Origin of the sequence: Kribbella qitaiheensis, from assembly GCF_014217565.1 — a bacterium.
Lineage (GTDB): Bacteria > Actinomycetota > Actinomycetes > Propionibacteriales > Kribbellaceae > Kribbella > Kribbella qitaiheensis_A.
Genome location: NZ_CP043661.1, coordinates 56026 through 113696 on the forward strand (window position 1 = coordinate 56026; position 57671 = coordinate 113696).

The 57671-nt window shown below is 66.1% G+C and carries 48 protein-coding genes and 5 pseudogenes (1 of these 53 running past the window's edge); 42 read left to right on the plus strand and 11 right to left on the minus strand.

The window, feature by feature from the left end:
- Positions 1-135: 135 nt before the first annotated feature.
- The 6 genes from F1D05_RS00270 to F1D05_RS00290 all read left to right on the plus strand — a co-directional run bounded on the left by F1D05_RS00270 (position 136) and on the right by F1D05_RS00290 (position 7418).
- Positions 136-1119 (plus strand): hypothetical protein, encoded by a 984-nt coding sequence (locus tag F1D05_RS00270; protein ID WP_185445175.1) that lies wholly within the window; start codon positions 136-138, stop codon positions 1117-1119.
- Positions 1082-2551, plus strand: a complete 1470-nt coding sequence (locus F1D05_RS00275) for a hypothetical protein (protein WP_185445177.1) — start codon at positions 1082-1084, stop codon at positions 2549-2551. The genes F1D05_RS00270 and F1D05_RS00275 overlap by 38 nt, the downstream gene beginning before the upstream one ends.
- A gap of 2 nt (positions 2552-2553) precedes the next feature.
- Complete coding sequence (locus F1D05_RS00280) at positions 2554-4893, plus strand: NACHT domain-containing protein (RefSeq protein ID WP_185445179.1); 2340 nt, start codon at positions 2554-2556, stop codon at positions 4891-4893.
- A gap of 422 nt (positions 4894-5315) precedes the next feature.
- Entirely contained in the window at positions 5316-5594 is a 279-nt protein-coding gene (locus F1D05_RS38540) for a helix-turn-helix domain-containing protein (protein WP_206686012.1), read from the plus strand.
- On the plus strand, positions 5483-6265 hold the full coding sequence (locus tag F1D05_RS00285) for an IS630 family transposase (protein WP_206686013.1): 783 nt from the start codon (positions 5483-5485) through the stop codon (positions 6263-6265). The genes F1D05_RS38540 and F1D05_RS00285 overlap by 112 nt, the downstream gene beginning before the upstream one ends.
- Positions 6266-6332: 67 nt before the next feature.
- The gene (locus F1D05_RS00290; RefSeq protein WP_185444873.1) at positions 6333-7418 is read left to right on the plus strand and encodes an IS630 family transposase; all 1086 of its coding nucleotides are present in this window, start codon (positions 6333-6335) and stop codon (positions 7416-7418) included.
- Positions 7419-7472: 54 nt separating this feature from the next.
- Here F1D05_RS00290 and F1D05_RS00295 read toward each other — a convergent pair.
- Positions 7473-8671, minus strand: a protein-coding gene (locus tag F1D05_RS00295) for an IS3 family transposase (RefSeq protein ID WP_185443068.1) whose coding sequence is annotated in 2 segments (ribosomal slippage) — positions 7473-8407 and positions 8407-8671 — 1200 coding nt in all. Because the reading frame shifts where the segments join, the coding sequence is not laid out codon by codon here.
- 257 nt (positions 8672-8928) lie between these two features.
- Between F1D05_RS00295 and F1D05_RS00300 the strand changes: the two genes are divergently transcribed.
- Positions 8929-9279 carry a helix-turn-helix domain-containing protein gene (locus F1D05_RS00300; protein ID WP_206686014.1) on the plus strand — a complete coding sequence of 117 codons (351 nt, stop codon included), beginning with the start codon at positions 8929-8931 and terminating at the stop codon, positions 9277-9279.
- Between the two features lie 253 nt (positions 9280-9532).
- On the opposite strand, the pseudogene F1D05_RS00305 reads toward F1D05_RS00300, so the two are convergent.
- Positions 9533-10732 (minus strand): annotated as a pseudogene (locus F1D05_RS00305) (IS3 family transposase).
- Between the two features lie 31 nt (positions 10733-10763).
- On the opposite strand from F1D05_RS00305, the gene istA reads away from it, so the two are divergent.
- The 3 genes from istA (at position 10764) to F1D05_RS39510 (ending at position 13805) form a co-directional block, all read left to right on the plus strand.
- Entirely contained in the window at positions 10764-12254 is a 1491-nt protein-coding gene (gene istA, locus F1D05_RS00310) for an IS21 family transposase (RefSeq protein WP_281388886.1), read from the plus strand.
- Complete coding sequence (istB, locus tag F1D05_RS00315; RefSeq protein ID WP_185442126.1) at positions 12251-13078, plus strand: IS21-like element helper ATPase IstB; 828 nt, start codon at positions 12251-12253, stop codon at positions 13076-13078. The genes istA and istB overlap by 4 nt, the downstream gene beginning before the upstream one ends.
- 433 nt (positions 13079-13511) lie before the next feature.
- Positions 13512-13805, plus strand: a complete 294-nt coding sequence (locus F1D05_RS39510; protein ID WP_246486327.1) for a hypothetical protein — start codon at positions 13512-13514, stop codon at positions 13803-13805.
- A 337-nt stretch (positions 13806-14142) separates the two neighbouring features.
- On the opposite strand, the gene F1D05_RS00325 is transcribed toward F1D05_RS39510, so the two are convergent.
- Together F1D05_RS00325 and F1D05_RS00330 are read right to left on the minus strand one after the other, a co-directional pair.
- Positions 14143-15341 (minus strand): IS3 family transposase gene (locus tag F1D05_RS00325; protein WP_185445181.1). Its coding sequence is split into 2 segments (ribosomal slippage): positions 14143-15077 and positions 15077-15341, totalling 1200 coding nucleotides; the frame shifts between segments, so codons are not numbered across the junction.
- Positions 15342-15406: 65 nt separating this feature from the next.
- Positions 15407-16660, minus strand: a pseudogene (locus tag F1D05_RS00330) (IS1380 family transposase); the annotation flags it as partial.
- A gap of 268 nt (positions 16661-16928) precedes the next feature.
- Here F1D05_RS00330 and F1D05_RS00335 point away from each other — a divergent pair.
- Complete coding sequence (locus tag F1D05_RS00335) at positions 16929-17714, plus strand: hypothetical protein (protein WP_185445183.1); 786 nt, start codon at positions 16929-16931, stop codon at positions 17712-17714.
- A gap of 577 nt (positions 17715-18291) precedes the next feature.
- Here the strand turns inward: F1D05_RS00335 and F1D05_RS38545 are convergent.
- Positions 18292-18738 (minus strand): hypothetical protein, encoded by a 447-nt coding sequence (locus F1D05_RS38545; RefSeq protein ID WP_206686016.1) that lies wholly within the window; start codon positions 18736-18738, stop codon positions 18292-18294.
- Positions 18671-19408 (minus strand): hypothetical protein, encoded by a 738-nt coding sequence (locus F1D05_RS38550; RefSeq protein ID WP_206686017.1) that lies wholly within the window; start codon positions 19406-19408, stop codon positions 18671-18673. Before F1D05_RS38550 ends, F1D05_RS38545 begins: the two co-directional genes overlap by 68 nt.
- A 101-nt stretch (positions 19409-19509) precedes the next feature.
- Between F1D05_RS38550 and F1D05_RS00345 the strand changes: the two genes are divergently transcribed.
- The 16 genes and pseudogenes from F1D05_RS00345 (at position 19510) to F1D05_RS00420 (ending at position 34846) form a co-directional block, all read left to right on the plus strand.
- Positions 19510-20676 carry a hypothetical protein gene (locus F1D05_RS00345; protein ID WP_185445185.1) on the plus strand — a complete coding sequence of 389 codons (1167 nt, stop codon included), beginning with the start codon at positions 19510-19512 and terminating at the stop codon, positions 20674-20676.
- A gap of 98 nt (positions 20677-20774) precedes the next feature.
- Complete coding sequence (locus F1D05_RS00350) at positions 20775-21227, plus strand: hypothetical protein (RefSeq protein WP_185445187.1); 453 nt, start codon at positions 20775-20777, stop codon at positions 21225-21227.
- 67 nt (positions 21228-21294) lie between these two features.
- Complete coding sequence (locus F1D05_RS00355; RefSeq protein ID WP_185445189.1) at positions 21295-21846, plus strand: hypothetical protein; 552 nt, start codon at positions 21295-21297, stop codon at positions 21844-21846.
- A gap of 177 nt (positions 21847-22023) precedes the next feature.
- Entirely contained in the window at positions 22024-22584 is a 561-nt protein-coding gene (locus tag F1D05_RS00360) for a DUF6891 domain-containing protein (protein WP_246486329.1), read from the plus strand.
- 14 nt (positions 22585-22598) lie between these two features.
- Positions 22599-23198, plus strand: coding sequence for a pyridoxal 5'-phosphate synthase glutaminase subunit PdxT (gene pdxT, locus F1D05_RS00365; RefSeq protein ID WP_185445191.1), 600 nt, complete (start codon positions 22599-22601; stop codon positions 23196-23198).
- Positions 23199-23232: 34 nt separating this feature from the next.
- On the plus strand, positions 23233-23994 hold the full coding sequence (locus F1D05_RS00370; protein ID WP_185445193.1) for a YebC/PmpR family DNA-binding transcriptional regulator: 762 nt from the start codon (positions 23233-23235) through the stop codon (positions 23992-23994).
- A gap of 95 nt (positions 23995-24089) precedes the next feature.
- Positions 24090-24572, plus strand: coding sequence for a hotdog fold domain-containing protein (locus tag F1D05_RS00375; protein ID WP_246486330.1), 483 nt, complete (start codon positions 24090-24092; stop codon positions 24570-24572).
- Between the two features lie 24 nt (positions 24573-24596).
- Positions 24597-25763 carry a GNAT family N-acetyltransferase gene (locus tag F1D05_RS00380; protein WP_185445195.1) on the plus strand — a complete coding sequence of 389 codons (1167 nt, stop codon included), beginning with the start codon at positions 24597-24599 and terminating at the stop codon, positions 25761-25763.
- A gap of 76 nt (positions 25764-25839) precedes the next feature.
- The gene (gene ruvC, locus F1D05_RS00385) at positions 25840-26436 is read left to right on the plus strand and encodes a crossover junction endodeoxyribonuclease RuvC (RefSeq protein ID WP_185445197.1); all 597 of its coding nucleotides are present in this window, start codon (positions 25840-25842) and stop codon (positions 26434-26436) included.
- A gap of 43 nt (positions 26437-26479) precedes the next feature.
- On the plus strand, positions 26480-27082 hold the full coding sequence (gene ruvA / locus F1D05_RS00390; protein ID WP_185445199.1) for a Holliday junction branch migration protein RuvA: 603 nt from the start codon (positions 26480-26482) through the stop codon (positions 27080-27082).
- A 2-nt stretch (positions 27083-27084) separates the two neighbouring features.
- Positions 27085-28138: pseudogene (ruvB, locus tag F1D05_RS00395) on the plus strand (Holliday junction branch migration DNA helicase RuvB).
- Between the two features lie 196 nt (positions 28139-28334).
- Positions 28335-28769, plus strand: coding sequence for a preprotein translocase subunit YajC (yajC, locus tag F1D05_RS00400; protein ID WP_185445200.1), 435 nt, complete (start codon positions 28335-28337; stop codon positions 28767-28769).
- 81 nt (positions 28770-28850) lie between these two features.
- On the plus strand, positions 28851-30623 hold the full coding sequence (gene secD, locus F1D05_RS00405) for a protein translocase subunit SecD (RefSeq protein ID WP_185445202.1): 1773 nt from the start codon (positions 28851-28853) through the stop codon (positions 30621-30623).
- Complete coding sequence (gene secF / locus F1D05_RS00410) at positions 30623-31801, plus strand: protein translocase subunit SecF (RefSeq protein WP_185445204.1); 1179 nt, start codon at positions 30623-30625, stop codon at positions 31799-31801. Before secD ends, secF begins: the two co-directional genes overlap by 1 nt.
- Positions 31801-32340 (plus strand): adenine phosphoribosyltransferase, encoded by a 540-nt coding sequence (locus tag F1D05_RS00415; protein WP_185445206.1) that lies wholly within the window; start codon positions 31801-31803, stop codon positions 32338-32340. Before secF ends, F1D05_RS00415 begins: the two co-directional genes overlap by 1 nt.
- A gap of 307 nt (positions 32341-32647) precedes the next feature.
- A complete protein-coding gene (locus F1D05_RS00420; protein WP_206686018.1) occupies positions 32648-34846 on the plus strand; it encodes a RelA/SpoT family protein in 2199 nt (732 codons plus the stop codon).
- Between the two features lie 368 nt (positions 34847-35214).
- Here F1D05_RS00420 and F1D05_RS00425 read toward each other — a convergent pair whose 3' ends face one another.
- Positions 35215-36078, minus strand: a complete 864-nt coding sequence (locus F1D05_RS00425; RefSeq protein ID WP_185445210.1) for a hypothetical protein — start codon at positions 36076-36078, stop codon at positions 35215-35217.
- Positions 36079-36565: 487 nt separating this feature from the next.
- Positions 36566-37793 (minus strand): annotated as a pseudogene (locus tag F1D05_RS00430) (DUF349 domain-containing protein).
- 268 nt (positions 37794-38061) lie between these two features.
- On the opposite strand from F1D05_RS00430, the gene F1D05_RS00435 reads away from it, so the two are divergent.
- The 7 genes from F1D05_RS00435 (at position 38062) to F1D05_RS00465 (ending at position 46936) form a co-directional block, all read left to right on the plus strand.
- Entirely contained in the window at positions 38062-38748 is a 687-nt protein-coding gene (locus tag F1D05_RS00435; protein ID WP_185445212.1) for an MBL fold metallo-hydrolase, read from the plus strand.
- A gap of 10 nt (positions 38749-38758) precedes the next feature.
- The gene (hisS, locus tag F1D05_RS00440; RefSeq protein ID WP_185445214.1) at positions 38759-40090 is read left to right on the plus strand and encodes a histidine--tRNA ligase; all 1332 of its coding nucleotides are present in this window, start codon (positions 38759-38761) and stop codon (positions 40088-40090) included.
- Complete coding sequence (gene aspS, locus F1D05_RS00445; protein ID WP_185445216.1) at positions 40087-41892, plus strand: aspartate--tRNA ligase; 1806 nt, start codon at positions 40087-40089, stop codon at positions 41890-41892. Before hisS ends, aspS begins: the two co-directional genes overlap by 4 nt.
- A 493-nt stretch (positions 41893-42385) precedes the next feature.
- Positions 42386-43066, plus strand: a complete 681-nt coding sequence (locus F1D05_RS00450) for a glycoside hydrolase family 19 protein (protein ID WP_246486331.1) — start codon at positions 42386-42388, stop codon at positions 43064-43066.
- Positions 43067-43249: 183 nt separating this feature from the next.
- Complete coding sequence (locus tag F1D05_RS00455; protein WP_185445218.1) at positions 43250-44212, plus strand: glycoside hydrolase family 19 protein; 963 nt, start codon at positions 43250-43252, stop codon at positions 44210-44212.
- A 201-nt stretch (positions 44213-44413) separates the two neighbouring features.
- Complete coding sequence (locus F1D05_RS00460; protein WP_185445220.1) at positions 44414-44767, plus strand: GntR family transcriptional regulator; 354 nt, start codon at positions 44414-44416, stop codon at positions 44765-44767.
- Between the two features lie 150 nt (positions 44768-44917).
- Positions 44918-46936 carry a GxGYxYP domain-containing protein gene (locus F1D05_RS00465; RefSeq protein WP_185445222.1) on the plus strand — a complete coding sequence of 673 codons (2019 nt, stop codon included), beginning with the start codon at positions 44918-44920 and terminating at the stop codon, positions 46934-46936.
- Positions 46937-46985: 49 nt separating this feature from the next.
- Here F1D05_RS00465 and F1D05_RS00470 read toward each other — a convergent pair whose 3' ends face one another.
- Positions 46986-47570 (minus strand): AMIN-like domain-containing (lipo)protein, encoded by a 585-nt coding sequence (locus F1D05_RS00470; protein ID WP_185445224.1) that lies wholly within the window; start codon positions 47568-47570, stop codon positions 46986-46988.
- Between the two features lie 96 nt (positions 47571-47666).
- Between F1D05_RS00470 and F1D05_RS00475 the strand changes: the two genes are divergently transcribed.
- The 3 genes and pseudogenes from F1D05_RS00475 (at position 47667) to F1D05_RS39520 (ending at position 51036) form a co-directional block, all read left to right on the plus strand.
- Positions 47667-48464 (plus strand): GNAT family N-acetyltransferase, encoded by a 798-nt coding sequence (locus F1D05_RS00475; RefSeq protein ID WP_185445225.1) that lies wholly within the window; start codon positions 47667-47669, stop codon positions 48462-48464.
- A 54-nt stretch (positions 48465-48518) separates the two neighbouring features.
- Positions 48519-49970 (plus strand): annotated as a pseudogene (locus F1D05_RS39515) (accessory Sec system translocase SecA2); the annotation flags it as partial.
- Between the two features lie 142 nt (positions 49971-50112).
- On the plus strand, positions 50113-51036 hold the full coding sequence (locus tag F1D05_RS39520) for a hypothetical protein (RefSeq protein ID WP_343066663.1): 924 nt from the start codon (positions 50113-50115) through the stop codon (positions 51034-51036).
- A gap of 46 nt (positions 51037-51082) precedes the next feature.
- On the opposite strand, the gene F1D05_RS00485 is transcribed toward F1D05_RS39520, so the two are convergent.
- Positions 51083-52288: a GGDEF domain-containing protein gene (locus tag F1D05_RS00485; RefSeq protein WP_246486333.1), complete on the minus strand. Its 1206-nt coding sequence runs from the start codon at positions 52286-52288 to the stop codon at positions 51083-51085.
- 301 nt (positions 52289-52589) lie between these two features.
- Positions 52590-53819, minus strand: a complete 1230-nt coding sequence (locus F1D05_RS00490; RefSeq protein WP_185445229.1) for an MFS transporter — start codon at positions 53817-53819, stop codon at positions 52590-52592.
- A gap of 190 nt (positions 53820-54009) precedes the next feature.
- On the opposite strand from F1D05_RS00490, the gene F1D05_RS00495 reads away from it, so the two are divergent.
- The 5 genes from F1D05_RS00495 to alaS form a co-directional block, all read left to right on the plus strand.
- Positions 54010-55401 (plus strand): replication-associated recombination protein A, encoded by a 1392-nt coding sequence (locus tag F1D05_RS00495; RefSeq protein ID WP_185445231.1) that lies wholly within the window; start codon positions 54010-54012, stop codon positions 55399-55401.
- Positions 55401-55712, plus strand: coding sequence for a nuclear transport factor 2 family protein (locus F1D05_RS00500; protein ID WP_185445233.1), 312 nt, complete (start codon positions 55401-55403; stop codon positions 55710-55712). The genes F1D05_RS00495 and F1D05_RS00500 overlap by 1 nt, the downstream gene beginning before the upstream one ends.
- A 139-nt stretch (positions 55713-55851) precedes the next feature.
- On the plus strand, positions 55852-56190 hold the full coding sequence (locus F1D05_RS00505) for a DUF948 domain-containing protein (RefSeq protein ID WP_246486334.1): 339 nt from the start codon (positions 55852-55854) through the stop codon (positions 56188-56190).
- Between the two features lie 81 nt (positions 56191-56271).
- Positions 56272-56511: a DUF6167 family protein gene (locus F1D05_RS00510; RefSeq protein WP_185445235.1), complete on the plus strand. Its 240-nt coding sequence runs from the start codon at positions 56272-56274 to the stop codon at positions 56509-56511.
- Between the two features lie 5 nt (positions 56512-56516).
- Positions 56517-57671, plus strand: the 5' end (the start) of a protein-coding gene (gene alaS / locus F1D05_RS00515; protein WP_185445237.1) for an alanine--tRNA ligase. It continues 1515 nt past the right edge of the window; 1155 of the gene's 2670 nt are visible here — the first part of the coding sequence; its start codon is at positions 56517-56519; the stop codon falls past the right edge of the window.

The window sequence follows — 57671 nt, forward strand, 5'->3', positions numbered from 1 at the left end:
GTCCGTGGATGAGCGATGTCGCATGTAATTTTAGCCCGTGTAAGAAGTGCTCGCTTTGCTGGATTGAAGGAACCGCCCTTGTCTCCCTGGCGACCGCCGACGCGAGGCGACGCAGCCATCAAGCTGCTCGACGTAGTGTCCAAGACGCTCGCGGCGGCGCTGCTGCCGCCGGTAGTGGGAACGGTCGTCGGTGAGAGCATCGGTAAGGGCCTCGACCTGCTTTCCAGTCAGACCGATCCCGGGCAAACCAGGTTGGTCCGGCAGATCGAGGCCATCGCCTCGTCGGTCACGGCGGCGGCAATCAATCAGCACGAGTTCTCGCGTGTCGCTTCGAACGATATCGAGGCGGCCATCCTCGCGGTCGCCGAAACGCTGTCCTCGGTGACGATCGACGGCGCGGTAATCCGGCAGTCCAAGTACTCGGCGATCGGCTTGGCCGATCACTACCGAAAGAACTCCACCGAACTGCTGGCGCGGGCTGGCCTGGGCGAGGCGGAGTACGCCTACGTCCGTATTCTCGAATCGGTCAGCCACCAGGTTGTCTCTGTTCTGCGGGTGTCTCCTGAGGCCCACGGGATGGCTCTCGCCGAGCTCACGGTCGAGCTTGACGCGGTTCGGAAGAAGCTCGGCGATCCTGCCAGTCTCTATGCGGAGCTGCAGTATGCGGCGCTTGACGAGTACCTGCTGACGTATCGGCTGGATGCGGGTAAGAGGTTGGCCCGTCCTCGACGCCGCACGAGTGGCGGTGCTAAGCGGTGGGTGCCTATGGCCGTGGCCTATGTGGAGCCGCGGGACGCGAGCATGAACGACCTCGGGCCATTCGATGAGTCACTGAAGCAGCAACGGAGGATTCTGGTCGAGGCCGATCCAGGCCAGGGCAAGAGCATGATGCTTGTACAGACCTTCTTGAGGTTGCTGGCAGGCAGCGGAGGTAATGATGGTTCGTTGACTCCGATTTACCTCGACTGCTGCGGCCCTCCGCGAGTTCCCAGACCTAGAGGAGTCCGTTGCCCGGGTCAACAAATGGCTGCCCAAGGGTCCGGACGGCTGGGTCGAGCGGTCGGTGCGAGCGGGCGAGGCGATGATACTGCTGGACAACATCGAGCATCTCCTCGGTGACGACGAGTCGCGAATGAGAAACGAGGACGACTTCGACAGCTTCATCGCAGAGGTCGTCGGAAAGTCCGCGATCGTCGTGGCGGCGCGTCGTGGAACCCTTGGCGACGGCTGGGCGGACCGCAACGGATTCTCGGTGATCAACCTGGAACAGTCCAGCGCCGGTCAAGTGCTTCAACAGGTCGAGCAATGGCATGAGGCTGTAGCTTCGGAGTGCGAGACCGTCGAGGATCAGGAGAAGGTTGCTGCGCGCGGCAGGGAGCTGGGAATGGCTCTTGGTCAGCTCTCCGCACTGATGGGACTGAGTCGCAATCCAAGAATCTGTGCTCTGATGTGCGAAGCTTTTCTCGACTCATCACTGTCCCTTCCTCGTGACTGGATCGCCCTTGTGGAAGATGTGCTGGAGCGGTTTGCAGAGGAGGACTCCCGACTGGACGCCCCAGCAGTCAGTGGTACCGCCCGGATGCGAGACCTTCAGTGCGGCGTCGCCCGCTGGGCAATCCATAATGAGCCGCCCTTCGACCCGGGCCATTTGGCTGACGCTGTCCAGGAGTTGACTGCAGGCTGGGGCGTGGAGGGGAGCCCGTCGGTTGTGGTCGAACGCATTCTCTCCCGTACCACTTTGTTACGACGCAGTCTTGGAGGTCTCGCGTTCGTCAACGACGAGATGCGGGATCATCTCGCGGCCGGTGACCTCATCGCATCGGGCAATATCAACTACCTTCGCGCGGAGGCGCGGAACCTGAGCAACCCCCGACTCGTCGTAGCCGCTGCTGGCTCTGCCCGCCACCAGCGAGCAACGGAGCTCGTTACTGCCTTGCTGGATGATGCCGAGCAGTACCCGGATGCATCCGAGGCGTTGGTCGTCACGGCGTACTGCTGCGCAGCCGCTGCCCGCTCCCTTGAGTCTGCGACGCGTAGCCGGCTGCAGGATGCGGTGGTGGCCGTGGTCCTGCAGGGAGACGTCGAACGGCTGGCACATCCACGGCTAGCCCCGCTGGCGCTCGATATGCTCGTGCGCATCGTCCAAGACGACGGCCTCGCAGCCGCCGCGGTCGCTGCCATCGAAGTAGGGTCGCGTCATGGTGATGACGCGTTGCCGGCCCTCCGGGCCATAGCTGGGTGCGGGGCTGGCAACTGCCAGGAAATTCTCTGGGAGTCCTGGTCGCGATTCGATGTCCGACTCTTCGCCAAGACGGTGCTGAGTGTGTGCACCTCAGTGCCTGACATCCTCGTGATCGACAGCCCAGAAAAATTCGCCGCGGTCGCGGACCTGCCTTTGGTTGGGACTGTCGAGGTGGTATGCCAGGTGGATGCCGCCGAAATTAGGGGGCGTGAAGATTTGACCGTTCGAGTGGCTGATGCCGCCATGATAGCCGCCGCGGGTGATCTCGGCCCGAACTGTACGATGATTCTAGTAGCCGGAGGAGGATGATTGTGGCAATAGAGGCGGCAATTTTCTCCCTTAGCCAGAATATTATGTCGGCGGCCATGGACGTCTGGTTTTCCCGGCGTCGCCCGAATCAGACAATGGCTCAACTTATCCAGGATCAGGTTCCTAATTCGATCGAAAGGCGCAGGCTGGAACGGGCTTTCGATGAAATGCAGGAAGTGGTCATTGATCGACTGATGCAGGACACTCGCGCACAGCGACTTCCGGAGCACGAGAAGAATGCGGCTGTCTTGGCCGCCGCCGACAGTTTCCGTATTGCTGCGCTGACGCAACAAGATATGCTTACGGCGGCTATGAGCCCGGCAGCGGTCGCGGAAACTGTTCGTGAACGCTCGTGGCAGGTACGAGGCAATGCCCAGCTCACAGATCTCGGGATCCAGCTCTACGATTCCCTCGTTGACGAGACGTCTTCCATCCTGGTTACGATCGTGAGCTCGCTACCCGGTTGGGATAGTCGGGCACTCAACTATCTCCTGCACAAGCAGGAGGATCTTGGATTGGCGCTCGCCAAGGCCCTCGACCGACTTCCTTCGTCGATCTCACCTGAGCCGATGATCGACCCGTTGATCTCCTACCGGCAGCATGTGGTCAGTGCACTGGACCGGGTCGAGACGGTTGGTTTCCCGGTGTCCGACTCGGTAAGCGGTCTTCGGGTCAGTGAAACATTTATTCGGCCGGACGTCGTCGTCGCGAACAGTCGAATGCCATTGGACTGGGCTTTGGCAGATCATCGACGCCTGTTTCTCCACGGTCCGGCTGGGTCCGGTAAGACTAGTATCCTGAAATGGCTCGCGATCAGTTCTGCTAGGCAATCACTGGACGGGTTGATTGCCTCGCTCAACGACTATCTACCGGTCTACATTCCTTTGCGTCGGGTGTTTTCCAACTCGGAACCGCCGCTGCCTGATGTCAATAGTCTGGCCCAGATCGCATATCCGTCGTTTCAGGCCGAGCAGTTGCCGAACCTGGTTCGGCAACGCTGTGAGGCCGGCTATCTGTTGCTGCTGCTCGACGGCTTGGATGAGATCGAGGCTAGTTCTCGTCTGCGGTGGCTGGCTTGGCTTTCTGAGATGACCGAGCTTTACCCGAAATGCAGATTTGTCGTCACCTCGCGCACGGCCCTCTTCGACCTAGAAGCGCTGGTTGATCTGAAGTTCACCACCTCGTACCTCGAGACGCTGCAGAACTCGTCCAAGATCCAACTGATCCGTCAGTGGTTCGCGGCGGCGGGTTCGGTCGCAGATGTCTGGGCTGGATCGTCTCCCACGGAGTCGGCCGCGAAGTTGGTCAGAATCATTGAGACTAACAGTCGGCTGAACGATTTGGCGGCGACGCCGTTGATGTGCACGCTAATCTGTGCCCTTTTCCGCGAGCGTGGAGATCTGCCGCTTGTCCGGGCTGATGTGTATTCCCAGTTCATCGACATGTTGGTAGAGCGTCGCGACACCGAGAGAGGTATACCAGGCATCGGTAGTCTGCCGAAGCCTGAATCTCTCATGTTGTTGGAAGAATTAGCTCAGCTAATGATCCGTGACGGTGTCTCCGAGATATCGCGGGAGTACGCACTAGAGGTCGTGGAACTGGCTGCCTCGTCAATGCTCAGGTTGCAACTAGAGCCGAGCGAAGCATTGAACCATCTGCTGACTCGCAGTGGACTCCTCATCGAGCCGGCGGCTGGGCGAGTGCAATTTGTCCACCGTACGCTGATGGAATTTCTCGCGGCCCGGAGTTTCGTCGAGAATGATCGTATCTACCTTCTCGCCGAGAAAGCGCATGATCCTGCCTGGCGTTCAGTGACTGTTCTAGCCGCATCGCAGGCCCGTCCGCGGCAGGGGGAGCAACTGGTCGAAGAGATGCTGAGCCGGTGCTACGAGGAGCCCAAGTGGCGGGCGGCAGTAGCGGCGGTGCTTCAGGAAAGTGTCGCTAGCATGGTCAGTCTGAGTCCTTCATTGCGGGAGAGATGTGAGGCTCTTTGGCGTCAGCAAACAGATCGCCAAACTCCACAGGCGCTGCTTTCTCTCGATGCCGGCACACCATCGGACCTAACGTCGCTCTACGAATGGCTGGCCGGCGATGACGGCATCAGCAGGTTCGGCTCCACGCTGATATCTAGAGTTCCAGGCGGCGAAGGCAGGCCCCGTCTGGTCATGGCCGGAGACGAGCCGCTGAACCTGGGGCGTGTCGTCCAGTCAGTGCTTGACTGGCGCCGGGCACGATTGCCGGGGCGTGAATTCGGTGTCTTGATCGAGGATGGGAAATCTCGGATCGTGGTGGATTTCTCCGATGCTTCTGTGCGCGATCTAGGCGGATATCACAGTTGGTGACTGCCACGGCTGGGGTGCGTTGGCCGTGGTCGGACTGCGAGATGGCCGATGGAGGCCCAGCCCCCACCAGTGCAACCCGGAGGTGGGGTAGAGCGGTTGAAGCCCAGCAACCTGCTCTCGTTGTCCACAGAGAGCGCTAGTAGCGTGTCGCTGCTTAACTCTGGAGGGGCTGGTTGGGAGGTTTGGGTTGGCAGATCTTCCTTTCCCTCTGCCGGACAGGACTGTTGTCGTGGCGTCGCAGGTGAAGCGTCCGGTCAGGTTGGCTGAGACGGATCGTGAGTGGCTGGTTCGGATGACCAGGACGGGTGTGCATCCGGCTGCGGTGATCAGGCGGGCGCGGGTGCTGCTCGCGCTGGATGCCTCGGTGGGTGAGATCGGTTCGCAAGAGGGGATCGCGGGCCCGGGTCGGTGTCTCGACCGAGATGCTGCGGCTGATCGCTCAGCGGTTCGCCGAGACCGGTGGCGATGTGGACGCCACGATCTCGCGCAAGAAGCGCGAGCATCCGCCGGTGGCTTCGCCGGTGACCGGCGAGGTCGAGGCGAGGCTGATCGCGCTGGCATGCTCCCAGCCACCCAAGGGCTATACCCGGTGGTCGCTGCGGCTGCTGGAAAAGCAGGTCGCGCTGGTCGAGGACATCCCGGACCTGGATCACTCCACCATCGGGCGGGTGTTAAAAAAACGAGGCTGCGTCCTCATCTGAAGAAGTGCTGGACCATCCCGCCAAAAGCGAACGCGCAGTTCGCCGCCGCGATGGAAGACGTCCTCGCGGTCTACGCCCGCCCCTACGATCCGGCGTGTCCGGTGGTATGCATGGACGAGAAGCCCTACCAACTCCTCGGCCACGCCCGCGCCCCGATCCCCGCCACACCGGGACAGGACCTGAAGGAAGACAGCGAGTACGTCCGCCACGGCACCTGCTCGATCTTCTGCTGGGTCGAACCCCTGCGCGGGTGGCGACGAGTGGACGCCCAGCCACAGCGCACCAAGATCGACTGGGCCTACCAAGTCGAACGACTACTGACCCAGGACTACCCCGACGCCGAGAAGGTGGTGCTGGTGATGGACAACCTCAACACCCACACCACCGGATCCCTCTACGAGGCGTTCGACCCGGCCAAAGCGTTCGCGTTGGCACAGCGCCTGGACATCCACCACACCCCCAAGCACGGCTCCTGGCTCAACATCGCCGAGATCGAACTGTCCGCCCTCACCCGCCAATGCCTGGACCGCCGCCTCGACGACCTCGTCGCACTGAACACCGAACTCGCCGCCTGGCAGCAAGCCACGAACACCGCCCAGCGCCAAGTCGACTGGCAGTTCACCACCGACGACGCACGCACCAAACTCCGCCACCTATACCCCAACAGTTAGATGCGACGATCTACTAGTGGGGCGTGTCATTAATTAGGTAACGGTTGGTGGTGGGTCAGAATGGGGTATGGCGAACCGTCCTGCTGCCGCGTTGGTGCTTCGTGAGGGTGATCGGGAGCGGTTGGTGTCGTTGACGCGGTCGACGACGGTTCGTGCTGGGTTGGCGTTGCGGGCGCGGGTGGTGTTGCTGGCTGCGGGTGGGGTATCGAATACGGCGATCGCGGAGCAGGTGGGGTTGTCTCGTCCGAAGGTGATCGGGTGGCGGCAGCGCTACGTGCGCAGCGGGATCAAGGGTCTGGATGATGCCGAACGGGTGGGCCGGCCGCGCGAGATCGATCACGCGATGATCGTGGCCGAGACGTTGAAGCCGCCGCCGAAGCGGCTGGGGGTGACGCACTGGTCGTCTCGGCTGCTGGCCGTGCGGCTCAAGGTCGGCAACGCGACGGTCGCGCGGGCGTGGCGTGACTATGGGGTGCAGCCGTGGCGCAGTGAGACGTTCAAGTTCTCCACCGATCCGGAGTTGGTCGCCAAGGTCACTGATGTGGTCGGGCTGTATCTGGCGCCACCGGACAACGCGATCGTGTTGTGTGTCGACGAAAAGTCGCAGATCCAGGCTTTGGACCGGACTCAGAAGATGCTGCCGATGCAGCCTGGTTTTCCCGAGCGCCGCACCCATGACTACGTCCGGCACGGCACCAGCACGTTGTTCGCGGCACTGGAGATCGCCACCGGCACGGTGACCGCGGCCTGCAAACCCAGGCACCGCCACCAGGAGTTCCTTGCGTTCCTCAAGCAGATCGACCGCGCCTACCCCGACGACGGCACCGGTCAGGAACTGCACCTGGTGATGGACAACTACGCCACACACAAACGGGCCGAGGTCCGTGACTGGCTGGCCGCGCACTCCCGGTTCAAGGTCCACTTCACCCCGACCTCCGGGTCATGGCTCAACCTGGTCGAGGTCTGGTTCGGCATCATCGAACGACAAGCCATCCACCGCGGGACCTTCACCTCGGTCAAAGACCTCAACACAAAGATCCGAGCCTTCATCACCGGCTGGAACGACCGCTGCCACCCCTTCGTCTGGACCAAGACCCCAGACCAGATCCTCAAGAAAGCCAACCGTCACCGAACTTCAGAAACGCTCCACTAGTGCCGCGTCTAGTGAGGTGCCGCGCGTTTCCCGGACAGCTTTTTCACGGTTAATTCACGCTGCGAGCTGCTTTTCCAGGTACTCGTCATGGGCTTGTTGTGGGGTTCGATAGCCAAGCCCTGAGTGGCGACGTTTGGTATTGTAACGCAATTCGATGTAGCGGGCAACGTCGCGGCGTGCATGTTCGCGGGTGGGATATTCAGTGCGATAGATACGCTCGTTCTTGAGAGTTCCGAAGAACGATTCAGCCATGGCGTTGTCGTAACAGATGCCGGTCCGGCCGACCGATTGGCGAAGATTGTTCTTCTTCAAGGTGGCGGCGAACTGGGCGGACGTGTAATTACTGCCACGGTCGGAATGAAAGATAGCGCCGTCAGCGAGTTCATGGTTCCGGACAGCCATTTCGATGGCGGCCTCGATCAGTGGGGTCTTGTAGTTATCGTCCATCGCCCACCCGACCACCGCCTTGGTGTGGCAATCGATCACGGTCGCCAGATAGAGCCAGCCCTCCCAGGTCGAGATGTAGGTGATGTCGCCGACCATCTTGAGACCTGGAGCTTCCGCGGTGAAGTCGCGCTCGACCAGGTCCGGGATCGCGCCGGCCAGGCCATCTCGCTCGGTCAGACCGTGCCGCCACGGCCGCGGCTGACACGGCTCCAGGCCCAGCTCCCGCATCAGGACCCGCACCAGTTCGAGCCCGCACGGCACGCCCCAATCCACCAGATCGGCATGCACCCGCCGGTACCCGTAGGTGTCGTCGGACTCCTCGAACGACTTGCTGATGATCAGCTTGAGATCGGCTCGGCGCTTCGCCGTCACCGAGACCGGCCGGTTCCGCCACTCGTTGAAACTGGACCGGCCCACCCCGAACCATCGGCACATCTGAACAATCGATGGCGCATCAGCGTCCTTGTAAGCCTTATTATCCGCATATTCCGCGTCGATGAACTCGAACCTTTCGCTCATCGATGATCCTTGGCGAAGTACGCTGCGGCTTTTTTCAAGAACGTGAGCTCCATCTGCAACTCCCGCGTCTCACGCTCAAGCTCACGCAGCCTGGCCCGCTCATTCACAGTGAGCGGCGGCTCCTCGCCGGCATGATCACGCCGATACGCAGCTACCCAATTACTCAAAGTCCCCGGATTGATACCGAGCTCTTTCGCTACCTGAGCTACTGGCCGCGAAGTCTCGATCACCGACTTCACAGCTTCCTCCCGATACTCAGGAGTGAAATTCCTCTTCGAACGCGGCAAAATCTTTCCTTTCCAGACAACCCAATCTTAGTTTGGGCACTGTCCGGAAGGTTCGTAGCACCTCATAGAAACGTTGGGGTTGTAACCGTGTTCGGGTTGACCTGGCCGGGGTTGGTTTTGGAGGCTGTCGTGTTGGAGGTGGTGATGGCTCGACAGCCTGAGGTGTTCGTGCGTTCCTTGGAGCCCGAGGAAGCGGCTCGGTTGGTGAAGATCACGCGGACGACGAAGGACCGGGTCCGGTTGCGGCGGGCGGGATCGTGCTGGCGTCGGTGCAGGGCCGTAGCGCGGTCGAGGCTGCGGGCATGTTCGCGATGAAGGCGCAGTACGCGCGGGAGGTGATCCACGCGTTCAACGAGTCCGGGTTCGCGGCGCTGGACCCAAAATGGAGCGGGGGCCGGCCACGCAGGTTCGGGCCCCCGGTGCGTGAGACGGTCTGCCGGGTCGCGAAGACGCCGCCGCAGAAGCTGGGTCGCCCGTTCACGACGTGGAGTTTGTCGAAGCTGGTCGAGTACCTGGCCGGGCACAAGAGCATCGCCATCAGTACCGAGTCGGTGCGCCAGATCCTGCGTCGAGCCGGCATCAGGTGGCAGGTGAGTGTGCCAGTCTGATTTGGCCCCACTTGGGGCGGTAGTGATGGCTTGATTTGGCTCCACCCTCGACCATCCAGTCCTCTACGTTCGTGTCGTCTGCCAAGGCGATCACGAGAGGTGGAGGGGTTGAAGGAGAGATCGAGAGTGGAGCAGTTCGAACGTATCCGACGCGAGCGTCGAGATGAAGGTTTGTCGATCCGGGCACTGGCGCAGCGCCACCAGGTCCATCTGAGGTGCCACGCGCTTTCCGGACAGCTTTTTGATGGCTGATTCAGGCGGCGGATTGTGTTTCCAGGTAGTCGTCGTGGGCTTGCTGTGGGGTCCGGTAGCCGAGCCCTGAGTGACGGCGTTTAGTATTGTAGCGCAATTCGATGTAGCGGGCGATATCGCGGCGTGCATGGTCGCGGGTCGGGTACTCGGTTCGGTGGGTACGCTCGTTCTTGAGAGCGCCGAAGAACGATTCGGCCATCGCATTGTCGTAACAGATACCGGTCCGCCCGACTGATTGGCGAAGATTATTGTTCTTCAAAGTCGCGGCGAACTGGGCGGAAGTGTAGTTGCTGCCCCGGTCGGAGTGAAAGATTGCGCCGTCGACAAGATCGTGATTCCGCACCGCCATGTCGATCGCGGCTTCGATCAGCGGGGTTTTGTAATTGTCGTCCATGGCCCACCCGATCACAGCTTTGGTGTGGCAATCGAGCACGGTCGCCAGATAAAGCCACCCTTCCCAGGTCGAGACATAGGTAATGTCTCCGACCATCTTGTGCCCCGGAGCATCAGCGGTGAAGTCCCGATCTACCAGATCCGGGATCGGGCCGGCCTGGCCATCCTGCTCGGTCAGACAGTGCCGCCACGGCCCGCGGCTGGCACGGCTCCAAACCCAACTCACGCATGAGCTTGCGCACCAACTCCAGCCCACAGGTCACACCCCAGGCCACCAGGTCGGCATGCACCCGCCGGTACCCGTAGGTCTCGTCGGACTCTTCGAACGACTTGACGATGATCAGCTTGAGTTCGCCTTGGCGGCGCGCAGTCGCCGACATCGGACGGCTCCGCCAATCATTGAAACTGGACCGTTTCACCTCGAGCCACCGGCACATCTTCACAATCGACGGCGCATTTCCGTTCTCTCGGGTCAACCTGTTGGCATACTCCGCATCGATGAACTCGAACTTTTCGCTCAACGATGATCCTTGGCAAAGTATGCTGCGGCTTTTTTTAGGAACTCGTTTTCCATCCGGAGTTCTCGCGTCTCCCGCTCCAGCTCGCGGAGCCGCGCACGCTCGTCCATGCTCAATGCCGGTTCCTCGCCGGCATGGTCTCGCTTAAAGGCGCTCACCCAGTTACTGAGGGTTCCCGGGTTGATGCCGAGCTCTCTCGCGACCTGAGTGACAGAACGTGAAGTCTCAATCACCGACTTCACAGCTTCCTCCCGATACTCAGGAGTGAAATTCTTCTTCGGACGCGGCAACATCTTCCCTTTCCGGACAGCTCAATCTTAGTTGAGCCGCTGTCCGGAAGGTTCGTGGCACCTCAATCGGCGCACGGTGCGTCTGGCGTTGGGTGATGCGGTGCCTCCGACGCGGAAATCTCCAGAGCGTGTGGCGCCGGTGCTGGGCCCGCATCTGGCCACGATCGGTGGCTGGCTGACCGCGGACCTGGACGCCCCGAAGAAGCAGCGGCATACCGCTCGCCGGGTCTGGCAGCGGCTGATGGAGGAAGAGGGTGTCGTGGTGGCCGAGTCCAGCGTGCGGGGGTTGGTCGCCCAGCTGAAGACCGAGATCGGTGGGGACCGGGCGCAGGTGATGGTGCCCCAGACTCATGGACCGGCCGAGGAGGCCGAGGTCGACTTCGGGGAGTTCACTGCGGTGATCGCTGGGGTGGTGATGAAGGTGTTCATGTTTTGCCTGCGGCTGTCGCATTCGGGCAAAGCGGTCCATGTTGCCTATGCCAATCAGACCCAGGAATCGTTCCTGGATGGGCATGTGCGTGCGTTCGAGGCGCTGGGTGGGGTACCGACCGGGATGATCCGTTACGACAACCTCAGGCCCGCGGTGATCCGGGTCGCGCTGGGCCGGGAACGGTTCGAGCATCCACGGTTCATCGCGATGCGCTCCCACTACGGCTATGACTCGTTCTTCTGCGCGCCAGGCTTAGAGGGTGCTCATGAGAAGGGCGGTGTCGAGGGCGAGATCGGCCGGTTCCGCCGACGGCACCTCACTCCTGTCCCGCACGTGGCATCGTTGGCCGCGCTGAACCAGGCCCTGGCCGCCGCCGATGCCCGCGACGACGCGCGCCGCATCGGTGCCCGCGCCGAGACCGTGGGAGCGGCCGCGGCCCGTGAACTGGTCTTGCTGAACCCGCTGCCGAGTGAAACCTTCGATGTCTCGGCCCCGCTGTCATGCCGGGTCGACGCCAAAGCACGGGTCTGTGTCCGCCAGTCGTACTACTCGGTCCCGGCCCGGTTCGCTGGTCGCCGGCTCGAGGTTCGTCTCGGCGCCACCGCGGTGATCGTGCTCGACGCAGGCAAGGTGATCGCTGAACATACCCGGTCGCTGCACAAGGGCAGCGAGGATCTCGTTCTGGACCACTATCTGGAAGTCCTCACCCGCAAACCCGGCGCCATGTCCGGGTCCACCGCCTTGGTCACCGCGCGAGCATCCGGGGCGTTCACGGCGGTTCATCAACGGTTCTGGGACGCCGCCCGCAAGCAACACGGCGACGGGCCCGGCACCCGCGCCCTGATCGGGGTGCTGTTGCTCCACCGCACCATGACCGCGACCGTGGTGAGTGCGGGCATCGAAGGCGCGCTGGTGCTCGGAAACTTCGATCCCGACCTGGTCGCGGTCACCGCACGCAGCGCGATGACCTCAGCCGGCGCGACCTCCCCGCCGGTCCCGGTTCCACCCACCGCGTCCCACGCTGCGACGACCCAACGGCCGACGCCATCACTGGCCGACTACGACCAACTACTCCAGAAAGAAACCGCATGAGCCCCGCCACGAAAACCGCGCCAGCCGCCACCCCGACGACCACGGTGACCGCCCTGTCTGACCCCGCCGCCGAGGCCGCGATCCACGCCGCTTGCCGACTACTCGCACTGCCCACCATCCGCGCCGAAGCCATCGCGATGGCCGAGGCCTCAGCCAAGCAACGCCTTACCCACAAGGCATTCCTGGCCGAAATCCTCACCGCGGAATGCGACGAACGCGACGCCCGCCGCCGGATCCGGCGAGTCAACGAGGCCAAGTTCCCCCGCACCAAACGCCTCACCGAGTTCGACCACACCGTGCTGCCCGACCTACCGGCACCGACGCTGGCACACCTGGCCGGCGGCGGCTGGATCGACGCCGGACAACCACTGGTCCTGCTCGGCGACTCCGGCACCGGGAAAACACACCTGCTCATCGCACTCGGCACCGCAGCAGCCGAGCAAGGACGCCGGGTCCGCTACGTGACCACCGCCGCCTTGGTCAACGAGCTCGTCGAAGCCTCAGACGACAAACAGCTGTCCCGCGTCGTGGGCCGCTACGCCCGACTCGACCTGCTCTGCCTCGACGAGATCGGCTACGTCCGCCTCGACCCACGCGGCGCGGAACTGCTCTTCCAGATCATCACCGCCCGCGAAGAACGAGCATCCATCGCCTGCGCATCCAACGCCCCATTCTCCGAATGGGGCGCCACCTTCACCGACCCCCGCCTCGCCGCCGCAGTCGTGGACAGACTCACCTTCAACGCACACATCATCCAGACCGGCACCAAGTCCTACAGACTCAACACCACCCGGCAAACCCGCAGCCGAACCGCCACCAACTAACCCAAGACAACACCACCAAAACAAGCAGGGTGGGGCCAAATCAAAGCATCACAGCGGGGCCAGATGGGGTTGTCATACTCAGGCAGGCGACCAAGACCTGGAAAGGCAGCCGGGATCCCGACTTCGCCGCCAAGATGGCCCGTGTTCTCGACCTCTACGACCATCCACCAGCCGATGGCCGGGTGATCTGCGCCGACGAGTTCGGTCCGTTGAACCTGCAGCCCAGGCCCGGCAGGGGCTGGTTTCCCACCGGCCGCCCAGCCCGGTTGCGGGCCACCTACAACCGCAACGGCGGAGTACGGCACATGCTCGCCGCACTCGATCTGGCCACCGGGCAGATGTTCTACCGGTTCCGAGACCGCAAACGGTGGCGGGAGTTCCTCGGGTTCCTCAACAACTCCGGGACCGGTTCCCGACCGGGAAGCTGTATGTCGTGTGCGACAACTATGGACCCCACAAGAAGGCCGAGGTCCTCGAATGGTGCCAGGCCAACCAGATCGAGATAGTGCTCACCCCGAGCAACGCATCCTGGCTGAACTGGATCGAGTGCGAGTTCACCGCCCTGCGCTACTTCACCCTCGACGGCAGCGACTACCCCAGCCACACCGCCCAAGAGAACGCGATCACCGGCTACGTCCGCTGGCACAACAAACACGCCCAACCCAAACGACACTTCGCCATCGACTCCAAAATCCGCCGACCCGATTACCTCCCCAACGTTGCTTGACGAGGCACTAGCCCAGATATTTCATGGAGTTCCGGCGTGTCGTTGGGGGTCCTTGTTTAGTGGGGTTTTTGGCCGTTGGTCGGGGTGGTGGCGTGGGTTGGGCCCGGCTGTCGCGTCGGGTGGGCGGGTTCCGATGTTCCTTGGGTGGTAGGGGTGTGGGGCCGGGTCAGGTGGCTGGCCAGGGGGCTGCGCGGAGGCGGTCGAATGCTGTTGCGAGTTGGTGTGCCCAGGGCCAGTCGGTGTCGAGTCTGAGGTGCCGGCCGCGGGCGGTGCGGACGAGGACTCCTGCGGTGTGTGAGGTGCCGCGCGTTTCCCGGACAGCTTTTTCACGGTTAATTCACGCTGCGAGCTGCTTTTCCAGGTACTCGTCATGGGCTTGTTGTGGGGTTCGATAGCCAAGCCCTGAGCGGCGACGTTTGGTATTGTAACGCAATTCGATGTAGCGGGCAACGTCGCGGCGTGCATGTTCGCGGGTGGGATATTCAGTGCGATAGATACGCTCGTTCTTGAGAGTTCCGAAGAACGATTCAGCCATGGCGTTGTCGTAACAGATGCCGGTCCGGCCGACCGATTGGCGAAGATTGTTCTTCTTCAAGGTGGCGGCGAACTGGGCGGACGTGTAATTACTGCCACGGTCGGAATGAAAGATCGCGCCGTCAGCGAGTTCATGGTTCCGGACAGCCATTTCGATGGCGGCCTCGATCAGTGGGGTCTTGTAGTTATCGTCCATCGCCCACCCGACCACCGCCTTGGTGTGGCAATCGATCACGGTCGCCAGATAGAGCCAGCCCTCCCAGGTCGAGATGTAGGTGATGTCGCCGACCATCTTGAGACCTGGAGCTTCCGCGGTGAAGTCGCGCTCGACCAGGTCCGGGATCGCGCCGGCCAGGCCATCTCGCTCGGTCAGACCGTGCCGCCACGGCCGCGGCTGACACGGCTCCAGGCCCAGCTCCCGCATCAGGACCCGCACCAGTTCGAGCCCGCACGGCACGCCCCAATCCACCAGATCGGCATGCACCCGCCGGTACCCGTAGGTGTCATCGGACTCCTCGAACGACTTGCTGATGATCAGCTTGAGATCGGCTCGGCGCTTCGCCGTCACCGAGACCGGCCGGTTCCGCCACTCGTTGAAACTGGACCGGCCCACCCCGAACCATCGGCACATCTGAACAATCGATGGCGCATCAGCGTCCTTGTAAGCCTTATCATCCGCATATTCCGCGTCGATGAACTCGAACCTTTCGCTCATCGATGATCCTTGGCGAAGTACGCTGCGGCTTTTTTCAAGAACGTGAGCTCCATCTGCAACTCCCGCGTCTCACGCTCAAGCTCACGCAGCCTGGCCCGCTCATTCACAGTGAGCGGCGGCTCCTCGCCGGCATGATCACGCCGATACGCAGCTACCCAATTACTCAAAGTCCCCGGATTGATACCGAGCTCTTTCGCTACCTGAGCTACTGGCCGCGAAGTCTCGATCACCGACTTCACAGCTTCCTCCCGATACTCAGGAGTGAAATTCCTCTTCGAACGCGGCAAAATCTTTCCTTTCCAGACAACCCAATCTTAGTTTGGGCACTGTCCGGAAGGTTCGTAGCACCTCAGTGGAGGATCTGGTAGCGGTAGGTGGCTGGTTCGGTGCGGGCGAGGGTGCCGGTGAAGCACAGTGCTTGGGTCCAGGTGAGTAGGTCGGCGGCGGTGAGGGCGAGTTCGAGCCAGCAGGCGTTGGCGGTGTAGGCGTGGAAGGGCAGGTTGCGCATTCCGGTGTCTTTGCCGGTGCGGATGCGGTCCTCGACGCGGGCGTGGCTGCGGTGCTCGTGTTCGAGGTCGGGGAGTTGCTGTCCGGTGGGGGTGTCGGTGAGGAACGCGGTGAACCGGTGTCCGTCGATGTCGGTGAACGTCAGTTGGGCGCCGGGGTGGGGCCGTTCGCGTCGGACGATGACGCGGGAACCGGCCGGCCAGTTGTCCAGGGTGAGCAGGTCTGTCAGTTCGGCGACCCAGGCGCCGCGGCGGGGTTGCCCGTCGGCGTTGTAGGCGGGTTGCCAGGCGTGTTCTGGGGTGGCCAGGATCGCTTGCTGCAGGTTCTCGTCGACGGAGAACCCCAGTGAGTATCCGATGCCGCGGGTCCGGAGCGCGGCAGCGAAGGCGTGGGTCGCGCCGGCCGAATCAGCGCTGGCCATCACCTGGGGTCCGTCGACCTCGTCCGGTCGGGGCCGGGCGTTCTCGGGCAGTGCGGCGATCGCCAGGTCGAGCACGGTCACGTGGTCGGCGGCGGTGTTTGAGCCTGCGTTTCCGGGCCGGAGCAGCCCGGCCAGTGCTTCACCGCCGGACACGTCGGGGCGGTCCAGGTAACACAGCAGCGGATGGAAGCCGAACCCTTTCTTCCAGGTGGGTGCGGCGTTTTCCTTGTCCGAGTGGGCAGTGAGCAGGGTCGCGTCGAAGTGCAGCCACAGGGCTTTGATCAGGTCCGGGCCTGCGCCGGCCGCCCAGACCAGCTCGCGAGCCTTGGCCCGGGCAGCCCGCAACAGGTCCAGTTTGAGCTCGTCGACCTTGTCGACCACCCGCCACGCGGTCGGGTCGGAGGCGACCGGCCCGAACAGGCGCGGCTGGTCGCGCAGTGTCCGCAGGTGCCGCAGCGCGTCACCACCGTCGGCGATCGACACCGCGACATCGACCAGCACCTGCCCCGGTGCATGCAACGGCGGCAACCGGTAGGTATCGATCAACGCCTCGGTCCAGCCGTCTACCAGTCCGGTCGAGGTGGCAAGCTCCCGCAGCAACGCCGTCCCGGCGTGCGACACGAGGCCCTTACCATCCGCCGACACCTTGAACCGGGACCCGCCCTTGCTAGGCTTCACCTGAGAGTGTCTTTCTGTTCGAGATCATTGAGTCTTCGCAAACCCAATTTTCCCTTACAGGCAAGGCACTCTCGCCTTTTCACCTCACGTGTCGCCACAATTTTCGTGAAACGTGGAGGCTAGCGTTGTCGGAAGGGCCGCCAGCGGGTCGGCAAGGGATGAAGCGGGAGACCAGGTGAGTGCATCGCGGTCGTATTCAGCTGGGGTGAGGGCTGCGTTGTTCACCTTGAGCCGGGGACGGTGTTATGCGCCGGACTGCGTGCAGCAGGTGACACGCTTCATCGATGGCGAGCCCAGTATCAACATTCAGATCGCGCACATCCACGCCTTGGAGGAGAACGGGCCGCGCTTCGTTTCGTCGTTGACGATCCCTGAGCGCAACCTGTTCAGGAACCTGCTTTTGCTGTGCCAGGCGCACCACAACCGGGTTGACAGCAAGCAGTTCGAGCGCAGCTTCCCCGCCACACGATTGTTGAAGTGGAAGCGAGATCGCGAAGGTGACGCCGGGGCTGAGCTCGCGATGGTTCAGATCAAGGACAACGAGGCGCTGAGGGAGCTGTTTACCGACGCGCTGCATGAAGCGAAGGTGGAGCTGCTTGAGGCGATCGGACGTGTCGAGAAGGTCAGCCTGAATCAGGCAGCGATGCTGCGGACGCTGGTGGATGAGTCTTTCGGGCAGCCCCGACTAAATGAGGATGCCGTCGCCTCTTTGGAGCGATCCGCACGCATGCTGGTCGGCCTGGAGGATACGGCGGGTGTGCTGTATGTCGCCTCGCAGACCATCAATGAGGACACGGTGATTTCCATTCAGTCGGCGACCAAAGAGTTGAACACCGCGGTCGGCCAGGCGAAGGAGATGGGTCACTCGCTGACTGCGAAGCTGGAGTCGTTCGACGTAGGGGATCGGCCGGTCGACGAGGTTGAGCCTGCGGTGTATTACGTCGACCAAGGGAGCAAGTGGCTTTTCTTCCTGCGAGGTATGGGCGTCGGAGCGGCGCTCGTAGCAGTCATCATATTGGCGATCGTGATTACCAGGGCCAGAAGCGGTGCTTGAGTGCGAATCAGGAATATGGAGGGGTGGTTTCTCACCGCGTGAGCGATGGACTCGAGGCGGCGAGCAGCGTTGCGTCGTCCGGGTATCGTCGGGCGGACTGGGCAGCTGACCGATCGCGGCTCCGACCTCGACCCTCCTCAACGACTGGCCCGAAAGATTCTGGTTTGCTGGGACGCGTCTCGAGAGGTGCGTCCCCGGTTGCCTCCGCAATGCTTTGTCGGTCGGAGAACTCGTGGGACTCGTACGCGCTTACGCCGAGATCTGGAACAGGTCGGCCGCGCACGAGCAGCTTGCCCCGGACGCCGTCGAGCGGGTGCGCTGAGCAGCTGCTTGCCGAAGGCTCTCCCAAGATGCTTGGGCGCCAGCCGAAAGGTTGTGCGCAGTCGCCTCAACCGCTTCAGGCAGCGAGGTCAGCGCTTCAGGCTCAACTGTTCTACGCGACGGCCGGCTATCGTCTGCAGCTTTCTTGGTCCAACTCTCGCCGAGCCTCCGTCCACTCGGACCTCGCCCAGGCCGGTATGTCGGGTTCGTCGGAGCATTGACGAACCCGACGCTGTGCATCGGCGCAGCTCTCCGGCTAGAGGATCCGGTCTTGGTGCGCGCTGGCTTCCTCTCTCAACGCATCGAGGAACTCGTTGTCGACAACTTCGTCGTCGGTGTCACTGCCGTCTTCTGGACCGTAGTCGGCGGACTCGCGGTACAGCAATAGACAGCCTCGTATCCCGTCGAGTAGGTCCTCCAGGAGATCCTGTGCGGGACGCGTGGGATCCAATGGCGTCAGGCGCGGCATCAGGCCCGCCATTAGTTCCTGGTCGCCGGGCCCGTACTTTTCAGCTTTCGTCCGTGCCTGCTCGATTTCATCGATCAGCGCTTCCGGATCAGGGATCTTGCCTTCAGTAACCGTCATCGCGGCTCGTACGAGGCCCACGACGATCGCCCGCGGACTCTGACCCGCCTCAAGCAGCTCCAAGACCGCGGTCGGGGTCCGAACGGCGAGCGCTTCGATGTTGTCCGCTTCGGCCACCACCAAAGTCGGATCGCAGTCGGGCCTGCTCGGCGGCAACTCGTGCGGCTGCCTGCAGCCAGTGCGCCGCCGCAATGGCGGCGGCTGTGGCGTCGACCTCCTCGAAAAGTCGCGAGGAGCCCAGGGGTTGTTCCTGGAAGATGTCGTTGGCCGCGAGGACTTGCAGTGGTGACGCATCAGAACGCGCCAGTGCCACTGCCTGCTTCGCCCGGCCCGTTAGGTCTCCGAGTTCGGCCCGTTCGACCGCGTCGATCTCCTCCGAGACGTCACCGGCAACCTGTTCGATCAAGTAGGCGCTGGCTATTGAGTGCAGTACCCGTCCGACGCGATGAGCCGCCTCCTCGACGCGAAGGTACGACTGCTCCAGATAGCCGTCTTGGGGCAGATTGGGATTCCGCAATGCGTCGATCACGCCGCCGAACGCGTCGCGTTCGCCTTGTCGCCGCCATCCTTCGGTGTTCGGCTCCATGCTGTCCGCAGAGCTAGCTGGATTGGTGTAGCAGCGCCATAGGTGCCTGGATAGGCCCGACAGGGCGGACGCCAGGCGCAATGCGCCTTCCGCGGACACATCTGTAGGCAGCGTGGCGAGAGTATTCGCGAGCCGGCCGACCCCGATGTTCCAGCTCGTCACGAGGGCATGTCGGGTCGTGTCGTATGCGTAGTCGGTCACGCCACGGAGCGTAAAGGGGACCAGGGACAGTTTTCGTTGGCGGCTCTCTCCGTATGGCTAATCTGGGGTTTGCGACGTCGGCGCCGCCTAAGATCGCCGGCGTGGCTAACTCGATGCACGATTGGCTTCCTGAGCGGCATCTCAGCGTGGCCGCGACACTTTCACATGCCGATGAGCTGATCGGCCAGGTCGGAGATCTGCTCTTCGATTACCAGAGCCAGACTGAGGGCGTCTTCGGGCTACGTGAGGTTCCGGTGGGGGCGTTCAGCCGATCCGTGGTCGATCGAGTGGCGCCGATCCCGCGCAAGGTGCCGCTACTGGTAGCTGATGCGCTGGTTGCCCTGCGGGCCGCGATCGAGCACGCACTGTTCACGGAGGCCGAGTTTCTCGATGGCTCGCCCCTGGACGCCAAGGCCGCCAGACTCGTCGAGATGCCAGCCTCGGACAGCTACGAGAATTTCGAGGAGTGGAAGAAGAGGCGGCTACGCAACGGTCCGTTGTCGCTGCGAGATGGCGGTGAACTCGCGCGCCGGATCGATGGGCTGCAACCCTTCCACCGCCGGACAGACCCTCAGCTGCATCCTCTGGCCCGTTTGGTGCTCCACACGAACCACGCGAAACACAGGGCGCCGGCGATCACGGCAGTCCGGCTGGCTGCCCTGTACCAAGACGACCAGCGCCCCCGCTCGCCGCGCGATCTGCCTTCTCGCCCGGAAGTGCCGCTGCGTGTCGGTGACGTCATCGCGGAGGTCCCGCTGGGCACAGCAGTCCCCATCACATTGTTTCCGACCGTCGGGATCAATCGGCCGGGCACGGACCGGTGGCCGGTACTGATACAGGAGCTCGATGAGATTTCGGAATGGGTCCGCACCCAGGCGGTACCACGGCTTGTCACCGGAACCGAGCCGCCAGCGCCGGAGCTTCCGACGCGGTACGCGATCGACATCGGTCACCAGGATGAACGCCATGCGATAGCGGCGGGATCGACAATCTCAGCTGCTGATCGCCATATGCAGCGCCTGACCGCCGCAACGGCTCGGGGCGATCTGGGTAGCATTCTCGCCCAGATGGACCGCTCGCTGAGCGAGCACCAGCTCGTAGCGTGGCTGGCCCAGCTGACCGATGACGCTGTACTCGAGCGAGTGTCCAAGCTGAAGGCGAATGAAATCCACGACCCCGGCACCATGCGCCAAAACGTCAGGCTTCTGGAGGGCCTGCGCGATGAGGCACGGGCCTTCGCCCAGGCGAATCAGACTGCAGCGAACTGATCGGCCGCACACGCTCATCACGGCCGCGACCTGACGGAACCGACAGCGACCATCGTCATGAGGTGGCTCCGGCCACGACTGCGGATGACAATGACTGGATGGCAGGTGCAGAACATCCACGCTTGACCCCCGACTGGCGCCGCGAGCCGTGCCTGGGTTGCGGCGAACTGGTCAAGCGGCAGCGAGGCGCCTGGAGCGAGATCATCGGAACACGGACCGGTAGCTGGATCGCCGCGGTACCGGTCTCAGCAGGTCAGATGGTTGCGACGGACCCTGAGAACGTCCCGACTTCGGCTCACGTGTTGGGCGTCGCCCACATCTCGTGCCTGCCAGATGCTCTTGCGACGATCCGCCGAGGCGATGTCACTTTCCACACGGATCTAGAGATCGCGCTCCTCGATACTTTACCCTCGGTGACGCCTTTGAATCTGCCATCGAGTCAGACCGAGTGTTTGTTCTGTGAAGGATTTACCGGTGCCGCGCTGACCGACGAACACGTCTGGCCGGCCCTGGATGATTCGCGAGTTCGAGGCTCGGGGCGGAGCCATTGACAGCAGCGGACGGAGTCGGCCCGCCGTACCGGTGGTGCAGGTCTGTTCGGACTGCAACAACCGGTGGTTGAGCGTCCTGGAGAACGACTGCAAGCCCTTGCTGCTGCGCATGTGGAACGAGCCGACGACGCTCAACCCACAAGAGCGCGAACTGCTGGCGGTATGGGCGACCAAGACCGCGATCTCCGTCGATGCCTACGGATCTCCGTCGATTCCGCGTGGCTTCGCCTATGACCTTCGTGTCGGCAGGCGCCCTTCTCCGGGCGTGTGGGTCTGGGCCACCGCATTCGTCGGACCGACCAGATACGCCGCTGCCTGGGGCAGCGACGTACGGCTGGCCGCTCTGGAGGAGCTGCCCGGACCTCACGGACTGACGATCACATTCACCGCTGGCCCGGCTCTGTTCCAGGTGATGTTTGTCTACGAGCGTGGCGAGTTCGAGGTGGACATTCGAGCAGACGACGCCGCTCTGCTGATGGCCCTGTGGCCGACCGCTGCCGAGACCTACCAGTGGCCGCCTGGAGGATTCGATGACGAGGCCGCAGGACGACTGGTGGTTCGGTTCTCGGGCTCTGACCCCGATCAACCGCTCTCGGACAGCGCTGACCGTGTCACCTGATGTCATCATCGAGCTGCCCGCAGCGGGTCTGGACTACGCTGGCGGGTATGGACGTACTACCGACTCGCTGGCGGGAATCAACAATCTTGGGCCACGGCATCAACGTCGACGAGATCCCGCAGCCGCACCGCCTCGCCGAGCGCGGCTGGTGATCAAGCAGGACCTGGGCTGCCGCGAGTGACGGATCAGGTGATCGGCGAGCGGGCCGCGCGTGAGCTGCGCGGTCTCGCTCGCGTCCTGGTGCGGTCCGGGTACGCCGACCGCGCCGCCGTGACGGCCGCGTTGACCGAGGCCGTGCGGGAGGATGCGCCTTCCGCCGACCCGGCCACGCTCGTCCCGGAGCTGATCGACGAGGCCGTGGCGGCTCTTGCTGCCGACTCGGCTGACTGGCCCGACGAGACCGATCCCGACCGGCTGGACGTAGTACTGGCTGAGCTGGAGTCGCTGGGTGTCGTGGTGGTTCGCTACTGCACGGACCACCACGACGCACGGCAGGCGTTGGAGGCTGCGGCGGAGCCGAAGGGCCTGGTGTTCTTTACCGACACCGATGTCTGGCACGCCGTCGATTTCGGGATGCTCGAGCTGAAGGTCTGGCACCCGGACACCGCCAACGTGGCCCCCGGCGAACCGCTGCTGGACGACGTACTGGCGCTACTGCACGAGCGCGACCTTCCTGCCGTCTTCGACGAGGGCCGCATCGAGACCACCCTGACCTGGCAGCGCCGGGTCGGCTACTGAGGCGGAGGAGCGAAGTGAGCAAGCCTGTGATCGGCGTGTTCGCCCTGCAGGGCAACGTGCGGGAGCATCTCGCGATGCTGGCCCAGGTCGGCGTCGAAGGCCGGCCGGTACGCCGTCCGTCGGAGCTCGCCGAGGTCGACGGGCTGGTGCTGCCGGGTGGCGAGTCGACCACGATGGACAAGCTGGCCCGGTCGTTCGAGCTGTTCGAACCGCTGCAGAAGCGGATCGCGGACGGGATGCCGACGTTCGGGACCTGCGCCGGGATGATCATGCTGGCGAACGAGATCACCGGCGGGATCGAGGGCCAGGAGACGCTCGGCGGACTCGACGTCACGGTCCGCCGGAACGCGTTCGGGCGGCAGGTGGACTCCTTCGAGGCGGACCTGGAGTTCGCGGCTTTCGACACGGCGTACCACGCGGTGTTCATCCGGGCACCCTGGGTGGAGCGGGTCGGCCGGGAGGTCGAGGTGCTCTCGACCGTGAGCTCTGGCCCGGCTGAAGGTAGGATCGTCGCGGTTCGTCACGATCGGCTGCTGGCCACCTCGTTCCACCCGGAGATGACGGGTGACGCCCGGCTGCACGGATACTTCGCTGATCTGGTGCGCGACCACTAAGTCAGTTGCAGGCGGTAGAAGGGTTGGGTTCGCGATGTCAGGCCACTCCAAATGGGCCACCACCAAGCACAAGAAAGCGGTCATCGACTCGAGGCGCGCCAAGCTCTTCGCGAAGCTGATCAAGAACATCGAGGTGGCCGCCCGCACGGGCGGTGGTGACCTCGCGGGTAACCCGACCCTGTACGACGCGGTCCAGAAGGCGAAGAAGTCCTCGGTCCCGAACGACAACATCGACCGCGCGGTCAAGCGCGGCTCCGGTGCCGAGGCCGGTGGCGCGGACTGGCAGTCGATCACGTACGAGGGCTACGGGCCGAACGGCGTCGCGATGCTGATCGAGTGCCTGACCGACAACCGGAACCGGGCCGCGGCCGACGTACGGACCGCGATGACCCGCAACGGCGGCTCGCTCGCCGACCCGAACAGCGTCGCGTACCTGTTCCACCGCAAGGGCGTCATCGTGGTCAACAAGGAGCAGGACGGCAAGTCCTACTCCGAGGACGACGTGATGGAGGCCGTCCTCGAGGCCGGCGCCGACGAGGTGAACGACGACGGTGAGTCCTTCGAGGTGATCAGCGAGGCCAGCGACCTGGTCAAGGTCAGGACCGCGCTGCAGGAGGCCGGGATCGACTACGAGTCGGCCGACGCGTCCTTCGTCCCGTCGATGACGGTCGACCTGGACGCCGACGGCGCGGGCAAGATCTTCCGCCTCATCGACGCCCTCGAGGAAAGCGACGACGTCCAGAACGTCTACGCCAACTTCGACGTCTCCGACGAGGTCATGGAACAGGTCAGCTGACTTTCCGTCCTTCGCCTGCGCCCCGGAAGAGGTTTCTGGGGCGCTGGTCGGTTGTGGGCGGACAACACGCCTTACTCATGGGTAACATGTCCGTCATGGCGACTCAGGTGTTCGGGATGTGGGAGAAGTTGCGCGGCGTACCGGGTGGGACCCGGGCGTTCTCGCTCGCGTTCACCTGGAAGGCGCCGTACTTCCGGTCCATCCGGCCGCGATTCGTGCAGGTGAGCCCGAACTACGCGTCGCTCGTACTGCCGAAGCGGCGGGCGGTGCAGAACCACATCGGCACGGTGCATGCCATTGCCGTGTGCAACGGTCTGGAGGCCGCAATGGGCGCGCTGGCCGAGGCGACCGTGCCCAGCGGAAAGCGGTGGCTGCCCAAGGGCATGGAGGTCGCTTACCTGGCCAAGTCGACCTCAGACCTCACCTGCTCGGCAGAGACCGACCCGGACGCCTGGAGCGCGGGCCCCCGACGTACCGGTCCGGGTGAAGGCGGTCCGTTCCGACGGCACGGTCGTGGTCGAAGGCACCATCAACCTGTGGGTCACCGACAAGAAGTAGTAATGCGCTCGCCCGCGTGAACAAGGGCGTCGTAGGGTCGTCCCGTGACTGATGCTGTGCGACTCGTCGACATTGCTGTTGAGCACCTCGACGACGTGATCCGGGTCCGATCCCGGTCGTTCGGACCGCTGGACGCAGCCAGCCGGGACGACTGGATGAAGGACGCCAAGGAGTTCATCGACGGCGGCCGGTACCTCGGGGTGATGGACGGCGACGAGGTGGTCGCGGCGGCCCGGTTCTGGGACTTCCAGCAGTGGTGGGGCGGCCGGCGGGTACCGATGGCCGGTATCGCCGGCGTCGTGGTCTCCCCGGAGTACAGGGGGCGTGGGGTCGGCAGCTTGCTGATGCGCGGCGTACTGCAGCGTGCGGTGGACAAGGGCTTCCCGCTCACCGCGCTCTACCCGGCGACCACCGTGATCTACCGGCACCTCGGGTACGAGTTCGGTGGTGGCCGGTACCGATTCAGCTTTCCAGCGGTCGGCCTGCGAGCCCTTGGTGGCAAGGAAGTCCCCGTACGCCGGGCGGGCGCCGACGACGCCGCACGCATCCTCGAGTTGGTCGCGCAGGCGCACACTGCCGGTCGTACCAGCGGTCCGCTCGTCTGGTCCGAGTCGAAGGTGGCCGACTGGCTCGCTGACGACGACAACTTCGGCTATCTGGCTGAGGACGGTTTCGTCGTCTACAACTGGGAAGGCGGCGACCTGCGGGTCGACGAGATCATCGCCGGCTCCGAAGCGACCGCACGTGCTTTGTGGGCCACTGTCGGCTCCGGCTCCTCCATTGCGCGCACTGTGAGTGCGTACGTGCCTCCGAGCGATCCGATCCATCTCCTGATCGAGCAGGAGGCCGACAAGAACGCCCAGCTCCAGCGGTGGATGCTCCGCCTCCTCGACGCCCCAGCAGCGATCGCCGCACGCGGCTTTGGGATTGGCGCCTCGCTGGAGGCCGACCTGGAGCTGGAAGACGCTGAGCTGCCCAGTAACACCGGCCGCTGGCATCTGTCGGTCGCGGACGGCTCTGGCTCACTGACCCCTTCCACAGCGAGCAGTGAAGCCCTCCGCCTCACCGCACGCGGCCTAGCGGGCCTGTACGCCGGTACGCCGCTCGCCACGTTGCGCCGGGCGGGCCTCGCTCTCGGTGGTTCGCAGGCGGCCGATGCTGTCTTGGACACCGCGTTCACCAGCGCGTCGTACATGCTCGACTACTTCTGAAAAGTTCGGGCGCGTCGATTTCTTGGCGACCGGGCCGGGCTACTAGGGTTGTCGAACAAACGTTCGGAGGTAGTCCATGCGCGTACTCGGTGTCGACCCTGGCCTGACCAGGTGCGGCCTCGGCGTCGTCGAGGGCTCACCCGGACGGCCGCCGGCGCTCGTCGCGGTCGGCGTGATCCGGACTCCGGCCGACCTGGACGTGGCCAAGCGCCTGGTCCGGATCGAGGCCGGGATCGAGGAGTGGATCGCCGAGCACAAGCCGGACGCGGTCGCGGTCGAGCGCGTGTTCGCTCAGCACAACGTCCGGACTGTGATGGGGACGGCGCAGGCTTCCGGGGTCGCGATGGTGGTCGCGGCCCGGCACGGACTGCCAGTGGCGCTGCACACGCCTAGTGAGGTCAAGGCCGCTGTCACCGGGTCGGGGCGCGCTGGCAAGGAGCAGGTGACGGCGATGGTCACCCGGATCCTCAAGCTGGCCGAGCGCCCGACTCCGGCCGATGCCGCGGACGCGCTGGCGCTGGCGATCTGCCACGTCTGGCGGGGCGGGGCGACGAGCCGGCTGCAGGAGGCCGCTGGGAGCCGGGCTGAGCTGGAGGCGAAGGCGCAGGCCCAGTCCCGGTTGCAGGTCGCGAGGTTGAAGGCAGCGGTGGCGGCGCAGGGTGGGCAACGATGACGACGACGGCGCGCGGCTGCGTCGTAGTACGGGGAGGTAGTCGATGATCGCGTTCGTGCGTGGCCCGGTGGCCGCGATCGGGCTGGACAGTTGCGTGATCGAGGTCGGGGGAGTGGGCCTGCAGGTCTACTGCCACCCCGGGACGCTGGCGACGCTCCGGCCGGGTCAGGAGTTCAAGCTGGCCACCTCGATGGTGGTGCGGGAGGACTCGCTGACTCTGTACGGGTTCTCGGACGCCGACGAGAAGGAGCTGTTCGAGCTGCTCCAGACCGCGTCGGGCGTCGGCCCGAAGCTGGCTCAGGCGGCGCTCGCGGTACTGAGCCCGGATCAGCTGCGGCAGGCTGTCGCAGCCGAGGACCTGGCCATGCTGGTGAAGATCCCCGGCGTGGGCAAGAAGGTCGCGCAACGACTCGTGCTCGAACTGAAGGACAAGATCGGTGCACCGTCGCGAACGGTTTCCGGACGCCCGCTGCAGCCGGCCGAGGCCTGGCGCCAGCAGGTGCATGCCGGTCTGGTCGGGCTCGGCTGGTCCGCGCGCGACGCCGAAGACGCCGTGATCGCCGTGTCCCCCTTGGCTGCGGGCACCAGCGAGCCGTCGGTGCCTGACCTGCTCAGGGCCGCCCTCCGCGCGCTGTCGAAGGCATAGCGATGGAAGACAACGTCCGGCCGCTGGTTTCGGCGGACCTCGCGGATCTCGAGGAACGCAAGATCGAGTCCGCGCTCCGGCCGCGCACCCTCGCGGAGTTCGGCGGCCAGCGCCGGGTCAGTGAGCAGCTGGAGCTGGTCCTGCATGCCGCCCGTGGTCGCAACCGCGCTCCCGACCACGTGCTGCTGTCGGGTCCGCCCGGGCTCGGCAAGACCACGCTGGCGATGATCATCGCCAGCGAGTTGTCGGCGCCACTGCGGATCACCAGCGGTCCGGCGATCCAGCACGCCGGCGACCTGGCCGCGATCCTGTCCGGGCTGAACGAGGGCGAAGTGCTCTTCCTGGACGAGATCCACCGGATGTCGCGTCCCGCCGAGGAACTGCTCTACATGGCGATGGAGGACTTCCGGGTCGACGTGATCGTCGGCAAGGGGCCGGGCGCGACCGCGATCCCGCTGGAGATCCCACCGTTCACGCTGGTCGGCGCGACGACCCGGGCGGGCTTGCTGCCGGGGCCGCTGCGGGACCGGTTCGGGTTCACCGGGCATCTGGAGTTCTACGAGGCGGCCGAGCTGGAGAAGATCGTCAACCGGTCCGCCGCCCTGCTCGAGGTCGACATCACCGCCCAGGCCCGCGGCGGAGATCGCGTCCCGGTCCCGCGGCACACCCCGGATCGCGAACCGGCTGCTGCGCCGGGTCCGCGACTTCGCCGAGGTCCGCGCCGACGGCATCGTCACATTGGCGCTGTCGAAGTCCGCCCTGGAGCTCTACGAGGTGGACAAGATGGGTCTGGACCGGCTCGACCGCTCCGTCCTGGAGGCCCTCTGCCGTCGCTTCGGCGGCGGCCCGGTCGGCCTGTCCACGCTCGCTGTAGCCGTCGGCGAGGAACGCGAGACGGTAGAAGAGGTAGCCGAGCCGTTCCTGGTCCGCTCCGGCTACCTCGCCCGCACCCCACGCGGCCGCGTAGCCACTCCCGCAGCCTGGCGCCACCTCGGCCTGGCGGTGCCGAAGGGCGCCACTTTCGCCGACACCCTCTTCGACACCGAGGACGAATAGCCGGGCACGATCTGGCTGGTGAGGGCGTTGGAAGGGGTAACGAGTAACGCAAACGTGACCCGGTGTTATGAGGTACTGAACGCCGCTCGGGGTTAGACTCCCCGGTGGCCTGACCTCGGGCCATCCCGCCGTACCCTGCGCGCCTGAGCAGAGCGCGCAGGACCCCCGTTTTCTCTACGAAGGATTCTGAGCCCCGATGCAACTGATCGCCGTACCGATGGCCTCCTCCGGCGGAGGGGGCATCACGCTCCTGCTCCCGCTGATCCTGATCGTCGGGATGATCTGGTTCATGAGCCGGACGCAGCGCAAGCAGCGCCAGAAGCAGGCCGACACGGTCGCCCAGCTGGTGCCGGGCACCAAGGTGGTCACCACCAGCGGTGTGGTCGGCATCGTCGAGGAGGTCGACGACGAGTACGTCACGCTCGAGATCTCCGAGGGCGTCCTGGTCCAGTTCGTGAAGGGCGCGGTCGGCCGGGTCATCCTGGACGAGATCGAGGAGCCGGCAGATGAGGCTGCCGACGCCGACGACGAGGAGCCGGCCGAAGAGGTCCGGGACACGGTGGACGTGCCCGAGACCGGTGAAAAGGTGCAGGACAAGGCGAAGCTGCCGCCTACGCACACCGAGAACTGATTTTCCGTCCTATCGGCGTGCGGCGCGCGGGGGTCATGGTGACCCCGCGGCGCGCCCAGTAACGCAAAGGTTGAATCTGACGTGGCAACGACGACGACATCCCGCCCGGGACGGCTCCTGATCGTCCTGGCGGTCATCCTGGTCATCTTGTTCGGGGTGATGGGGCTCACCAAGTCCTGGCAGCCCAAGCTCGGCCTGGATCTGCGCGGTGGCACCACCATCACGCTGACCGCCAAGTCGCTGGCCGGCGGTGGCCAGGTGACCGCTGAACAACTCTCCGAGGCGAAGAACATCATCTCCGACCGGGTGAACGGCGCCGGTGTCGGTGAGTCCGACATCACCACGTCAGGCCGCGACCACATCAACGTCGCCGTGCCGGGCTCGAACCGGGACGACCTGGTCAAGCAGGTCGGCCAGACCGCGTTGCTGTACTTCCGGATCGTCTACGACGCGCAGGCCGGCGCCCCGTTGCCGCCGACGCCGAGCACCACGCCGACAGGCAAGCCGTCGACGAGTGCCACGCCGAAGCCGAGCTCGACCATCAAGCCCCCGTCGACCCCGGCCACCACTCCGAAGGGCCGGGCCTGGAGCAGCGTGCTGTCGGGTGCCACGCCGACACCGACGCCGACCCCCAAGCCCAGTACGACGCCGACGCCCACGCCCAGTACGCCGGCCACACCCGGCGCCCAGTTGCCGAAGGCGACCGGTGACCCGCTGAAGTGGACCCCGGACGCGACCACCCAGGCCGCCTTTGCGGCGGCCGAGTGCGCGACGATCAAGAAGGACGCCGATCCGAACCGCGACCAGCCGGACAAGCCGCTGATCTCCTGCGACCAGCAGGGCCAGTACAAGTACCTGCTCGGCCCCGCGATCCTCAAGGGCACGGAGCTTTCCGACGCCAGTGCGGGGATCCCGCAAGGTGGGTTCCAATGGCAGGTCAACCTGAAGTTCACCGGTGAGGGCGGCAAGAAGTTCCTCGACGCCACCACGAACATCTCTCAGCGCGGGCAGGGCCAGAACCTGTTCGCGATCGTCCTGGACGGCGTCGCCATCTCCACCCCGAGCGTGACGAACCCGATCCCGGGTGGCCAGGCGCAGATCACCGGCTCGTTCTCCGAGCCCGAGGCCCGCCAGTTGGCGAACGTCCTGAAGTACGGCGCGCTGCCGGTCTCGTTCGAGACCTCCACGGTCGAGACGGTCTCGCCCCAGCTCGGTGGCGACCAGCTGTCGGCCGGGATCGTGGCCGGCCTGGTCGGCCTGGGCCTGGTGATCATCTTCTCGTTCCTGTACTACCGCGGGCTCGGCCTGGTCGTGGTGTTGTCGCTGGCCGCGGCCGCGGCGCTCACCTACGCGTCGGTCGTACTGCTCGGCAAGTCGATCGGGTTCACCCTGACGCTGGCGGGTATCGCCGGTCTGATCGTCGCGATCGGTATCACCGCGGACTCGTTCGTCATCTACTTCGAACGGCTGCGGGACGAGGTCCGCGAGGGCCGCAGCCTGCGCTCGTCGGTGGAGACCGGCTGGACGCGGGCGAAGCACACCATCATTGCGGCCGACTCGATCTCGCTACTGGCCGCGGTGGTCCTCTACATGCTGGCGGTCGGCGGGGTGAAGGGCTTCGCGTTCACGCTCGGCCTGACCACCCTGATCGACCTGCTGGTCGTGTTCATCTTCACCAAGCCGATCGTGACGCTGCTGGCCCGGACCGACTTCTTCGGCCACGGTCACAAGCTGTCCGGCCTCGACCCCGAACACCTCGGTGTCGAGCGGTTGCCAGGCCAGATGAAACCGACAGGCCGTCCGGCGTCCAAGTCTTCCCGGCCGACGCGCAAGCCCGTGGGAGGCGAGCTCTGATGTCGAAACTCGGAAACATCGGTGCCAAGTTGCACCGCGGTGAGGTCTCCTACGACTTCATCGGCAAGCGCAAGCTGTGGTTCTCGATCTCGATCGCGCTGATCGTCATCTCGCTCGGTGGCCTGTTCGCCAGACACCTTGCCCTCGGCATCGAGTTCCGGGGTGGCGTCGAGTACCAGACCGACGTGAAGGTCACCAGCAGTACCGTCGGGGACTTCACCAGTGCGGTGAAGGCGACGAACGCAAAGGACCTGGGCGACCCGGTCGTCACCACGGTCAACGACAACAAGGTGCGGGTGCAGACCCGGCCGCTGAGCCAGGACGACATCGCCAAGGTCCGGTCGGCGATCGCCACAGAGGCGGCCGTGCCCGTCGACAAGGTGAGTACCTCGCAGATCGGCGCCTCGTGGGGTTCTCAGATCGCGAACAAGGCGATCTGGGCCCTGATCGTGTTCCTGGTCCTGGTCTTCGGGGTGATCTGGGCCTACTTCCGGGAACCGAAGGCCTCGATGGCCGCGATCCTCGCGCTGATCCACGACGTCACCATCACGGTCGGCGTCTACGCGCTGATCGGCTTCGACGTCACACCGTCGACGGTGATCGGCGTCCTGACAATCCTCGGCTACTCGCTGTACGACACGGTCGTGGTCTTCGACAAGGTTCGCGAGAACACCCGTGGCATCACCGGGTCGAACCGTTTCACCTACAGCGATGCGACCAACCTGGCCGTGAACCAGACCGTCGTACGGTCGATCAACACCACGTTGATCGCGCTGATGCCGGTCGGGTCGATCCTCGTGGTCGGCACCGTGGTGCTCGGCACCGGGCCACTGAAGGACCTGTCCCTGGCGCTTTTCGTCGGTATCGCCGTCGGCGCGTACTCCTCGATCTTCATCGCTCCGGCGCTGCTGGCCACCTTCAAGGAGCGCGAGCCGGGCATGCAGGCGCTGCGCCGCCGGGTGCTCGCCAAGCGCGGTGCCACTGCCACCACGGCCTCCGGTACGCCGGTGCCGGTGGCGGCCGGGGCTGCTGCCACGATCGTGAACGAGCCGAGCGCGCGCAAGCAGGACCGCCCGAAGGCCGGCACGCCGGTCACCTCGAGCCGGCCGGTGAAGTCGTCGACCTCGGCAGGACGCCCGCAGCCGACGCGCAAGCCGCGTTCCAAGCGCGGTAAGTGATGCGGTCGCTGGAGCAGGTCCTCAAGGAGGGCATCCGCGACATCCCGGACTATCCGCAGGCGGGAGTGATGTTCAAGGACATCACCCCGCTGCTGGCGGACCACGAGGGCTTCAGCATCGTGGTCCAGGCGCTGGCTGCCGCGGGCCGGGACGCCGATGGCAAGGTCGTCGTCGACAAGGTGGTCGGGATCGAAGCCCGTGGCTTCATCCTGGCCGCTCCGGTCGCGCTCGCTCTCGGAGCCGGGTTCGTCCCGGTCCGGAAGAAGGGCAAGCTGCCGGCCGCGACGTACGAGGAGTCGTATGCGCTGGAGTACGGCGAGGCGACCATCGAGGTCCACCAGGACGCCTTCGAGCCGGGGGACCGGGTGCTGGTGATCGACGACGTGCTCGCCACCGGCGGCACGGTCGAGGCCTGCCTGCGGCTGGTACGGCGCTGTGGGGCCGAAGTGGCCGGTACGACGGTATTGCTGGAACTGTCCTTCCTGCCGGGCCGCAAGCGACTCGAAGGGGAGCAGCTCAGCGCTCTCGTCACTGTCTGAAGTCGTCGGTCACGTCAATTTGGCGTGTTGTCCACAGCCCGTGTCCGCCTCGCTGGTCCGTGCCCCCTAGACTGGTGCTCTGTCGGCGGAGGGATACGAAGTGGGCGAAGACCCGGCGATGACTTCTGCGGTACCCGATGTGGTCCCGCACGAGCCTCCGCGCGCGCCTGCCGCTGTGCGCCCGGTGGTCACTCCTTCGCCGCCCGCTGCCGCTCCACCCAGTGCTCAGCCGCCGAGGATCGCACCCGCCAGGGTGCGAGCCCGGCTGGCTCGGCTAGGCGGCACCAGGCACCCGAACAGGGCACCCATGCTGGAGCCGCTGTTCCGGGTGGTTCGCGCCACTCACCCCAAGGCCGACCTCGCGATCATCGAGCGCGCCTACCGGACGGCCGAGAAGCACCACACCGGCCAGCTCCGCAAGAGCGGTGACGCGTACATCACGCATCCGCTCGCGGTGGCGACCATTCTGGCCGAGCTCGGTATGACGGCACCGACCCTGTGCGCGGCGCTGCTGCACGACACGGTCGAGGACACCGACTACACGATCGACGAGCTGAAGAAGGACTTCAGCGAAGAGATCGCGATGCTGGTCGACGGCGTCACCAAGCTGGACAAGGTCAAGTACGGCGAGTCCGCGCAGGCCGAGACGATCCGCAAGATGGTTGTCGCGATGGCCAAGGACATCCGGGTGCTGGTGATCAAGCTCGCCGACCGGCTGCACAACATGCGCACACTGGGCTTCCTGCGGCAGGAGAAGCAGGAGCGGATCGCCCGCGAGACGCTCGAGATCTACGCCCCGCTGGCCCACCGGCTGGGTATGAACACGATCAAGTGGGAGCTCGAGGACCTGTCGTTCTCGACCCTGCACCCGAAGGTCTACGACGAGATCGTCCGGCTGGTCGCCGAGCGCGCGCCGTCGCGCGACGAGTACCTGGCGGCCGTGATCGAGCAGGTGCACGAGGACCTGCGCGCATCCAAGGTCAAGGCCACCGTCACCGGCCGGCCGAAGCACTACTACTCGATCTACCAGAAGATGATCGTCCGCGGCCGCGAGTTCGGCGACATCTACGACCTGGTCGGCATCCGCGTGCTGGTCGAGTCGGTCCGGGACTGTTATGCCGCCCTAGGTGTCCTGCACGCGCGATGGAATCCGGTGCCCGGCCGGTTCAAGGACTACATCGCGATGCCGAAGTTCAACATGTACCAGTCGCTGCACACCACCGTGATCGGCCCGTCGGGCAAGCCGGTGGAGCTGCAGATCCGGTCGTTCTCGATGCACCGCCGCGCGGAGTACGGCATCGCCGCGCACTGGAAGTACAAGGAAGACCCGAACGCGCCGACCCCGGAAGCGGGCGCCGCGCCGACCACGGACGTCAGCACCCCGAACGAGATGCCCTGGGTGCGGCAGCTGGTCGACTGGCAGCGGGAGACCTCCGACCCGTCGGAGTTCCTCGACTCGCTGCGGTTCGAGATCAACAACTCCGAGGTCTACGTCTTCACTCCGCGCGGCGACGTGATGTCGCTGCCGACCGGGTCGTCGCCGGTGGACTTCGCGTACGCCGTGCACACCGAGGTCGGGCACCGCTGTATCGGCGCCCGGGTGAACGGCCGGCTGGTGCCGCTGGAGAGCACGCTCGAGAACGGCGACGTGGTCGAGGTGTTCACCTCGAAGGCGCAGGGCGCCGGACCGTCGCGCGACTGGCTGACCTTCGTCAAGAGTCCCCGGGCCCGCAACAAGATCAAGCACTGGTTCTCGAAGGAACGCCGCGACGAGGCGATCGAGCACGGCAAGGACGCGATCGCGAAGCAGCTCCGCAAGGAGGGTCTGCCGCTGCAGCGTCTGCTGTCGCACGAGACCCTGACCGCGGTCGCGAACTCGCTGCGCTATCCCGATGTGACCGGCCTGTACGCCGCGGTCGGCGAGAGCCACGTGAGCGCGCAAGCCGTAGTACGGCGTCTGATCGAGACGTACGGCGGGGAGGAAGGCGCAGCCGAGGACCTGGCCGAGGGGCTGCGGTTGCCGCAGACCCGGGAGCGCCGCAAGCGCACGGCTCGCGGCGACGCCGGTGTCATCGTCAAGGGTACGACGGACATCCTGTCGAAGCTCGCCCGCTGCTGTACTCCGGTCCCCGGCGACGAGATCATCGGCTGGGTCACCCGCGGCGCCGGTGTCTCGGTCCACCGAGCCGACTGCGCCAACGTGGAGAACCTGCAGACCCAGCCCGAGCGCATCGTCGAGGTCGAGTGGGCCCCAACGGCGCAATCGGTCTTCCTGGTAGCGATCCAGGTCGAGGCACTGGACCGGGCCCGGCTGCTGTCGGACATCACCAGGGTCCTGTCGGACTACCACGTGAACATCCTGTCGGCGGCCCTGACCACGACCCGCGACCGGATCGCCAAGTCCCGCTTCACGTTCGAGATGGGCGATCCGACCCACCTGGGCCATGTGCTGAAGGCGGTCCGCTCAGTAGAAGGCGTCTTCGACGTCTACCGAGTCACCCAGTAACCAGTGCTCAGCAGGCCGCAGCTCACAAGACGCGGCCTGCTGACACTGAGCGCTGCCGCACTCGCCCGCGGACGTTCAGCCTGTGCAGGAGGCCCTGAGCTGCCGACGCCTGCAACTCCGCGTCGCCACCTGGCACCAATGCAACCTCACCACCGCCCGGCCAAGACCAACCGCATCGGCATCTCAGTCATCCGCTTCCGGCCGCCCGAGTACGTCTCCGGCACCACCCGCCCCACCACGACCACATCCACGCCGCCTACCGCACCTAACCAACGACAAGCGCCCCGGCTTCGGACGCCGTGCTGCACCTTCTCCGAGCCACAAAGCACCTCAAGCCATTTCGCTCACGCTGCGTTGGTCTGCAGGTGTTACCAACGGCGGGGGAGGCGGGGTTGCTGGCTCAGGAAGGCGCCTACGGCTAGTTCGAGGGCTGGGTAGGAGCCCCAGAGGTCAGGGCGGCGGACGGAAATGATGTGCCAGCCCAGCGCATCCAGCTCAGTACGGCGTACTTCGTCTCGTTGCTCGTCCTTGGTTTTTGAGTGCCATCGGTCGCTGTCGTACTCGAGGCCCAATCGTCGACCGTCGTTGACCGGTTCCGGGTAGGCCAGGTCGAGTCGGTAGTCACGCTGTGGCCCATGTACGCGAACCTGGAGCTGAGGCTGGCCGAAGCCGGCGTCGATCAGCCGGAGCCGAAGCCAGGACTCACCAGGCGACTCGGCCCGGCGGTCGGCGTACTCCAGGATCTCGCGCGCCTGTGTGATGCCAGCTCGACCCGCGTACGCCTCGGACGCCGCACGCACAGCCCAGCGATCGGCGATGCCTGAGCGGAGCATCGCATCGACCGCCGACAAGGCGAACGGGCGCGGAAGCTGCATGGCGAGCTCGACTGTTGTGGCGATCGGGCTGGTGACCCTGACGCCCGCCACCTCGACGACCTCGACCGGCTCGCGCGTCCACTGGATGCCGACCTCTTCCCGGCTACCGAGAGCCGTGGTGGCGATGCCGTGTATCCAAGCAGCAGTCAACCCGCAGGCGATGCCGTCAGCCGGCAGCAGAAGTGCGACGGCTGCCGCGCGTAGTTCTCGCGAGTCGGGCACCCGCGTGTCGACGTACACACCTTTGAGCACCTCGCGGATCTCGGCCCCAGCAAGTAGCCAACGCAGCTTCTTGCCCACCTGGCGCCCGGTGAACGGCAGACCACAGAAGTACAACGGAAACTCAGCAGGCAACATCGCGACAGGATGACCGATCCAGCCCACCCCATGCTTTGCGTTATCCACAGCCGCGGTTTGGCGGCCAACTGCAGGCCGTGAAGCGCGCCCTCGGTGTCGGGGGCCTATGGCGTGGTCAGGTTGCGCGGAGCGTGATTGGGCAGGTCGACTGGCTTCAAGGCCAGGTCGTCTAAGGAGCCTCCGTCGACTGCGGTGCGGACTCTATGTGCACTGGCTGAGTGTTCCGGGCCGGTCGCATGCTCGGGCCGCGCACAAAGGCGCGGGACCGCCCGCGCTGGTTGCGGCCCTTGTGCATCCGGTGAGCGTCTTCCGGGGGCAGATTGCTCAGCTGGTGCACAAGGACGCCCATACTGGCGGAGGACAACGCTGGAGGCTCGCCTGCTGTTGGGTGTGGTCGGCGACCTGGGGTGGGTGGGGGTAGCGCCGACGGAGGAGGGGCGGGCGGGGCGCCGTACGGGTGGGCCCCTGCCCCGCTCCTCGTGGCTGGCTAGCTGAATTCGGCTAGGGCGTTTTGGGCCTGGGTTAGCCATTCTCGGCGGGCTGCGATGGATTCGCGGGCCTCGTTGGCCTTCTTGGTGTTGCCCTGGGCGTCGTGTTTGGCGGCCTGCTTCTCCAGGTCCGTGATGAGGGACTGGAGTTGCTTGACGGTAGCCTCGGCGCGGGCGCGGGCCTCGGGGTTGCTGTTGTTCCAGACCTCGTCCTCGGCGGACTTGACGGCCTGTTCGACGGCGCGCAGCCGGCCGTCGATCGAGCGCATCGAGTCGCGCGGGATCTTGCCGATCGCGTCCCAGCGGTCGAGCAGGTCGCGGAGCTGGTCGCGGGCGACCTTGGCGTCGCGGACCGGCAGGACGGCCTCGATCTCGACCAGGAGGGCTTCCTTGGCGGCCAGGTTGGCGACCTGCTCCTCGTTCTCCTCGGCCTGTACTGCGTCGCGCGCGCCGAAGAACGCGTCCTGGGCGCTGCGGAACCGGGCCCAGAGCTTGTCGTCCACCTCGCGCGGCGCGGGACCGGCGGCCTTCCACTGCCGCATCAGTTCACGGAAGCGGCCCGAGGTCGGTCCCCAGTCGGTGTTGCCGGACAGGCCTTCGGCTTCGGCCGCGAGGCGTTCCTTCACCACGGCCGCCTCGTCGCGCTTGGAGGACAGCTCGGCGAAGTGCTGCTTGCGGTGCCGGGTGTACGTCGTACGGGCGGACGAGAACCGGTGCCACAGCTCGTCGTCGCTGGACTTGTCGAGCCGGGGGAGTGCCTTCCATTCGTCCAGCAGCTCGCGCAGCCGGGTGACTCCGTGCCGCCAGTCGGTGCCGGCGGCGATCGTCTCGGCCTCGATGGCGATCTTGGTCTTGGCCTCGCGGGCCTCCTCGACCTTCGCCGCGCGTTCGGCCTTCTTCTTCTCGCGCTGCTGGGCGACGAGTGGGCTGAGCGCCTCGAGGCGGCCGCGCAGGCCCGTCCAGGTCGCCGACGGCCTGAGCCTCGTCGATGGCGCCGGTCACCTTCTTCACGGCTGATCGCGCGTCGTCGGGGGAGACGGTGCCGGCCTGGACCCGCTTCTCCAGCAGGTCGACCTCGAAGGCGAGTGCGTCGTACCGCCGGGTGTAGAAGGCGAGCGCCTCCTCCGGGTTGGCGTCCGGCCACTGGCCGACCGCTCGTTCGCCGTCCTTCGTCCGGACGAACACCGTTCCGTCGTCTGCTACCCGGCCCCAGCTTTCCTCGGCCACAACTCGCCCCTTCCGGCGGTATGTACTGCGCTCGTGCCCATTCTGGTCAGTCGCCGGTTCATCCGCGCCGACCGGGTCCAGCTGGGCGCGTCGGGACCTGTCCCGACGCTTATCACTGAACAATCACAAACTCCCGTCCGCTACGCAACGGGGTTGCCATCACAATCCGCTGTGCAATGCGGGTCGGTACGGCGCAATCCGGTTCGAAACTCGTATCGCGGGACCGGTAACCTTGGCTGGTCCCCGATCTTTTCCAGGAAGGTAAGTCGTGCTCATCGCCGGGTTCCCCGCGGGTTCGTGGGGTACGAACTGCTACGTCGTCGCCACCGGCCAGGGCGCGGAGTGCATCGTCATCGACCCCGGTCAGGAGGCGACCGCGGGGGTCGAGCAGGTAGTTCGCGAGAACAAGCTGAAGCCGGTCGCGGTGCTGCTCACCCACGGCCACATCGACCACATGTTCTCGGTGCTGCCGGTCTGCGGCGCCTACGACAGCACCGCCTGGATCCACCCGGACGACCGGCACCTGCTCAGCGACCCGATGGCCGGGATCAGCGCGGAGAGTGCCCGGATGCTGCTCGGCGGTAACCACACGTTCGCCGAGCCCGACGACGTCGCCGAACTCGAGGACGGGCTGAGCCTCGAACTCGCCGGCCTGCGGTTCGCGGTCGACCACACTCCCGGGCACACGAAGGGCTCGGTCACCTTCACCACTCCGTACGACGGGCCGGAGGACGTGCCCGCCATTTTGTTCTCCGGGGACGTGTTGTTCGCCGGATCGATCGGCCGGACGGATCTGCCAGGCGGCGATCATCCGGCGATGCTGCATACGTTGGCCACCAAGATCCTGCCGATGCGCGACGAGATCGTCGTCCTGCCGGGTCATGGTGGCCAGACCACGATCGGCCGGGAAAAAGCGACCAACCCTTACCTGCAGGACCTGGAGATATCGAAATGAGCAAGGCCTGATGAGCAAGATCGGACCCATGAGCGGGTTCCCCGAATTCCTTCCCGCGGACCGGATCGTCGAGCAGCACTTCCTCGATGTCGTCCGCGAGACGTTCGAGCTGCACGGCTTCGCGTCGATCGAGACGCGTGCCGTGGAGCCGGTCGAGCGACTCTCGAACCAGGGCGAGGACGCGGACAAGGAGATCTACGGCGTACGCCGGCTCGCGGCCGACGGCGAGGACAGCGCGAGCATCGGGCTGCACTTCGACCTCACGGTGCCCTTCGCCCGCTATGTGCTGGAGCACGCCGGCAAGCTGGCGTTCCCGTTCCGCCGCTACCAGATCCAGAAGGTCTGGCGGGGCGAGCGCCCGCAGGAGGGTCGCTACCGCGAGTTCACCCAGGCCGACATCGACATCGTGGACAGCGGCGAACTGCCGAACCACTACGAGGTCGAGCTGCCGCTGGTGATCGCCGAGGCACTGGGCAAACTGCCGGTGCCGGAGTTCGTCATCAAGGTGAACAACCGCAAGATCCCCGAGGGGTTCTACCGCGGGCTCGGCCTGACCGACGTGGCCACCGTGCTGCGGATCGTCGACAAGATCGACAAGTTGGGGCCCGACAAGGTGGTCGAGCGGCTGATCGAGTCCGGCGCCACCGACAAGCAGGCGAGGCTGGCCGTTCAGCTGGCCGACATCTCCAGCACCGACACCTCCTTCGTCGAGAAGGTCCGGGCGCTCGGGGTCGAGCACGAGATCCTCGACGATGGCCTCGAGCAGCTGAGCCAGGTGATGGCGGCCGCCATCGAGCACGCTCCGGGTCTGCTGCAGGCCGACCTCCGGATCGCGCGCGGGCTGGACTACTACACCGGCGCGGTCTACGAGATCTACCTGGTCGGGGACGAGTCCTTCGGCTCGATGGGTGGCGGCGGCCGGTACGACGCCCTCGCGAGCGACGGCAAGACGACGTATCCGGGGGTCGGGATCTCGATCGGCATCTCGCGGCTCGTCCACCGGCTGATCAGCAAGGGCCTGCTGAAGGGCACCCGCAGTACGCCGACCGCCGTACTGGTTGCCCTCAACAACGAAGACGAGCGCTCGGACGCCCTCCGGACGGCGGCAGCCCTGCGCGCACGGGGGATCCCGGTCGAGGTGGCTCCGGCCGCGGCCAAGTTCGGCAAGCAGATCAAGTTCGCTGATCGCCGCGGCATCCCGTTCGTCTGGTTCAGCACCGAGAACGGCCCAGAGGTCAAAGACATTCGCAGCGGTGAGCAGGTGCCGGCCGATCCGGCGACCTGGACCCCGCCCGCGCACGACGTACGCCCCAGCATCGAAACCCCTCAGGAGATCTCGTGATCCGTACCCATTCCGCCGGCTCGCTACGGGCCGAGCACAACGGGCAGACCGTCACGCTGGCGGGCTGGGTGGCGCGGCGGCGTGACCACGGCGGCGTCGCGTTCATCGACCTGCGCGACTCCAGCGGTACGGTCCAGGTCGTCATCCGGGACGAGGAGGCCGCGGGCGAACTGCGCGCGGAGTACTGCCTGAAGATCGTCGGCGCAGTCTCGCCGCGCCCCGAGGGTAATGCGAACCCGAACCTGCCGACCGGCGAGATCGAGGTCATCGCCCTTGAAGGCACAGGGGTCGAGGTTCTGTCTGAAGCCGCGCCGCTGCCGTTCCCGGTCGAGGAGCACCACGCGACGCCGGTGAACGAGGAGGTCCGGCTCAAGTACCGGTACCTCGACCTGCGTCGCCAGGGTCCGGGGGCCGCACTGCGGCTGCGGAGCAAGGTGAACAGCGCGGCCCGGAACGTGCTCGCGAAGCACGACTTCGTCGAGATCGAGACGCCGACGCTGACCAAGTCGACGCCGGAAGGCGCCCGCGACTTCCTGGTCCCGGCCCGCCTCAACCCCGGCTCGTGGTACGCGCTGCCGCAGTCGCCGCAGCTGTTCAAGCAGCTGCTGATGGTGGCCGGGATGGAGCGGTACTACCAGATCGCGCGCTGCTACCGCGACGAGGACTTCCGCGCCGACCGGCAGCCGGAGTTCACCCAGCTCGACGTCGAGATGAGCTTCGTCGACCAGGACGACATCATCGCGCTGTCCGAGGAGATCCTGACCGAGCTGTGGAAGCTCGCCGGGTACGAGGTGCAGACGCCGATCCAGCGGATGACGTACGCCGAGGCGATGGCTCGCTTCGGCAGCGACAAGCCGGACCTGCGGATGGGTCTGGAGCTGGTGGAGTGCACGGACTACTTCAAGAACACGCCGTTCCGGGTGTTCCAGGCGCAGTACGTCGGCGCGGTCGTGATGCCGGGTGGCGCCGACCAGCCCCGTAAGCAGCTGGACGCGTGGCAGGAGTGGGCGAAGCAGCGTGGTGCGCGCGGTCTCGCGTACGTGCTGGTCGGTCAGGACGGCGAGCTCGCTGGTCCGGTCGCCAAGAACCTGTCCGAGGAAGAGCGTGCGGGGCTGGCCGATCACGTCGGTGCGAAGCCGGGCGACTGCATCTTCTTCGCGGCCGGTGCGGTCAAGTCGTCGCGGGCGCTGCTCGGTGCGGCGCGGCTGGAGATCGGCCGGCGCGGTGGGCTGATCGACGAGTCGACCTGGTCGTTCGTCTGGGTCGTCGACGCGCCGCTGTTCGAGCCGGCCGATGACGCGACTGCCGCTGGTGACGTGGCTGTCGGTTCGGGTGCGTGGACCGCGGTGCACCACGCGTTCACGTCGCCGAAGCCGGACTCGCTGGAGACGTTCGACACGGATCCGGGCAGTGCGCTCGCCTACGCGTACGACATCGTCTGCAACGGCAACGAGATCGGTGGTGGGTCGATCCGTATCCACCGCGAGGACGTGCAGAAGCGCGTGTTCAAGGTGATGGGACTGACGGACGAGGAGGCGACCGAGAAGTTCGGCTTCCTGCTCGACGCGTTCAAGTTCGGCGCGCCGCCGCACGGCGGGATCGCGTTCGGCTGGGACCGGATCACCGCGCTGCTGGCCGGCGCCGACTCGATCCGCGACGTGATCGCGTTCCCGAAGTCGGGCGGCGGCTTCGACCCGCTGACCTCGGCCCCGGCGCCGATCACCGCCGCCCAGCGCAAGGAAGCCGGCGTCGACGCCAAGCCGGCGCCCAAGGGCGAAGAGAAGAGCGCACCGAAGGAATAGCAGCCACGGCGGGCGTCGCCTGTCGACGCCCGCCACTTCCCGGCTGGGAAGGCGAGCAAGCTCGCAGCTGTAGCTGAGGTCCGCTCCTGTCGCACGCCTCGCCTCTTGCTTCCTACGCCCCGCGGCCCTCAGGGCAGTGGGGCGTTGTGCACTTGAGCAACGGCTGGTTGGCGGTGGGAGGGTGGCGGTCCTGCCCCTCCTCCCGCCCCAGGAGACCTCATGCTCAGACGCGTTCTCACTTCCGCTCTGGCCTTGGCCGGAGTCGCCGCGACCGGTCTGGTTGCTGCTACACCGGCCCAGGCTGTTGCCTTCCAGACGACTGCCAACAACCTCAATGTCCGCTCGGACGCCTATCTGTCCGCCTCGGTGATCAAGGTGCTGGCCGGGCCGACCTCGGTCGACGTGGACTGCCAGAAGTCGGGTGACTCGGTCACGGTGCCGGGCCGGGGCCGCGACGACCTGGTGGGCTCACCTGCCGGCTCATGGTGGCTACGTGACCGTTGGATACATCAACACGACGGAGACCAAGCTTCCCGGCGTACCGGACTGCGTCGTCAACCCGAATCCGCCGACCGGCGACGTCACGCTGGCCGACGTACAAGGCATGTTCGGCAGCAGGATCGCGAATCCCTCGCTCGTGCAGACCGGTCTCCCGTCGCTGAACCAGGCGATGCGCGACGCGAACATCAACACGCCGTACCGCAAGGCCGCCTTCCTGGCCACGCTGGTGCACGAGTCACGGCTGGAGTACAACATTCGCGAGATCGGCGACACCCGCGTGTACGGCGGTCGCGGCTACATTCAGCTGACCGGTGACTTCAACTACGGACCCGCCGGCCGGTACTTCGGGATCGACCTACTCGGCAACCCCGAACTGGCCCGCTCGCTGCAGTGGAGCGCCCCGATCGCCCGCTGGTACTGGACGGTGGCCCGCAACATCAACCCGATGGCCGATGCGTTGAACATGGGCAAGGTGAACGCGGCGATCGGTTACCCGGCCGGTGCCGAGGACCAGCGCCGCTGCGACTCCTTCAAGAACGCGATCCGCTACCTCACCGGCTCGGTCCCGGCGGGCGTGATCTGCACGCGGTCGAAGGCGTTCTCTGGTGACACCAGCAAGCTGACCCGGGCCCAGTTCGACGCCCTCGGCAAAACCCCGGGCACCGTCGGCTGACAGTCGGCGAACAACGACCTGATTACCGAGTGTGCCGTGGCAGTTACCTGCCACGGCACGCTGCATTCGGTCGAAAGGGTTGAGCATTGACTGGAACGGGTGGAAAGTAACTGTGAACTGACTTGCGCTAGGTACTTTTTAACCTCTCAGAGATCGCCCCTCTGCCCCGCCCCGGGAGAAGTCATGCCGAAGCCCAGATTCCGCCGTCTCCTCATCTCAGTCCTGGCCCTGGCCGGGCTCACCGCCGGCGGTCTGATCGCCGCCACCCCGGCGCAGGCCGCCGTCTTCCAGACCTATGGGAGCGGGGTCAACGTCCGCGCCGACGCGTACCTGTCGTCAGCCATTGTCCGCACTCTGTCCGGTCCCACGTCCATCGATGTGGACTGCCAGAAGGAAGGCGACCTGGTCACCGTGTCCGGCGGTTCCAGCAAGTGGTGGGCGCACGTCCCCGCCTTCGGTGGGTACGTGACCGTCGCCTATGTGGCGATCCCCGAGGACAAGCTCCCCGGCGTACCGGAGTGTGGCGGTACGCCGCCGCCGACCGGTGGCGACATCACGCTGGCCGACGTGCAAGGCATGTTCGGCAGCAGGATCGCGAATCCCTCGCTCGTGCAGACCGGTCTCCCGTCGCTGAACCAGGCGATGCGCGACGCGAACATCAACACGCCGTACCGCAAGGCCGCCTTCCTGGCCACGCTGGTGCACGAGTCACGGCTGGAGTACAACATTCGCGAGATCGGCGACACCCGCGTGTACGGCGGTCGCGGCTACATTCAGCTGACCGGTGACTTCAACTACGGACCCGCCGGCCGGTACTTCGGGATCGACCTACTCGGCAACCCCGAACTGGCCCGCTCGCTGCAGTGGAGCGCCCCGATCGCCCGCTGGTACTGGACGGTGGCCCGCAACATCAACCCGATGGCCGATGCGTTGAACATGGGCAAGGTGAACGCGGCGATCGGTTACCCGGCCGGTGCCGAGGACCAGCGCCGCTGCGACTCCTTCAAGAACGCGATCCGCTACCTCACCGGCTCGGTCCCGGCGGGCGTGATCTGCACCCGGTCGAAGGCCTTCTCTGGTGACACCAGCAAGCTGACCCGGGCCCAGTTCGACGCCCTCGGCAAGGTGGGCGGCGGCCTCGGCTGACCCGAACCGCCCCGAAGACCGGCCGGACGCCACTGAGGGTTCGGCCGGTCTCCTGCCTGCTACTGCCTACCGGCGGCATCGAACGCCCACCCTCGACCTCTTGTGCTTGACCTTGAGCTGTTTGTATTTCCGGCGTGACCGCGCCGGCCAACACCAAGCGCGGGTTGCGGCGTTCCCAGCACGTCGTGGAAGGCTGAGGGCATGATCATCTCGGTAGATCCGGCCGCCGCCCGGCCGCCGTACGAGCAGGTGAAACAGCAGATCGAAGCGCTGATCCGGCGAGGTGAGTTGGCGCAGGGAACCCGGCTGCCGACTGTTCGCCAGTTGGCCGGCGACCTGGGGCTGGCGGTGAACACGGTCGCCCGTGCGTACAAGGAGCTGGAAGCGGGCCAACTGGTCGAGACCCGCGGCCGCAACGGCACCTTCGTGCTGGCCTCCCGCAGCCAGGTCGACGACGAAGAGACCCTCGCCGCCGCCACGGTCTTCGCCCGAGCCGCCCGCCGGGCAGGCCTCAGCGTCGCCGAAGCCACCCGAGTCCTCCAGAAGGCCTGGTAACTCAGAGCATCTCGCCCGCGGAGCGGGCAGGGGCGGAAACGATTCCAAAATTCTCGCCGACAACGTTGTCCGAGGTATCGACACGCGTCGTCACCGTTGTTAACCTCGCCGTCATTTGACAGCGATGTCAACGACAGGGGAGTGGTCACGATGGTCTCGAGACGAACGTTCCTGGCAGGCAGCGGCGCGGTGACGGCAGGTGGGTTCGGGCTACTCCCGGGCCTCCAATCGACCGCGCTGGCCGCCCCTTCCTCGACGTCCGGCAGTCCCGCCCGGCTGCTGCCGGCCTTCGCTCGCCCGCACCACCTGCACTACGGCGACGTCAGCAAGCTGAACGGCGCCGACCAGACGTTGCTTACAACGTTGCAAGGCGTGGTCAACCGCGCCAGGCCCGAGCTCTACTTCAGCTTCGACACCGGCACCATGAGTACGCCGGACGCCAAATGGCTGGCCGACATGCGCCTGCCAACCACGACGTACAAGAACCCCTTGGACCTGGTGGCCAAGTACCGGCATCGCGTCCGCGGCGCCATCGTCCACGATCCCGCCGTCCCCGACTCGCTGAACGTCGCGACCACCCTGGCCGGGCTGGAGGACGCGGTCGTCGCCAACGCCGATCAGGCCAAAGCGCACGGTCTGCGAATCGTCAAGGACCTGCGCGGGATGTTCGACGACGACCGGGTGAAGACGTACCGGTGGCAGCTCGACAACCTGTTCCCGCGGGTCACCCACAAGCTGCTCGCCGGCCTGCCGCCGACCCGGGTGGTGCCGGTCGAGAACGTGCAGTGGAAGGAGATCGCCCGCGAGACCCGGCAGATCCGCGACTCGTCGAACCGCGGCAGCTACGACCTCGATGTGTCGGCCGAGCTCGGTAAGGAGGCCGTCTACGTCCGGTTCGCCGACTCGTTCACCGACGACGGCTGGGGTGGCTCGGTCGCCGAGGTGACGGTGAAGGCGAACGGCACCCAGATCGCCCACTTCCTGCCGGGCACTCCGGACGAGGCGCAGTACCTGTTCGACGGCGTCAACTCGTCGATCGGCGGCGAGGCCAACCGCTTCAGCGACGGCGGTGGTTACTTCATCTACCGCTTCGAACCACCCGCCGGTACGACGTCCTTGGTGATCACAGCCACGATGTGGAATCAGTATCTGGTCGCGGCGACCGACACCGCACCGACCCGGATCGAACCGTTCGCGTACTTCCGCGACTACGTGGTCGCCACCAAGGCTCTGGTGAGCTGGCTGCCCCCGGGCGGTGAGACCGGGGACCTGCTGATCGAGCACTTCGCGAAGTACCCGACGCTCGCGCCGTACATGGGCTGGTTCGCCAATGACGTCAGTGGCGAGTGGGACGGCGTCGACCTCGCCTCGCAAGGCGGTTCGCCGGTGATCGCGGCCGACTTCTACATGAACGGGACGGTCCACGCCGGATTCACCGCACCGATCTCGGACAAGGTCCGGCCGGTCCGGCGGATCAGCAAGCCGAAGAACAAGGTCTATCTGACGCTGACCTTCGGCGAGGGCGACAACATCCAGTACTGCCAGCGGCACATGCGCGATCTGTGGGACGACCCGAAGCGTGGTGAGGCTCCGGCCAACTGGACCATCAGTCCGCTGCTCCTGGAGACCGGTCCGGGGTTGTTCAGCCACTTCCAGCGGACCGCGACGGCCAACGACCTGCTGGTCTGCGGACCGTCGGGTGCGGGCTACACCTACCCGGGATCGTGGAAGCCCGACCAGTTCACGCAGTTCCTGAAGCTGACCGGCTCGGTGCTGCGCCGGACCGGGATAAACCAGGTGTACTCCTACAGCCACCGCGAGAACGACAAGTGGGTGCTGCTGTCGGAGGAGATCGCCCGCGGGTTCGCGAAGTACACGCCGCTGAAGGGGATCATGCAGACCTGGGACGGCGATCTGCTGGCGGTCCGCCAGGGTGGTCTGCCGATCGTCGGGCAATGGGGCGCACCCGGCAAGGCAGCGGAGTACAAGGCCGCGCTGGACGCCCGGGTCGCGCAGTGGGACGGCGCGGCCCCGCTGTTCATCTCCGGCGGTATCAACGCCTGGTCGTGGACCCCGTCGGACATCGCGGACCTGGCCGCACTGCTCGGCGACCCGTACGAACTGATCCTGGCAAACACCTTCTTCGACCTGCTGAACCGCACGCTGTAAGGGAAAGCAAGGGAAGGAAGGCGCTCGTGGGCGGGTGGCCCACCACTGGTTACCAGTGGTGGGCTACGTCGATGACCAGGCGGGTGGTGTTGGCGGGACCCGGAATCAGATGGGTCTGGAACGGCAGCCGGGCCCGGACGCCGAGCGCCAGAGTCGTCCGGCCTTCGAAGCTGCCGCCCCAGGCCACCTGGCGGAAGGTGTCGTACCCGGCCACGCTGGTGACCTCGCGGAAGTTCTTCAACGGGTACGTCGGCCGGCCGTCCGCGTCGTAGGAGTTGGCCTCGATGTCGATCCGGAGCTTGGCCCCGCCGCGCAGCGCGATCGGCGTACCGGAGCCGTCCTGGACCACCACTGAGACGTAGGAGACGCGATAGGCGGCCGACTTGCCCGCGAGATCGACGACCAGCCGGTCGAAACAAGGATGCTGTCCGGTGCGGATGTCGTGCACCGCGGTCGCGGACCAGCGAGTGTTTGCCTCAGGCAACGATCCCCAGTAGGTCGCGCAACTGCTGCCGCGTTCGGCCCGGATCGGACTGGCCTGCGCCGGTACGGCGACCGCGCCGCCCGCGGTGACGGCTGCCACGGCAAGTGAGGCGAGGGTGATCCGGACAGGGTGTCGAACGGTGTTGAGCATGGTCGTTGTCCCTTCCGTTCCGCTTTTCCAGTGCCCACTTCTTCGACGTGCCAATAGGGGTGACGGTTGACACGGCAGCGGGCAGGATGGCGGGTGATGACACCTGATGAGCTTCTTGACGTCTTCCACCACCGGATCCGACTGCCCGACGCGGACACGATTCCCGGCTGGAAGACCGAGCATGTCGGCCCGGTCCACCGCTCGTATCTCGACGGTCCGGGCGGTGGCGGGTTCGTCGAGACGCCGCGAGGGCTCGGTGCCGACCCGGACGCGGTGATCGCCGGCGAGATCGCCTTCTTCCGTGAGCGCGGCCTGTCGTTCGAGTGGAAGATCTACGCGTACGACGAACCGGCCGACCTCGGCGAACGCCTGATCGCGGCCGGCTTCGTGCCGGAGGACCCCGAAACCCTGATCCTCGGCGAGGTGGACCGGATCCTCCAGCGCCCGTCCGCGCTGCCGTCCAAGGTCCTGCTCCGGGACGTCGACGAGCAGGCCGACTTCCACCGGATCGCGGTACTGATGGACGCCCTGTGGCACAACGGCCTGGAGCGGATCGAGGAGCGGCTCTCCGCCGAGGCCCGGATGTTTCCGGACCGCCTGGTCGTCAGCCTGATCGAGGAGGCGCTCAAGGCGCCCGACGGCCCGGCCCTCACCGCCGCCTGGATCCGGTTCCATCCGGGGACAGGCTTCGCGAGTCTCTGGGGCGGTGGCACCCTGCCGGAGTGGCGGCGCCAGGGCCTGTACTCCGCGATCCTGGTCCACCGGGCCAAGATCGCCAGCGAGCGCGGCTACGCATTTCTGCGTGTCGACGCGTCCGAGGACTCCCGCCCGATCCTGCAGAAGCTGGGCCTGCACGCGGTCACCACCACCACGCCGTACGCCTTCACGATCTGAACACGCGGGGTTGGTGCACGGAACGACCGGGTGAGGTTGTACGTTGCGGAGACCATGGCACTGACGAAAATCACCTCGCGCTTCCGCCGGCTCCTGCAGCGCCCCGGCTCGATCGACCTCGGCCCGTACGAGCGGCTGACCCAGCTGGTCGCCGAGGCGGAGGAGTCGGTCCAGTCGCTGTCCGACGACGAACTCACCGAGGTCGTCACCGAGATGCGCAAGCCCGACGGGCTGGACGAGGACGACCTGATCGAGTTCCTCGCACTGGCCCGGGAGGCCGGTCAGCGGGCGATCGGTGAGCGGGCGTTCGACGGCCAGATCGTCGGCGCGCTGGCGCTGCTGCGTGGCCGGATCGTCGAGATGGCCACTGGTGAGGGCAAGACCCTGGCCGGCGCCTTCGCCGCTGCCGGGTATGCGATCGGCGGCCGGCGCGTCCAGGTGATGGCCGTGAACGACTACCTGGCCGAGCGCGACGCCGAGTGGATGGGCCCGATCTACGCCCTCCTCGGGGTCAGTGTCAGCCACATCGGTCAGGCCTCCACGCCGGAGCAGCGCCGCGAGGCGTACCAGGCCGACGTCTGCTACGCCCCGGTCACGGAGCTGGGCTTCGACGTACTGCGGGATCGCCTCGTCACCGATGTCGCAGACAGGGTGACCGTGAAGCCCGACGTCGCACTGGTCGACGAGGCCGACTCTGTCCTGATCGACGAGGCCCGGGTGCCGCTGGTGCTGGCGGGCGCGACCAGGACCGAGGAGCTCGACGACGACGTGGTGGCGCTGGTCCGCACCCTGCGCGCCGGGGTCGACTACGAGGTCGACGGCGACGGCCGGACGGTCGCGCTGACCGACAGGGGCACGGACAAGGTCGAGAAGCAGCTCGGCGACATCAACCTGTACGAGGACGAGAACCTCGACCGGCTGACCCAGATCAACGTCGCGCTGCACGCCGAGGTGCTGCTCCGCAAGGACGTCGACTACCTGGTCCGCGACGGCAAGGTCAGCCTGATCAACAACAGCCGCGGCCGGATCGCCAAGCTGCAGCGCTGGCCCGACGGCCTGCAGGCGGCCGTGGAGGCCAAGGAGGCCGTGCCGGTCAGCGACTCCGGTGAGGTGCTCGACAGCATCACCGTGCAGGCGCTGGTCAGCAGCTACCCGACGCTGTGCGGCATGACCGGTACTGCGGTCGTCGTCGGCGAGCAGCTCCAGGAGTTCTATGACGTCGAGGTGGCCGTGGTGCCGCCGAACACGCCGAACGTCCGGATCGACGACACGGACCGGCTCTACCTGACCGTCGAGCAGAAGAACGTCGCACTGGTCGAGCACATCAAGGAGATCCACGAGACCGGGCGGCCGATCCTGATCGGGACGCACAGCGTCGAGGAGTCCGAGCAGCTCAGCGACCGGCTCGAGGCCGCCGAGGTGACGCACGTCGTACTGAACGCCAAGAACGACGCCGAGGAGGCCGCGATCGTGGCCGAGGCCGGCGTGCCGGACACCGTGACGGTCTCGACGCAGATGGCGGGCCGCGGTACGGACATCCGGCTGGGCGGTCGCGACGGGTCGCACGACAAGGACCGTGCCGCCGAGCTCGGTGGGCTGTGCGTGATCGGCACCGGCCCTGCACGCGTCGTCGCGGCTCGACGACCAACTGCGCGGCCGGGCCGGCCGGCAGGGCGACCCGGGTGGGTCGCTGTTCTTCGCCAGCCTCGGCGACGAACTCGTCACCCGGTACTCCGTCACCAGCGGGCTGCGGCCGTCGCCGGACGAGCACGGCCGGCTGACCGACCGCAAGGCGATCGCGATGCTGGAGCACTCCCAGCGGGTGGCCGACGGCGCGAACGCGGAGCTGCACCGTACGACGTGGTCCTACCACCGGCTGACCGGGCAGCAGCGGGCGATCCTGCTCGACACCAGGGAGAAGGTGCTCACCGAGGACCTGGCGGCCGAGGAGCTCGCCGAGCGGGCCAAGGAGCGGTACGACGAACTGGTGGAGGAAATCGGCGAGGAGACGGTCAAGGAGGCGGCGCGGAAGATCGCGCTGCACCACCTCGACCGCCGGTGGACCGACCACCTGGCCTATCTCGCGGACCTGCGCGAAGGCATCCACCTGCGCTCGCTGGCCGGCGGAATCGTGCACATGAAGCCGATCGACGAGTTCAACAAGTCGGCGATCGCGTCGTTCGACCCGCTGATCGCGGATGCCTGGAACGACGCGGCGGAGACGTTCAAGGAAGCCGAGATCACCGCTGACGGGTTCGACGAGGAGGCGTCCGGCGTACCGCGGCCGACGGCCACCTGGACCTACCTGGTCAACGACAACCCGTTCGGCACCGAGGCGGACCGGATCCTTGGCCGCCTTCGCAACGCCATCAGGCCCGGCGCCGCGGCCCAGTCGGAGGAGATCCTCCCCGAGGAGTTCGACGAGGACGAGCTTCCGGAGGAACTCCGCGACCTCGACGAGGACGAGCTCTCGGACGACCTCCCCGAAGAACTCTGCGAGGCAGCATCCGACGACGAGGCAGCCTCCGACGACGAGACCCCCGAGGCCAAGAAGGCCGACGGCAAGGACTGACCGGTGGAGGCTGCTGGATCATCGATCCAGCAGCCTCGCCAGTACGTCAGCCGTTGCTGATCGGGGCGGTGACGACGCGGTTGCGGCCGGCGTTCTTGGCGGCGTACGTCGCGGTGTCCGCGGCCAGCAGCAGCACGTCGAGGCGGTCACCCGCGGCCGGGTAGGTCGCTGCGCCGATGGAGCAGGTCAGCCCGTCCACCGTGGTGGAGCCCGAATTGGTGGTGACGGTGATCGAGAGGGCCGCGACCCGGCGCCGGATCCGCTCGGCCGCCTGCGCGGTCTCGTCCTCGCTGGTCTTGGGCAGCAGGATCGCGAACTCTTCACCACCGAGACGGCCGACCAGGTCGTCGGTCCGGATCTCGCGCTTCAGCTCCGCCGCGATCGCTTTCAGCACCTGGTCGCCGGCCGGGTGACCATAGGTGTCGTTGATGGCCTTGAAGTGATCGAGATCCAGATAGAGCACGCCGAGCGAGGTGTGGTCGTGCTGGGCGCGCTCGAGCTCCTTGGTCGCGATCTCGTGCCAGAAGACGGTGTTCGTGAGCCCTGTCTGCGGATCGGTGCGAGCCGCGAACTGGAACTGCCCGACGAGCAGCGAGCGGTGCAGGCCGAGGACGGTGATGAGCAACGTGACGGTCAGCCAGGGCTGGTCCATCAGCAGGGCCGCGGTGGCGATGCCGAGACCGAGGGCGCCGGCCACGATGAACTGGTCCGACAGCCTGCCGAGGACCTTGCGGGCGGTGCTGTCCGGGTTGGACAGCAACAGCGCGCCGATGACGAGGGCGTAGTTGACGAACCAGTACGCCGTCGCGGCGGCGACCACCGCGATCAGCCCGACCAGACCACCGGCATAGCGGAGATCCGAGCCGGGGTTGATCGCGTACAGGCATACCGCGGCGGCGGCCGCGGCCAGCACCACGGTGGAGGTTGAGAAGACGGTGCGGTGCGGAGCGATTCGCCGCAGTCGGTACCAGGAGTGCAGGAAGCTCAACGCGATGATCGCGACCGCGAGAGGCGGCGGCAGGACCAGTACGCCGGCGAAGGTCCACATCCCCTTGAGGTTCACATAGGGAGTGCCTTCGGCTGCACTGCGCCGGAGCCGCTCGATCTCACGCCCTGCCTCGATGTGGATCGCGGACCCGACCGCCAGTACGCCGAACCGGATCCAGTCGCCCGAGGCGATGTCGACACCGACGAACGAAGCGGCCACGACGCCGATCGCGAGCAGGTCGATGGCCAGCACGTAACCGATCACCGCTGACGGGGCAGACCACAGGGCCCAGTGCATGGGTGAGGAGGAGGTGCCGCCGTCGCTCTCGCGGCGCCGTCTGCGCTTTGGTCTCCAATGGCGGATACTCGGCATTAGCGTTTCTCCCAACCCCCCACATTCGTCCTCACGATCAGCGTAAACGTGACATCACCCGATGTCACTGGGCTGATCAGGTTGCGTTAGGCGATCCGGCTTCCGGGAAGGAGGTGCGTCGTGATGCGGAACAACGAGTGGTGATCCTTGTCCTCGGCGCCTCGCCCCAGCCTTCTCCCAGTTGACCAGCAGGTTACGCGCGTTGGTAGCCACGGCCAGCACCGGCTGCGAAGGCGACGCCGCAAACACCCGCAGCCGCGACCACCAGAGCCGGCTGCCAGCGGTCCGCCGCCGCCCCGGCGACCAGGACCCCTATCCCCTGAGAGACGATCAGCGCAGTGCGGGCCAGGCCGATTGCCTGACCCCGCTGCGCGTCAGGGATGTCCTGAACGAAGGTTGCCTGGGCTGTCACCAGGTAGGACGCGGACAGCCCTGAAAGCGCCCAGAGCGCCACAGTCGTCCACAGGCCGGGCTCGAAGGCGCAGAAGATCAGGGGGGCGCACGACGCGATCGCGAGCCGTCCCATCAAGGCCAGCCGCCGGGTGGGCGCCACCCGGGAGAACAGCAGGATCCCCACCACCTGCCCGGCCGGGTTCGCCGCGAAGAGCACGCCGACCGCCAATGGCCCCCCACCGACTGCCGCGGCGTACGGAGCAGCGAGCCCTTCGACCGTGATGTAGAAGCCCGGCACACAGACCAGCGCCGTCAGGTACCGCAGCTTCCGGTCGTTCCAGACGAGCCGCGCCCCAGCCGACAGGGAACCCCACCAGCTGGGCTTGGCCATCGGATCGGCCCCAATGGGGACCGGCCGTTCCCGTACGCCGAGTTGCAGCAGGACCGCCGAGATCGCGAAGGACGCCGCGTTGAGGACCAGGGCCTGGCTCGTCCCGAGCGCGGCGACCAGACTGCCGCCGGTGACGAAGCCGACGAGTTGGGCGGTCTGGTTGGTGACAGCGGACAGTCCGGTGGCTGCCTTGAACTTGTCGCCGGTCATGACCGTTGCCAACATCGCTGATCTGGCTGCCTGGAAGGGGGCCGAGAGTAGTTGCACCACAACCAGCAGCACGCACAGGATCCACAGGGGCGCGCCAGGGATCGCCATCAGAGCGACCAGTACTGCGCGGGCGGCGTCGCAGCTGACCATCACGCGCCGACGGGGGTAGCGGTCGGCCAGGCCGGACAGCAGTGGGCCGCCGGCGATGTCGGGCAGGAAGGTGAGTGCGTACGTCAGCGCGGACAGCCCGGCCGACCCGGTTCGGTCGAACACCAGGATGGCCAGCGCCACGCGTGCCAACTGGTCGCCGATCACCGATCCGAGCAGAGCCGTCCACAGCCACCGGAACTCGGCTACGGCGAAGACTTCGCGGTAGGTGGCGGGCCGGTCGGCAGGGTCGGTCGGGGCGGGGTCAGGGGGGCGGACCATTCGCTCAAGTTACCCAGATCCCCTTACCGCGTGCCTACCGATCCGGTGAGCCGTTACTGGTTCGACGCCCGATCCGGTCAAGTACCACCGCCGACTGCCCTGAAGCGAGCGATTGACCCCGAGTTCGATCCGCCGGGAACCGGGCAGGGCGTAGTACGGGAGTGTCGGTGGGCGTCTGTAGGCTCGCCGGGTGAGTGATGGTCTGTTCGATCTGCCTGGAAGTCCCGCGCCCGCCAGGGGTGGCGGGAGTCTGGCGGATGCCGACCACACCTCGGCGCCGTTGGCGGTCCGGATGCGGCCGCGGAGTCTGGACGAGCTGGTCGGCCAGCAGCACCTGCTCGCGCCCGGATCGCCGCTGAGGCGGCTCGTCGAGGGCGACCAGCCGATGTCTTTGCTGCTGTGGGGGCCTCCTGGCACCGGGAAGACCACGATCGCGGCGGTCGTGTCGCACGCGACCAACCGGAAGTTCGTGGAGCTGTCGGCCGTCACGGCCGGGGTGAAGGAAGTCCGGCAGGTGATCGACGGCGCGCGCCGGGATCTGTCCCGCCCGGGCAACACCGTCGAGACCGTGCTGTTCATCGACGAGGTGCACCGCTTCACCAAGGCCCAGCAGGACGCGTTGCTGCCCGGCGTGGAGAACCGCTGGGTCACGCTCGTCGCCGCCACCACCGAGAACCCGTTCTTCTCCGTCATCTCGCCACTGCTGTCCCGGTCGCTGCTGCTGACGTTGGAGTCCCTGACCGACGACGACATCGCAGTACTGCTTGATCGGGCGCTCGCCGACGAACGCGGGCTGAACGGCGAGTACGAGCTGGCGGACGACGCACGCGACCACCTGCTGCGGATGGCCGGCGGCGACGCCCGGCGCGCCCTGACCTACCTGGAAGCAGCAGCAGGCGGCGCCAAGGCAAGAGCCACCGCAGACAAAGCGGCCGACGGCGGTACGGCGTTGATCGACCTCAAGACGCTCGAGACGGCCGTTGATCGGGCGGCGGTCCGGTACGACCGGGCCGGTGACCAGCACTACGACGTGGCGTCGGCGTTGATCAAGTCGATCCGCGGCTCCGACGTGGATGCCGCGATGCACTACCTGGCAAGGATGGTCGAGGCCGGCGAGGACCCGCGCTTCATCGCCCGCCGGCTGGTGATCTCGGCCAGCGAGGACATCGGCATGGGCGACCCGACCGCACTCGGTGTCGCGGTCGCCGCGGCCGACGCGGTCCAGCTGATCGGCATGCCGGAAGCCCGGATCAACCTCGCCCAGGCCGTCGTCGCGCTCGCCCTCGCACCGAAGTCGAATGCCGTCATCATGGCGATCGACGCCGCCATCGCCGACGTGCGGGCCGGCAAGGTCGGCCCGGTCCCGCCGCATCTGCGCGACGCCCACTACGCCGGCGCGAAGAAGATCGGCCACGGCAAGACCTACCAGTACTCCCACAACGACCCACGCGGCGTGGTCCCGCAGCAGTACGCACCAGACGTCGTCGACGACGCCGAGTACTACAAGCCCACCCGCCGCGGTGGCGAGGCGACCTACGCCGACCGCCTGGCCGGAATCCGCAAAATCCTCAAGGACCGCTGATGGACCGGGTCGCCGCCCACGTCGAGGCCTTCAACGCGGCCGTCACCACCGGCGACTGGACCACCTTCGCCGCCCGTTTCGCGCGGGATGCCCGGATGACCTTCCCCGGCCTGCCGATCGGCCCGTACGACGGTCGCGCCGCCATCGCGCAGGCCTACCGCGACAACCCGCCGACCGAGACGATGACGGTCATCGGCAGCGGCGACGACCAGACGATCCGGTTCCGCTGGGCCTCCGGTTCCACCGGCGCGATGCAGCTCCGCTGGACCCCCGACGGCCAGGTGGCAGGCCTCGCCATCACGTTCGACTGACCGGCCGTTTGCGCAAGGGGCTGGACCGAGTTGGTGAGGGACTGTGATGTGGGGGATGGTGTCCAGTGGGGGAGTCGATGCGGGCGCGCGATAAAGTCGGGCGGTCCACGAGGTGTCAACGGAAGGTGGATCGTTTCCCATGAGCGTCGGTGAAGTCGCGGGGCTGATAGCTGCCTGTGCGCTGCTCATCCTGGTTGGCCTGCTGGCCTACCCGATCCTGAAGCTCGGCAAGGTGCTCGACGAGACCCGGATCATGGTCAAGGGCGTCGCCGACTCCAGCGTGCCGCTGCTCGGCGAGGTGACGAACACCGTGGCGACCACCAACGCGCAGTTGGCGAAGGTCGATGTGATCACCGACAACGCGAGCACCGTGACAACCAACGCGGGCCGCGTTGACGTCTTTGTTTGCGGCGACCGCGGGCGGCCCCCTGGTGAAGGCAGCTGCTTTCACCTACGGCGTACGGCGGGCGCTCGGTGAGAGTCAGCGCCGCGACGTGTCCCGCCGGGTGAAGGACGAGATGAAGGCCGAGCGCAAAGCGAAGAAGCGCGGTGACGTGCGATGAAGCGGATCCTGTGGTTCGTCATCGGCACCGTCGTCGGCGTCTACGTGGTGACCCGGCTGAAGAAGCGGGTCCAGGTGCTCGCGCCGGACAGCCTGCAGCAGTCGGCGGAGAAGGTTGCCACCGCGATCCGGCACTTCGGTGACGAGGTCCGGGTCGGGATGGCCGAGCGGGAGACCGAGTTGCGGGACGCACTCGGGATCGAAAATGCAGACACTACGCGTGAGGACTACCGGTAACACCCATGGAAACCAGTGAGATTCGCCGGCGGTTCCTGAACTTCTTCTCGGAGCGCGGCCACACGGTGGTGCCGAGCGCACCCCTGCCGTCGCCGGACCCGAACCTGCTGTTCAACGTCGCGGGGATGGCACAGTTCGTGCCGTACTTCGTCGGCCAGCAGACCCCGCCGTACCCGCGCGCCACCAGCGTGCAGAAGTGCGTCCGGACCCTCGACATCGAGGAGGTCGGCAAGACCACCCGGCACGGCACGTTCTTCCAGATGAACGGCAACTTCTCGTTCGGCGACTACTTCAAGGAACAGGCCGTCCAATACGCGTGGGAGCTGGTCACCAAGCCGCAGAGCGAGGGTGGCTACGGCTTCGACGAGTCGGTCCTGTACGCCTCGGTGTACTACGAGGACGACGAGGCGATCGACATCTGGAAGCGGGTCGCAGGGCTGCCCGACGACCGGATCGTCCGGCTCGGGATGAAGGACAACTTCTGGTCGATGGGCATCCCGGGTCCGTGCGGCCCGTGCTCGGAGATCCTGATCGACCGGGGCCCGGAGTTCGGCGCCGACCGCGACTGGGAGGCGGGCGACCGCTACCTGGAGTTCTGGAACCTCGTGTTCATGCAGAACATCCGCGGTGAGGGCGGCGGCAAGGAGGGTTACCCGATCCTCGGCGAGCTGCCGAAGAAGAACATCGACACCGGTCTCGGCCTGGAGCGCGTCGCGTACCTGCTGCAGGGCGTCGACAACATGTACGAGATCGACGAGATCTACCCCGTGATCGAGCGGGCGTCGGAGCTCAGTGGCCGCAAGTACGGCGTCGAGAACGTCGACGACGTCCGGTTCCGGGTCATCGCGGACCACGTCCGCAGCGCGCTGATGCTGATCGGCGACGGAGTCACCCCGGGCAACGAACAGGGCGGTTACGTACTGCGTCGCCTGCTGCGCCGCGCGATCCGCTCGATGCGCCTGCTCGGGTACGAGGACCCCAGCCTGGTCGAGCTGCTCCCGGTCAGCCTGGAGCAGATGAAGAAGTCGTACCCCGAGCTGGTCGCCGACTTCGGCCGGATCAGCCAGGTCGCGTACGGCGAGGAGGAGGCCTTCCGGCGGACACTCACCGCGGGCACGAGCATCTTCGACCTGCACGTGAAGACGCTGAAGTCCGCGGGC

Bases quoted from the DNA above. Each gene is read 5' to 3' on its own strand.
- F1D05_RS00275 (WP_185445177.1), top strand. From the start codon at position 1,082: ATGATACTGCTGGACAACATCGAGCATCTCCTCGGTGACGACGAGTCG.
- F1D05_RS38540 (WP_206686012.1), top strand. From the start codon at position 5,316: ATGCTGCGGCTGATCGCTCAGCGGTTCGCCGAGACCGGTGGCGATGTG.
- F1D05_RS00290 (WP_185444873.1), top strand. From the start codon at position 6,333: ATGGCGAACCGTCCTGCTGCCGCGTTGGTGCTTCGTGAGGGTGATCGG.
- istB (WP_185442126.1), top strand. From the start codon at position 12,251: ATGAGCCCCGCCACGAAAACCGCGCCAGCCGCCACCCCGACGACCACG.
- F1D05_RS00350 (WP_185445187.1), top strand. From the start codon at position 20,775: ATGGCAGGTGCAGAACATCCACGCTTGACCCCCGACTGGCGCCGCGAG.
- F1D05_RS00370 (WP_185445193.1), top strand. From the start codon at position 23,233: ATGTCAGGCCACTCCAAATGGGCCACCACCAAGCACAAGAAAGCGGTC.
- F1D05_RS00375 (WP_246486330.1), top strand. From the start codon at position 24,090: ATGGCGACTCAGGTGTTCGGGATGTGGGAGAAGTTGCGCGGCGTACCG.
- ruvC (WP_185445197.1), top strand. From the start codon at position 25,840: ATGCGCGTACTCGGTGTCGACCCTGGCCTGACCAGGTGCGGCCTCGGC.
- ruvA (WP_185445199.1), top strand. From the start codon at position 26,480: ATGATCGCGTTCGTGCGTGGCCCGGTGGCCGCGATCGGGCTGGACAGT.
- yajC (WP_185445200.1), top strand. From the start codon at position 28,335: ATGCAACTGATCGCCGTACCGATGGCCTCCTCCGGCGGAGGGGGCATC.
- secF (WP_185445204.1), top strand. From the start codon at position 30,623: ATGTCGAAACTCGGAAACATCGGTGCCAAGTTGCACCGCGGTGAGGTC.
- F1D05_RS00415 (WP_185445206.1), top strand. From the start codon at position 31,801: ATGCGGTCGCTGGAGCAGGTCCTCAAGGAGGGCATCCGCGACATCCCG.
- F1D05_RS00420 (WP_206686018.1), top strand. From the start codon at position 32,648: ATGCTGGAGCCGCTGTTCCGGGTGGTTCGCGCCACTCACCCCAAGGCC.
- F1D05_RS00425 (WP_185445210.1), bottom strand. From the start codon at position 36,078: ATGTTGCCTGCTGAGTTTCCGTTGTACTTCTGTGGTCTGCCGTTCACC.
- hisS (WP_185445214.1), top strand. From the start codon at position 38,759: ATGAGCAAGATCGGACCCATGAGCGGGTTCCCCGAATTCCTTCCCGCG.
- F1D05_RS00455 (WP_185445218.1), top strand. From the start codon at position 43,250: ATGCCGAAGCCCAGATTCCGCCGTCTCCTCATCTCAGTCCTGGCCCTG.
- F1D05_RS00460 (WP_185445220.1), top strand. From the start codon at position 44,414: ATGATCATCTCGGTAGATCCGGCCGCCGCCCGGCCGCCGTACGAGCAG.
- F1D05_RS00465 (WP_185445222.1), top strand. From the start codon at position 44,918: ATGGTCTCGAGACGAACGTTCCTGGCAGGCAGCGGCGCGGTGACGGCA.
- F1D05_RS00470 (WP_185445224.1), bottom strand. From the start codon at position 47,570: ATGCTCAACACCGTTCGACACCCTGTCCGGATCACCCTCGCCTCACTT.
- F1D05_RS00475 (WP_185445225.1), top strand. From the start codon at position 47,667: ATGACACCTGATGAGCTTCTTGACGTCTTCCACCACCGGATCCGACTG.
- F1D05_RS00490 (WP_185445229.1), bottom strand. From the start codon at position 53,819: ATGGTCCGCCCCCCTGACCCCGCCCCGACCGACCCTGCCGACCGGCCC.
- F1D05_RS00500 (WP_185445233.1), top strand. From the start codon at position 55,401: ATGGACCGGGTCGCCGCCCACGTCGAGGCCTTCAACGCGGCCGTCACC.
- F1D05_RS00505 (WP_246486334.1), top strand. From the start codon at position 55,852: ATGAGCGTCGGTGAAGTCGCGGGGCTGATAGCTGCCTGTGCGCTGCTC.
- F1D05_RS00510 (WP_185445235.1), top strand. From the start codon at position 56,272: ATGAAGCGGATCCTGTGGTTCGTCATCGGCACCGTCGTCGGCGTCTAC.